The 56,356-nt window shown below is 62.9% G+C and carries 51 protein-coding genes and 2 pseudogenes (2 of these 53 cut by a window edge); 19 read left to right on the top strand and 34 right to left on the bottom strand.

Going from position 1 to position 56,356, the window contains the following annotated elements; all coding sequences use genetic code 11:
* From OEG82_RS18460 to OEG82_RS18480, 5 genes and pseudogenes are all read left to right on the top strand, one after another.
* A protein-coding gene (locus OEG82_RS18460; RefSeq protein ID WP_267613841.1) for a hypothetical protein crosses the window boundary here: on the top strand, positions 1–118 show its 3' portion. The gene continues 59 nt to the left of window position 1, outside the view; the window shows 118 of its 177 coding nt (coding positions 60–177); its start codon lies off the left edge, out of view; its stop codon occupies positions 116–118.
* A gap of 77 nt (positions 119–195) precedes the next feature.
* On the top strand, positions 196–789 hold the full coding sequence (locus tag OEG82_RS18465; RefSeq protein ID WP_267613842.1) for an SCO family protein: 594 nt from the start codon (positions 196–198) through the stop codon (positions 787–789).
* Positions 790–927: 138 nt separating this feature from the next.
* Positions 928–1,641: pseudogene (locus tag OEG82_RS18470) on the top strand (cation:proton antiporter domain-containing protein); the annotation flags it as partial.
* A 79-nt stretch (positions 1,642–1,720) separates the two neighbouring features.
* Positions 1,721–2,803, top strand: a complete 1,083-nt coding sequence (locus OEG82_RS18475) for a cation:proton antiporter domain-containing protein (RefSeq protein WP_267613843.1) — start codon at positions 1,721–1,723, stop codon at positions 2,801–2,803.
* Positions 2,800–3,690 (top strand): 50S ribosomal protein L11 methyltransferase, encoded by an 891-nt coding sequence (locus OEG82_RS18480; RefSeq protein ID WP_267613844.1) that lies wholly within the window; start codon positions 2,800–2,802, stop codon positions 3,688–3,690. Before OEG82_RS18475 ends, OEG82_RS18480 begins: the two co-directional genes overlap by 4 nt.
* Positions 3,691–3,792: 102 nt before the next feature.
* Here OEG82_RS18480 and OEG82_RS18485 read toward each other — a convergent pair whose 3' ends face one another.
* Entirely contained in the window at positions 3,793–3,966 is a 174-nt protein-coding gene (locus tag OEG82_RS18485) for a hypothetical protein (RefSeq protein WP_267613845.1), read from the bottom strand.
* A 284-nt stretch (positions 3,967–4,250) separates the two neighbouring features.
* Here OEG82_RS18485 and OEG82_RS18490 point away from each other — a divergent pair, with 284 nt between their 5' ends.
* Positions 4,251–6,080, top strand: coding sequence for an aminopeptidase P family protein (locus OEG82_RS18490; RefSeq protein WP_267613846.1), 1,830 nt, complete (start codon positions 4,251–4,253; stop codon positions 6,078–6,080).
* 10 nt (positions 6,081–6,090) lie between these two features.
* Here the strand turns inward: OEG82_RS18490 and OEG82_RS18495 are convergent, their stop codons facing one another.
* From OEG82_RS18495 to OEG82_RS18505, 3 genes are all read right to left on the bottom strand, one after another.
* Positions 6,091–7,137 (bottom strand): alcohol dehydrogenase family protein, encoded by a 1,047-nt coding sequence (locus tag OEG82_RS18495; protein ID WP_267613847.1) that lies wholly within the window; start codon positions 7,135–7,137, stop codon positions 6,091–6,093.
* 119 nt (positions 7,138–7,256) lie between these two features.
* Positions 7,257–7,574: an AzlD family protein gene (locus OEG82_RS18500; RefSeq protein ID WP_267613848.1), complete on the bottom strand. Its 318-nt coding sequence runs from the start codon at positions 7,572–7,574 to the stop codon at positions 7,257–7,259.
* Positions 7,571–8,290: an AzlC family ABC transporter permease gene (locus OEG82_RS18505; protein ID WP_267613849.1), complete on the bottom strand. Its 720-nt coding sequence runs from the start codon at positions 8,288–8,290 to the stop codon at positions 7,571–7,573. The genes OEG82_RS18500 and OEG82_RS18505 overlap by 4 nt, the downstream gene beginning before the upstream one ends.
* Positions 8,291–8,672: 382 nt before the next feature.
* Here OEG82_RS18505 and OEG82_RS18510 point away from each other — a divergent pair, with 382 nt between their 5' ends.
* The 3 genes from OEG82_RS18510 to OEG82_RS18520 all read left to right on the top strand — a co-directional run bounded on the left by OEG82_RS18510 (position 8,673) and on the right by OEG82_RS18520 (position 11,305).
* Entirely contained in the window at positions 8,673–9,107 is a 435-nt protein-coding gene (locus tag OEG82_RS18510) for a MarR family winged helix-turn-helix transcriptional regulator (RefSeq protein WP_267613850.1), read from the top strand.
* Between the two features lie 58 nt (positions 9,108–9,165).
* On the top strand, positions 9,166–10,080 hold the full coding sequence (locus OEG82_RS18515; RefSeq protein WP_267613851.1) for an SDR family NAD(P)-dependent oxidoreductase: 915 nt from the start codon (positions 9,166–9,168) through the stop codon (positions 10,078–10,080).
* Between the two features lie 157 nt (positions 10,081–10,237).
* Positions 10,238–11,305 carry an IS110 family RNA-guided transposase gene (locus OEG82_RS18520; RefSeq protein ID WP_267613852.1) on the top strand — a complete coding sequence of 356 codons (1,068 nt, stop codon included), beginning with the start codon at positions 10,238–10,240 and terminating at the stop codon, positions 11,303–11,305.
* A 280-nt stretch (positions 11,306–11,585) separates the two neighbouring features.
* On the opposite strand, the gene OEG82_RS18525 is transcribed toward OEG82_RS18520, so the two are convergent.
* On the bottom strand, positions 11,586–12,299 hold the full coding sequence (locus tag OEG82_RS18525) for a polyamine aminopropyltransferase (RefSeq protein WP_267613853.1): 714 nt from the start codon (positions 12,297–12,299) through the stop codon (positions 11,586–11,588).
* A gap of 306 nt (positions 12,300–12,605) precedes the next feature.
* On the opposite strand from OEG82_RS18525, the gene OEG82_RS18530 reads away from it, so the two are divergent.
* The gene (locus tag OEG82_RS18530) at positions 12,606–14,102 is read left to right on the top strand and encodes an inorganic phosphate transporter (protein WP_267613854.1); all 1,497 of its coding nucleotides are present in this window, start codon (positions 12,606–12,608) and stop codon (positions 14,100–14,102) included.
* Between the two features lie 188 nt (positions 14,103–14,290).
* On the opposite strand, the gene OEG82_RS18535 is transcribed toward OEG82_RS18530, so the two are convergent.
* Together OEG82_RS18535 and ligA are read right to left on the bottom strand one after the other, a co-directional pair.
* Positions 14,291–15,604, bottom strand: coding sequence for a GGDEF domain-containing protein (locus OEG82_RS18535; protein WP_267615002.1), 1,314 nt, complete (start codon positions 15,602–15,604; stop codon positions 14,291–14,293).
* A 100-nt stretch (positions 15,605–15,704) separates the two neighbouring features.
* Positions 15,705–17,810 carry an NAD-dependent DNA ligase LigA gene (ligA, locus tag OEG82_RS18540; protein ID WP_267613855.1) on the bottom strand — a complete coding sequence of 702 codons (2,106 nt, stop codon included), beginning with the start codon at positions 17,808–17,810 and terminating at the stop codon, positions 15,705–15,707.
* A 158-nt stretch (positions 17,811–17,968) separates the two neighbouring features.
* On the opposite strand from ligA, the gene OEG82_RS18545 reads away from it, so the two are divergent.
* Positions 17,969–18,616 carry a hypothetical protein gene (locus tag OEG82_RS18545; RefSeq protein WP_267613856.1) on the top strand — a complete coding sequence of 216 codons (648 nt, stop codon included), beginning with the start codon at positions 17,969–17,971 and terminating at the stop codon, positions 18,614–18,616.
* Positions 18,617–18,626: 10 nt separating this feature from the next.
* Here OEG82_RS18545 and recN read toward each other — a convergent pair whose 3' ends face one another.
* From recN to OEG82_RS18585, 8 genes are all read right to left on the bottom strand, one after another.
* A complete protein-coding gene (gene recN / locus OEG82_RS18550; protein WP_267613857.1) occupies positions 18,627–20,300 on the bottom strand; it encodes a DNA repair protein RecN in 1,674 nt (557 codons plus the stop codon).
* Positions 20,301–20,311: 11 nt separating this feature from the next.
* Positions 20,312–21,178 carry an outer membrane protein assembly factor BamD gene (locus tag OEG82_RS18555; protein ID WP_267613858.1) on the bottom strand — a complete coding sequence of 289 codons (867 nt, stop codon included), beginning with the start codon at positions 21,176–21,178 and terminating at the stop codon, positions 20,312–20,314.
* A gap of 171 nt (positions 21,179–21,349) precedes the next feature.
* Positions 21,350–22,303: a UDP-3-O-acyl-N-acetylglucosamine deacetylase gene (gene lpxC, locus OEG82_RS18560; protein ID WP_267613859.1), complete on the bottom strand. Its 954-nt coding sequence runs from the start codon at positions 22,301–22,303 to the stop codon at positions 21,350–21,352.
* A 290-nt stretch (positions 22,304–22,593) separates the two neighbouring features.
* Positions 22,594–24,294 carry a cell division protein FtsZ gene (gene ftsZ, locus OEG82_RS18565; protein WP_267613860.1) on the bottom strand — a complete coding sequence of 567 codons (1,701 nt, stop codon included), beginning with the start codon at positions 24,292–24,294 and terminating at the stop codon, positions 22,594–22,596.
* A gap of 58 nt (positions 24,295–24,352) precedes the next feature.
* On the bottom strand, positions 24,353–25,681 hold the full coding sequence (gene ftsA / locus OEG82_RS18570) for a cell division protein FtsA (RefSeq protein WP_267613861.1): 1,329 nt from the start codon (positions 25,679–25,681) through the stop codon (positions 24,353–24,355).
* Positions 25,678–26,598, bottom strand: a complete 921-nt coding sequence (locus OEG82_RS18575) for a cell division protein FtsQ/DivIB (protein WP_267615003.1) — start codon at positions 26,596–26,598, stop codon at positions 25,678–25,680. The genes ftsA and OEG82_RS18575 overlap by 4 nt, the downstream gene beginning before the upstream one ends.
* A complete protein-coding gene (locus OEG82_RS18580) occupies positions 26,595–27,533 on the bottom strand; it encodes a D-alanine--D-alanine ligase (RefSeq protein WP_267613862.1) in 939 nt (312 codons plus the stop codon). Before OEG82_RS18580 ends, OEG82_RS18575 begins: the two co-directional genes overlap by 4 nt.
* A 389-nt stretch (positions 27,534–27,922) precedes the next feature.
* Positions 27,923–28,915 (bottom strand): GGDEF domain-containing protein, encoded by a 993-nt coding sequence (locus OEG82_RS18585; RefSeq protein ID WP_267613863.1) that lies wholly within the window; start codon positions 28,913–28,915, stop codon positions 27,923–27,925.
* 665 nt (positions 28,916–29,580) lie between these two features.
* On the opposite strand from OEG82_RS18585, the gene OEG82_RS18590 reads away from it, so the two are divergent.
* Positions 29,581–31,485 (top strand): putative bifunctional diguanylate cyclase/phosphodiesterase, encoded by a 1,905-nt coding sequence (locus OEG82_RS18590; protein ID WP_267613864.1) that lies wholly within the window; start codon positions 29,581–29,583, stop codon positions 31,483–31,485.
* Positions 31,486–31,689: 204 nt separating this feature from the next.
* Complete coding sequence (locus OEG82_RS18595; protein ID WP_267613865.1) at positions 31,690–32,796, top strand: DmpA family aminopeptidase; 1,107 nt, start codon at positions 31,690–31,692, stop codon at positions 32,794–32,796.
* A gap of 203 nt (positions 32,797–32,999) precedes the next feature.
* Here the strand turns inward: OEG82_RS18595 and OEG82_RS18600 are convergent, their stop codons facing one another.
* The 13 genes and pseudogenes from OEG82_RS18600 to mraZ form a co-directional block, all read right to left on the bottom strand.
* The gene (locus tag OEG82_RS18600) at positions 33,000–33,839 is read right to left on the bottom strand and encodes a GGDEF domain-containing protein (RefSeq protein WP_267613866.1); all 840 of its coding nucleotides are present in this window, start codon (positions 33,837–33,839) and stop codon (positions 33,000–33,002) included.
* A gap of 130 nt (positions 33,840–33,969) precedes the next feature.
* Positions 33,970–34,947 (bottom strand): UDP-N-acetylmuramate dehydrogenase, encoded by a 978-nt coding sequence (gene murB, locus OEG82_RS18605; RefSeq protein ID WP_425497599.1) that lies wholly within the window; start codon positions 34,945–34,947, stop codon positions 33,970–33,972.
* Positions 34,944–36,374 carry a UDP-N-acetylmuramate--L-alanine ligase gene (gene murC, locus OEG82_RS18610; RefSeq protein ID WP_267613867.1) on the bottom strand — a complete coding sequence of 477 codons (1,431 nt, stop codon included), beginning with the start codon at positions 36,372–36,374 and terminating at the stop codon, positions 34,944–34,946. Before murC ends, murB begins: the two co-directional genes overlap by 4 nt.
* Complete coding sequence (gene murG / locus OEG82_RS18615; protein ID WP_425497600.1) at positions 36,371–37,501, bottom strand: undecaprenyldiphospho-muramoylpentapeptide beta-N-acetylglucosaminyltransferase; 1,131 nt, start codon at positions 37,499–37,501, stop codon at positions 36,371–36,373. Before murG ends, murC begins: the two co-directional genes overlap by 4 nt.
* Position 37,502: 1 nt before the next feature.
* The gene (gene ftsW / locus OEG82_RS18620; RefSeq protein ID WP_267613869.1) at positions 37,503–38,657 is read right to left on the bottom strand and encodes a putative lipid II flippase FtsW; all 1,155 of its coding nucleotides are present in this window, start codon (positions 38,655–38,657) and stop codon (positions 37,503–37,505) included.
* The gene (gene murD / locus OEG82_RS18625; protein ID WP_267613870.1) at positions 38,650–40,071 is read right to left on the bottom strand and encodes a UDP-N-acetylmuramoyl-L-alanine--D-glutamate ligase; all 1,422 of its coding nucleotides are present in this window, start codon (positions 40,069–40,071) and stop codon (positions 38,650–38,652) included. Before murD ends, ftsW begins: the two co-directional genes overlap by 8 nt.
* 4 nt (positions 40,072–40,075) lie before the next feature.
* Positions 40,076–41,179 carry a phospho-N-acetylmuramoyl-pentapeptide-transferase gene (gene mraY, locus OEG82_RS18630; protein ID WP_267613871.1) on the bottom strand — a complete coding sequence of 368 codons (1,104 nt, stop codon included), beginning with the start codon at positions 41,177–41,179 and terminating at the stop codon, positions 40,076–40,078.
* A 21-nt stretch (positions 41,180–41,200) separates the two neighbouring features.
* Positions 41,201–42,634 (bottom strand): UDP-N-acetylmuramoylalanyl-D-glutamyl-2,6-diaminopimelate--D-alanyl-D-alanine ligase, encoded by a 1,434-nt coding sequence (locus OEG82_RS18635; protein WP_267613872.1) that lies wholly within the window; start codon positions 42,632–42,634, stop codon positions 41,201–41,203.
* Positions 42,631–44,101: pseudogene (locus tag OEG82_RS18640) on the bottom strand (UDP-N-acetylmuramoyl-L-alanyl-D-glutamate--2,6-diaminopimelate ligase). The gene OEG82_RS18635 and the pseudogene OEG82_RS18640 overlap by 4 nt, the downstream one beginning before the upstream one ends.
* Positions 44,102–44,180: 79 nt before the next feature.
* Positions 44,181–45,884: a peptidoglycan D,D-transpeptidase FtsI family protein gene (locus OEG82_RS18645; protein ID WP_267615005.1), complete on the bottom strand. Its 1,704-nt coding sequence runs from the start codon at positions 45,882–45,884 to the stop codon at positions 44,181–44,183.
* A gap of 29 nt (positions 45,885–45,913) precedes the next feature.
* Positions 45,914–46,270, bottom strand: coding sequence for a cell division protein FtsL (ftsL, locus tag OEG82_RS18650; RefSeq protein ID WP_267613873.1), 357 nt, complete (start codon positions 46,268–46,270; stop codon positions 45,914–45,916).
* A gap of 3 nt (positions 46,271–46,273) precedes the next feature.
* Positions 46,274–47,299: a 16S rRNA (cytosine(1402)-N(4))-methyltransferase RsmH gene (gene rsmH, locus OEG82_RS18655; protein WP_267613874.1), complete on the bottom strand. Its 1,026-nt coding sequence runs from the start codon at positions 47,297–47,299 to the stop codon at positions 46,274–46,276.
* Positions 47,300–47,325: 26 nt separating this feature from the next.
* Complete coding sequence (gene mraZ / locus OEG82_RS18660; RefSeq protein ID WP_267613875.1) at positions 47,326–47,754, bottom strand: division/cell wall cluster transcriptional repressor MraZ; 429 nt, start codon at positions 47,752–47,754, stop codon at positions 47,326–47,328.
* Between the two features lie 392 nt (positions 47,755–48,146).
* Between mraZ and OEG82_RS18665 the strand changes: the two genes are divergently transcribed.
* From OEG82_RS18665 to OEG82_RS18675, 3 genes are all read left to right on the top strand, one after another.
* The gene (locus tag OEG82_RS18665) at positions 48,147–48,392 is read left to right on the top strand and encodes a type II toxin-antitoxin system ParD family antitoxin (RefSeq protein WP_267613876.1); all 246 of its coding nucleotides are present in this window, start codon (positions 48,147–48,149) and stop codon (positions 48,390–48,392) included.
* On the top strand, positions 48,389–48,709 hold the full coding sequence (locus OEG82_RS18670) for a type II toxin-antitoxin system RelE/ParE family toxin (protein ID WP_267613877.1): 321 nt from the start codon (positions 48,389–48,391) through the stop codon (positions 48,707–48,709). The genes OEG82_RS18665 and OEG82_RS18670 overlap by 4 nt, the downstream gene beginning before the upstream one ends.
* A gap of 313 nt (positions 48,710–49,022) precedes the next feature.
* Complete coding sequence (locus tag OEG82_RS18675; RefSeq protein ID WP_267613878.1) at positions 49,023–49,562, top strand: DUF2087 domain-containing protein; 540 nt, start codon at positions 49,023–49,025, stop codon at positions 49,560–49,562.
* Here the strand turns inward: OEG82_RS18675 and OEG82_RS18680 are convergent.
* The 3 genes from OEG82_RS18680 to OEG82_RS18690 form a co-directional block, all read right to left on the bottom strand.
* On the bottom strand, positions 49,466–51,223 hold the full coding sequence (locus OEG82_RS18680) for a TRAP transporter permease (protein ID WP_267615006.1): 1,758 nt from the start codon (positions 51,221–51,223) through the stop codon (positions 49,466–49,468). The two genes, OEG82_RS18675 and OEG82_RS18680, sit on opposite strands and share 97 nt — an antisense overlap.
* A gap of 93 nt (positions 51,224–51,316) precedes the next feature.
* A complete protein-coding gene (locus OEG82_RS18685) occupies positions 51,317–52,273 on the bottom strand; it encodes a TAXI family TRAP transporter solute-binding subunit (RefSeq protein ID WP_267613879.1) in 957 nt (318 codons plus the stop codon).
* 149 nt (positions 52,274–52,422) lie between these two features.
* Positions 52,423–52,989 (bottom strand): TetR/AcrR family transcriptional regulator, encoded by a 567-nt coding sequence (locus OEG82_RS18690; protein ID WP_267613880.1) that lies wholly within the window; start codon positions 52,987–52,989, stop codon positions 52,423–52,425.
* Between the two features lie 254 nt (positions 52,990–53,243).
* On the opposite strand from OEG82_RS18690, the gene OEG82_RS18695 reads away from it, so the two are divergent.
* The gene (locus OEG82_RS18695) at positions 53,244–53,873 is read left to right on the top strand and encodes a pyridoxamine 5'-phosphate oxidase family protein (protein WP_267613881.1); all 630 of its coding nucleotides are present in this window, start codon (positions 53,244–53,246) and stop codon (positions 53,871–53,873) included.
* 43 nt (positions 53,874–53,916) lie between these two features.
* Here OEG82_RS18695 and OEG82_RS18700 read toward each other — a convergent pair whose 3' ends face one another.
* On the bottom strand, positions 53,917–54,276 hold the full coding sequence (locus OEG82_RS18700) for an SH3 domain-containing protein (protein WP_267613882.1): 360 nt from the start codon (positions 54,274–54,276) through the stop codon (positions 53,917–53,919).
* A gap of 291 nt (positions 54,277–54,567) precedes the next feature.
* On the opposite strand from OEG82_RS18700, the gene OEG82_RS18705 reads away from it, so the two are divergent.
* On the top strand, positions 54,568–55,236 hold the full coding sequence (locus tag OEG82_RS18705; RefSeq protein WP_267613883.1) for a DUF1194 domain-containing protein: 669 nt from the start codon (positions 54,568–54,570) through the stop codon (positions 55,234–55,236).
* A 33-nt stretch (positions 55,237–55,269) separates the two neighbouring features.
* On the opposite strand, the gene OEG82_RS18710 is transcribed toward OEG82_RS18705, so the two are convergent.
* Entirely contained in the window at positions 55,270–55,893 is a 624-nt protein-coding gene (locus OEG82_RS18710; protein WP_267615007.1) for a 5-formyltetrahydrofolate cyclo-ligase, read from the bottom strand.
* Here OEG82_RS18710 and OEG82_RS18715 point away from each other — a divergent pair.
* Positions 55,876–56,001 (top strand): hypothetical protein, encoded by a 126-nt coding sequence (locus OEG82_RS18715; protein WP_267615058.1) that lies wholly within the window; start codon positions 55,876–55,878, stop codon positions 55,999–56,001. The two genes, OEG82_RS18710 and OEG82_RS18715, sit on opposite strands and share 18 nt — an antisense overlap.
* Before the next feature lie 37 nt (positions 56,002–56,038).
* On the opposite strand, the gene OEG82_RS18720 is transcribed toward OEG82_RS18715, so the two are convergent.
* Positions 56,039–56,356 carry the 3' portion of a winged helix-turn-helix transcriptional regulator gene (locus tag OEG82_RS18720; protein ID WP_324288963.1) on the bottom strand. The gene runs 36 nt beyond the window's last position, so 318 of the gene's 354 nt are visible here — the last part of the coding sequence; its start codon lies beyond the right edge, outside the window; its stop codon occupies positions 56,039–56,041.

A 56,356-nucleotide genomic window follows, 5' to 3' on the forward strand; every position in this document is an offset into this window, starting at 1 on the left:
CGCCCTGGGCCTTGTCTTTGCAGCGGTGGTGACCGGAGTGCTGTTTGCCGCCTGGCAGGCCAACGGACCTTCGCTGCTCAACGCGCTTGTGGCCAATGGTCTGGCGTGGTGCCTCTGATTTGACCTGACCACGGCAGGTCCCGCATGCCCCGCGCCTTGGCCCGGTGCTGCAGGGCCGCCAATCTGGAGATTTCGATGAAAGCCATTCGCATTGCCCTTTGGGCCCTGATCGCCGCGTTTGCGGTGGTGCTGGGCTGGCTCACCTATGAATGGCAGATGACCGAGAACGAGATCGCCGCCAAGCCCTATGGCGTGCCCTTCGAGCTGGTCGACCAGTCGGGCGCACCGATCACCGAAGCCGCCTTCCAGGGCCGGCCCTCGGCGCTGTTTTTCGGCTTCACCCATTGTCCGGAGGTCTGCCCGACGACGCTTTACGAGCTCGATGGCTGGCTCAAGCAGGTCGATCCCGACGGCGACAGGATCAACGCCTATTTCATCACCGTCGACCCGGAACGCGACACGCCCGAACTGCTGGGCAATTACGTGGCCGGCGTCACCGACCGGGTCACCGGCATTTCCGGGCCGCCGGAAAAGATCGCCGAGGTGGTCAAGGGCTTCAACATCTACGCCAAGAAGGTGCCGATTGACGCCGCCGACCCGGAGGGCGACTACACCATGGACCACACCGCATCGGTGTTCCTGCTCGATGCGCAAGGCCGGTTCAAGAGCACGATTGCCTGGGGCGAAAACCCGGAAACCGCTGTCAGCAAGCTCGAAAACCTGCTCTAGGCCCGGCCCCGTTGCGACCATAAGGGTGGAACTTTTACCCGCGCGCCCCATTTCAACGCTTTACAGCGTTTCGCGGACGTTCAATAGAACGATACGCGAAGCTTGAGCTGCCGGGGCGCGGCGCGACGGGGGACTGACATGGATGACATCGTTCTCAAACTGGCCGTGATCGGCGCAGCCGGCATCGCCGCGCAATGGTTTGCCTGGCGGCTGCAGCTGCCGGCCATCGTGTTGCTGCTCGCCGCCGGCTTCATCGCCGGGCCGGCAACCGGCTTTCTCGATCCGGCGGCCGATTTCGGCGCGGTCTATCGGCCGATGGTTTCGATCGCCGTTGCCATCATCCTGTTCGAAGGCGGGCTGACACTCAATTTCAAGGAAATCCGCGAGACTTCCACCGCGGTGCGGCGCATCATCATGTATGCCGGGCCGCTGACCTGGGTGATGGCGGCCTTTGCCGCCCATCACATCGGCGGGCTGAGCTGGCCGACGGCAATCGTGCTCGGCGCCATTCTGGTGGTCACCGGCCCGACGGTGATCATGCCGCTCTTGCGCCAGTCGCAGCTCGACGCGCGGCCGGCCTCGCTGCTGCGCTGGGAAGCCATCGTCAACGATCCGATCGGCGCCCTGTTCGCGGTCGTCGCCTTCGAGGGCATCCTGGTTTACATCGGGGTGCACGAGGCCGACAATCTGGTCATGCTGGTCGTGGTCGGCTTCGCCTCCGCCATCATCGGCGGCTATGTCGCGGCAAAGCTGATCGTCTGGTCCTTCGTCCACGGCCATGTGCCCGAATTTCTCAAGGCGCCGGTGCTGCTCGCCGCCGTGGTGGCGAGCTACGCCGCCACCAACATGCTGCTCGAGGAATCCGGCCTGCTCACCGTCACCGTCATGGGCATGGTGCTGGCCAACAGCCGAGATCGCCTCGCTGACCGACATGCGCCGCTTCAAGGAGACCGTCACAACGCTGCTGGTCTCGGGTGTCTTCATCATCCTCACCGCTTCGCTCAGCCTTGCCGACATCCGCTCGCTCGACATGGGTGCGGCCCTGTTTGTCGCTGCGCTGCTGTTCGTGATCCGGCCGATTGCCATCATGACGGCCACCATCCGCTCCGGCGCCACCGTCCAGGAACGGCTGCTGAGCGCCTGGATCGCGCCGCGCGGTGTGGTTGCCGTTGCCGTTTCCGGCCTGTTCGGCGCGCTGCTGGCCGACAATGGCGTCGAGGATGCCGGCCGCATGGTCGCCTTCACCTTCGCCGTGGTGGTCACCACCATCGTGCTGCACGGCTTCAGCCTGGCGCCGCTGGCGCGTTTTCTAGGCCTGAAGAAGGCCTCCAAGCCCGGCATCCTGATCGTCGGCGGCTCGCGCTGGTCGACCGCGCTTGCGGCCAAGCTCAAGGAAGCCGAGGTTCCGGTGATGCTGGCCGACCAGAACTGGAACCACCTGGCCGAAGCCCGGCTGGCCAATATCCCGGTCTATTTCGGCGAGGTGTTGTCGGAATCGGCCCATCACAGCATCGACCCGAAGCGATTCTCCAACCTGATCGCCACCGGGGACAATGACGCCTACAATGCGCTGGTCTGCACCGATTTCGGGCCGGAACTCGGCCGCAGCCATGTCTACCAGATCGGCCGCGCCGACGAGAAGGCGCGCCAGGCGCTGAGCTTCACCCTGGGTGGACGCTCGCTGACCAAGGAGCCTGTCGGCTTCCTCGATCTGCGCGAGAAGCTGCTTGATGGCTGGACCTTCCAGCTCACCCGCCTGACCGATGAATTCGGCTGGGACGCCTATGAGGCCTCGCGCCCGGCAGGCGCGCTGATCCTGTTGTGGGTCAAGCCCTCGGGCATGATCGTGTTTGCCGCCGGATCCTCCAACACCCCTGGCCCCAATGACCGGATCCTGAGCTTTGGCCTGCCCAAGGACGATGCCCGCGCCGAGGCCGCCAGCAAGACCGCCCGCAAGGCCGAAGAGACGCTGGCCAGCCAGGCGACACATGACGAAGGACACAAGCCATCGTGAGCCAACACCGATACTACATCGTCACCGACGAGGCCGGCGCCGGCCGGGCGCTGGATCTGCTCAACGACATTTTCGAGGATGAAGGCCTGCCGATCGCCACCATGGAGGTCGACGAGGCCAGGGGGCTGTGGGAGGCATCTGTCTATGCCGACGGCGCGGCCGAGCCAGAGCTCAAGGCCCGCATCGCCGACACCCTTGCCGGCCCCTTCCCCGGCGTCCCGGTGCAGCTTGAGGTCTTTGATGACGACACCGACTGGATCGCCAAGTCGCTTGAAGGACTCAAACCAGTGCGCGCCGGCCGCTTCCTCGTGCATGGCGCCCATGACCGCGCCGCAGTCAGGCCGAATGACCTGGCCATCGAGCTGGAAGCCGGACAGGCATTCGGCACCGGCCATCACGGTACCACCGCGGGCTGCCTGGAAATGATCGAAAAAGTGATGCGCGCCCATCCCCGCGGATTGCGCGGGGTTGACCCGGTGCTGGATCTGGGCACCGGCTCAGGCGTTCTGGCCATTGCCGCGGCCAAGCTCGGGCCTGTCTGGTGCCTGGCCACCGACATCGACCCGATCGCCACCCGCGTGGCCACGGCCAATGTCCGGCACAACCGCTGCGCGGCACAGGTCAACTGCGTCACCGCCACCGGCTTTCATTCCACCGCGTTTTCCCGCTCGGGGCCGTTCGGGCTGATCATCGCCAATATCCTGGCCCGGCCATTGATGAGGATGGCGCCCGATATCAGGCGCAATCTCGCCCCCGGCGGCTCGGTGATTCTCTCAGGCATCCTCGCCAGCCAGCGCTGGCAGGTGCTTGCGGCGTTCAACACGCAGGGCATGCGCCATGTCGAAACCCTGTGGCGCAACGGCTGGGTGACGATCCACCTGAAATAGGCAACCTTGCCACTGCGGCGCAGACAACAATAAACGGCACCCGAAGGCGCCGTTTGAAGTCGATCTGGATCGCGGATACGATCCGCCTGCAGACGCCTGTTCCTAGAACAGGTAGGTCTGCGAGCCTTCGCGCTTGATGTCTTCGCGGTCGCGGCCGAGGGCCTTGAGCTGGCTGTCGTCCATGCCGAGAAGGACACCATTCACATAGCGGCGAACCTGGCGTTCGCGGGCGGAGACGATGCGGTCGAGAGCGTTTTTGAAGAATTTGCCGGACATTTGATATTTCCCTTTGGTTGAGTGATCGTTCACTCCTCCTGTACCCACAAGATAGGTGTTTATCCTCGCCGCGCCAGCATTAATGCTGCAGTGCAGCTATGCAGAAAACGCATACGAAAGCCGTAAGCGATGCAATTTGTTAACTTTTTAGGCACGACCCCTGAAAGCACGAATATGGGCACTGCCCGTCGGTGAAACAGGGGTGCAAACTGTGATCCGCACCTCCCCATCCGGCCGCGGCTTGCTATAAGGTCTGCTGAGTTGACGACGTCAGGACCCCCGCGATGTTCCAGAATTTCGAAGTGCTTTCCTCCCCCGATCAGGCCGCCGGCCGGCTGGCACGGCTGCGCGCGCGCTTTGACGCCTCAGGTGTCGACGCCGTCGCGGTTCCGCGCTCGGATGAATATCTGGGCGAATATGTACCCGCCTGCGCCGAGCGGCTGGCCTGGCTTACCGGCTTTACCGGCTCGGCGGGACTGGTGCTGGTGCTCACCGATCAGGCGCATCTGTTTGTTGACGGCCGCTACGCCGCGCAGGCCCGCACCCAGACCGACAACCAGGTCTTTGCCTATGAGGACCTGATCACCACACCGCTGGCGGGCTTTCTCGAAGCATCAGGCCGCAGCGGGCTGAGACTTGGCATCGATCCATGGACCTGGCCATCAAGCGAAGTGACGCGGCTCGAGGCAGCGCTGGACAAGCTCGGCGGCAGCCTGGTGTTTCTCGAGCGCAATCCGGTCGACGCCATCTGGGATGAGCGGCCGCAGCCGCCGCTGGGCACCGTGACGCTGCAGCCGATCGAATATGCCGGCACGCTGGCGCAGGACAAGCTGGCGATGATTGCCGGCACCGCGCGCAAGGCCGGCGCGGATGCGGTGATTCTCGCCGACCCGTCCTCGGTGGCCTGGAGCTTCAACATCCGCGGCCAGGACCTGCCCTCGACCCCGCACCCGCTGTCGCGCGCAATCATTCCGGCAGACGGCAGGCCGCAGCTGTTCATCGACAAGCGCAAGACCGGCATCGAGGCGGAAGCCTATCTCACCCAGCTGGCCGATCTCGAACCGCCCTCGGGCTTTGACGAGGCGCTTTCTGCACTCGGCCGCACCGGCGGCACCATCATGGTCGACCCGGCGGTGGCCCCGCATGCGGTCTCGATGCTGATCGAGCACTCAGGCGGCACGGTGCTGAGTGCGCCCGACCCGGCGCGAATTCCCCGCGCGGTGAAAAACAGCGCCGAAATTGCCGGCAGCGCCAGCGTGCACCGCCAGGACGGCGCGGCGATGGTGCGGTTTCTGGCCTGGCTTGACGACCAGCCCGCCGGTTTGGTGGACGAAATCGGCGCAGCCAGCCGGCTTGAGGACTTTCGCCGCAGCACCGGCGAGAGCATGCAGATGCCGCTCAAGGCGCTGTCCTTCGACACCATTTCCGGCGCCGGCCCCAATGCGGCGATCATGCATTACCGGGTCAACACCGCGACCAATCGGCGGATCGAGTCTGGCGAAATGCTGCTGATCGATTCCGGCGGCCAATATGTCGCCGGCACCACCGACATCACCCGCACGATTGCCGTGGGTGACGTGCCGGAAGAGCAGAAGCGTTTCTTCACTTTGGTGCTCAAGGGCATGATCGCGATCAGCCTGCTGCGCTTCCCCGAAGCCACCCGCGGCATGGACATCGACTCCTTTGCCCGTATCTCGCTGTGGAAGGCCGGGGCCGATTTCGCCCATGGCACCGGCCATGGCGTCGGCAGCTATCTCTCGGTGCATGAAGGCCCGCAATCGATCTCGCGCCGCGGCGCGCAGGCGCTGCTGCCGGGCATGATCCTGTCCAACGAGCCGGGCTATTATCGTGACGGCGCCTTCGGCATCCGCATAGAAAACCTCGTCACCGTGCACGAGCCGCGCGACATCGACGGCGGCGACAAGCCGATGCTCGGTTTCGAAACCCTGACGCTGTGCCCGATCGACAAGCGGCTGGTCCTCACCGACCTGCTCGATCAGGTCGAGCGCGACTGGCTCGACGCCTACCACGCAAGGGTGCGCGACGAGCTCTCGCCCTTGCTGACCGACGATCCGGCGCTTGCCTGGCTGCAGGCTGCGACCGGGGCGCTGTGAGGCGGAGGGTTCAGTCCACCACGAGCACGATCTTGCCGATATAGCCCTTTTCGCCAAAGGCCTGCTGGGCCGTGGCGATGTCGCGCAGGGCATGGGTTTCGGCCACCAGCGGGGCAATCTCCTGACGCTCGATGCGGCTGACGAGATTGCCGAAGACTTCAGGCTCGAGCACGGTGCAGCCGAAGAAACTGAGATCCTTGAGATAGAGCGTGCGGATGTCGAGCTGGACAATGGCGCCGCCGATGGCGCCGGCAACCGCATAACGCCCGCCGGGACGCAGCAGCTCAAGCAAGGTGGGAAATTTCGGACCTGCGACCAGGTCGATGACGACATCGACGCTGTTTGCGCCGATCCTGGCCTTAAAATCATCGTTGCGATCAAGCGTTTGTGTGGCGCCAAGCTGCATCAGGTCCTTTGCCTTGGCCGCACTGGTGACCGCGATGACCTCGGCACCGCGGGCGCGGGCCAGCTGGATGGTTGCTGATCCGACGCCGCCGGATGCGCCGGTGACCAGCACCGTGTCGCCCTCGCGCACAAAGGCGCGGGTCAGCATGTTTTCCGCCGTCGAATAGGAGCAGGGAAACGAGGCCAGTTCGACGTCACTCAAGCCGCTGTCAATCGCGTGGGCATGGCGCGCCGCCACGCGGGTATATTGCGCAAAGCCGCCGTCGCATTCCGAACCGAAATACCATGGTGTCGGCAGGCTCTCACCATCGGCCTCGCGTAGACAGGGCTCGATCAGCACGCGCTCGCCGATGCGGGCCGCATCAATGCCTGCGCCAACAGCAACGATCCGGCCGCAGACATCGGCGCCCTGGATGCGCGGGAAGGTCAGCGGCGTGCCCGACCAGGAGGCATCGTCGGCCTTGGCGCCTGCTTTCGAATACCAGGCGGTGCGGGTGTTGATATCGGTGTTGTTGACGCCCGCAGCACCCACCCGGATGATCACATCCCCCTTGCCCGCCACCGGAACCGGCAGATTGTCCCGCCACTCAAGCATTTCGGGACCACCATGGCCGGTAAGGACGACGCCGCTCATTGTGGCTGGCAGGGTCATGCTGAACTCCGTGTTGTAGTGGCAGGGCAGCAGCTATCGTGCCCCTTGCTTCTGTCAGTCCAGACTGCGCACCGGCACACAACCACCGCGCAAAACCATCCCCCCAAATGTGACCAATGCTAAATGCCCGTCGCCCTGAGCGCCACGATCACCACCCAGCCGATGGCGAACATGCCCATCATCGGCAGCCTGAGCCCGATCAGCAGGCAGATCAGCAGCGTCAGCGCTTCGGCCGGGCCGTTGGAGACCACCGAGGGGGCCACGAGCGTGGTCAGCACCGCGGCCGGCACGGCGTTGAGCGCCGCATCGACACGCGGCGGAATCCGCTTGAACCGCGACAGCACCAGATAGCCGCCGGCCCGCGTCGCGTAGGTCACAAGGGCAGCAGCCAGAATCGTCCAGACATTGACCGGCACGCCCCAGAAGTCGCCGTTCATGGCGTCACCTCGACGGCTTCGATCTGTGCTGCGGGCGGCGGCGGCAGGATCAGCGCCACAATCACCCCCGCGAGCGCCCCGAGGCTGACATGCCAGGGCGAACCGACGGTGTAAAAGCCCAGCACCGAGGCGATGCCCGAGACAATCACCACCGGCAGCCAGCCCGGCCGCGCGCGGAACCCCAGCACCAGGCCAAGAAAATAGATCGGCAGCAGGAAATCAATTCCGAGCGCACCGGGATCGGTGATCAGCCGGCCAAACATTGCCCCGATCCAGCCCTCGATGATCCACAGCACATAGACCGGCAGGCCCATGCCGAGATACCAGGGCAGCGTCAGCGGCAGCTTGCGGTCGGTGCGGGCTTCCGACGCTGCAAATTGCGGATCGGTGAGCAGGAAGAAGGCGATGGCCTTTTGCCACCACGCCATGCCGCCCAGCCGGCGGCCGAGCGCTGCGGAATAGAGCACATGGCGGAAATTGACCGCCAGCACCGAGAGCACGATGATCCACGGCGCGACATGGGTGTCGAACAGCTCAAGCCCGACCATCTGGCTGGCGCCGGCAAACACCGTAGCACTCATCAGCACCGCCTCGCCGACGCTCAAGCCATTGTCCACCGCCAGCGTGCCAAACAGCAGCCCGAACGGCGCCGCAGCGGCAACAATCGGCAACGAGTCGCGAAGACCCTGGTAAAAATCGGACCGGGTTGGGGACATGGAACCTCTCCTGTGCCCCGATGGATAGGTCAGTGATACTGACCAGTCAATTGAATAGGCTTGATGGTTAGATGAAGCGGGACGATGGGGTGGGGGATTGGGCCAAAAGCAGGGAGGAAAGCCGGCAGTCTGGGGTTTGAAACCTCCCGCTGATTGCTGCACTGCGCTCCACGGCAAATCTGGGCGGGGAGCGGAAGTCGGCTGCAGATTGCACTAAGCTCTGCTGAGCGGACCAAGCCGCCGTTGGCGATCTGAGCCGCGACGGCCGCTTTTCGTTTCGCTAAAGCGCTTCTCTTTACCCTTCAGAAGCAAAGCCCGGAACTTCTACTGCTTGCCGTCCCGATCTCTGGGAAATCATGGGAAGTTCGTATAAGTCTTCCCCATGAGCACACCGACCCACAGCCAGGCGGCCGCCCTTCGCACCGCAATTGACACCCTGATGCGGCGTTTCAAGATCGCAGAATCAGAGGTCTCGGGCGGCAAGCACCTGAACCAGATCGACATGCAGGTCATGCTCTATGTGTCAGCACACGAAGCGTGCGGGCCAACGGATATAGCGCGGCACCTCGGGGTTGCGCCGACGACGATCACCTCGGCAACCGACAGGCTTGCCAGACATGACTATCTGCGCCGCGAGCGTCCTGAAGAGGATCGCAGGGCTATCGCGCTTCGCCTTACGCCGGACGGAGAGAGCTATGTCTCCAATCTCATCGATGTTCAGACGGACCATTGCCGGATGATGCTCGAGGCGCTTTCGGGCGGAGATCAGGACACCTTGATCCGGCTCATTTCCACGATTGCAAAAAACGAATATTGAATAATACGAAATTCGTATTATATTTCCATCCTATTCTGCAAACGCATGAAGAGGATGAATGATGGCCGCGATACATGTCATGACGGGCGCAACCTCGGGGCTGGGGCTGGAAGTCGCCCGACGTCTGGCGGAGAAGACGAGGGACGAAATCGTCGCCGGCGCAAGGAACCCGGCCAATGCCGTTGACCTGAAACAGGTCGTCCCAGCCGGCCAGCTTGTCCCGCTGCGGCTCGACACGGCCTCGCCCGATCTGGTCAAGGCCTTCGCGTCCGAGGTTAGACAGCGGCTGGGCGGACGGAAAATCGCGTCCCTGTCCTGCATCGCGGGGCTTCAGATTCTGGGGCCGCAGAAGCTGACTGCCGACGGTCTCGACGAGACCTTCGCGACCAATGTGGCGGGCCACCTGCTGCTTGCCGATGAATTGAGCGAGCATTTGGAACCGGGCGCGGTCGTCATCACCATCGGAAGTGGAACGCATGATCCGGCCAACAAACTCGCCCGCCATGCGGGGTTCGCCGGCGCGGATTTCACCTCCGCCGCGGCCGCCATGAGGGGCGAAAGCACAAGACCGGAGCGTGACGAGAGGGCGCGCGCGCTGGACCGCTATGCCACGTCAAAGCTCTGCGCGATCTACCATGCCACTGCTGCTGCCACCGAACCGGCATTCGCAGATGTGCGTTTCTATTGCTTCGATCCCGGCCTCATGCCCGGCACCGGCCTTGCCCGCCAGCAGAACGCAGCTGTACGATTTGTCTGGAAACGAATCATGCCGCTTCTGGCGGGATTTGCCGAAGGGGTCAGCACGCCGGACCGATCGGCGCGGTTCCTGGTCGATCATCTGATCCTCGGCCCGCGCGAATACCCATCAGGCGGGCATATCGAGTTCACGGGCAAGCCCGCACCTGCCAGCAACGAGGCGAATGACCTGAGCATAGCGAAACGCTTCCTTAAAGAAGCGAGAGCCATGCCGTAGGAAGATACTCCCCGAGATGCCGTGAATTCCGAAAGGGGCTCACTGCCGACATTCGGTGCGGATTGCATCAATTTCAGCTAATGGGATGTGCCGGCTGCTCCCCTCACCGTTGGGTTATTCTTAACCGGAATCAACCGCGCAACAAGGAGAAGCAGCCATGTGTGCAAAGAAGACAGGAAGCATCGAAGACCTCGCCGTCGTCGGAATCGACATCGGGAAGGATACGTTTCACCTGGTCGGGTTCGACCGGTCCGGCCAGCTGGTCATGCGCAAGCAGATCAAGCGCTTGGCCCTGAATACCACTTTTGAGCAACTCCCGCGCTGCATCGTGGGAATGGAGGCTTGCCTCAGCGCCCATTTTGTCAGCCGAACGCTGCGGGGCATGGGATTCGAGCCGCGGATCATCCCGGCGATTTACGTGAAGCCGTTCAACAAGGGACAGAAGAACGATTACAACGACGCTGAGGCGATCGCAGAGGCAGCGTTGCGGCCCAACCTTCGGACCGTTTCTGAGAAGGACCAGGATCAGCTCGACCTTCAGGCCTTGCACCGGGTCCGGGCACGGCTGGTCTCGCGGCGCACGGCCACCATCAACCAAATCCGGGCCTTTCTGATTGAACAGGGCATCACCGTCAGGACGGGGCTGCGGGCACTGAAGAATTCTTTCGAGACGATCCTCGAACAGCGGCGGGATGAGATATCGCCTCGGATGCGCGGCATCCTGATTGGTCTTTATGGCGATTGGCTCTGGTTGGACAAACGGATCGAGGATGTTTCTGGCGAGATCGAAGAGATCAGCCGCACCGAAGAGAACTGCGCCAACATCATGACAATACCCGGCATCGGTCCAATGATTTCGACAGCGATGGTCGCGGCCGTCGGCAAAGGCGAGGCATTCGACCGGGGGCGTGATTTCGCGGCATGGGTCGGCTTGGTGCCCCGACAATTCAGCACCGGTGGCCGCACCATTCTCGGCCGGATTACCAAACGCGGCAGCCGCTATCTGAGGATGTTGTTCGTGCAGGCGGCGAAAGTGATTATGATGCGCCCACACCGATGGTCCGACTTCAGTTTCGGCTCGTGGCTGACGGAGGCGACAGCCCGTATGCCGCGCAACAAAGCGGCCATCGCGCTTGCCAACAAACTCGCTCGAACCGCCTGGAGCATTCTGCGCAATGGCACCCGGTTCGATGCCCCACAAGACGCGGCCATGGAAGCGATCTGACGCCTTCCACGGTCACCAAGGAGTTCGCGATAGAGAGGACAGCATGGAACGGAGAAGATACGCCCCCAGAGTCTGACGGCCCTTTAGGTCTTCAGAGACCTATCCGCTAATGAGACCAAGGTGCGTGCGTAACCCCATCAAGGCCACGGCCCGCGAGCCGATCAACAGGCCGGATACATATGAGCGATTTCCGAAAATCGTGCCAATTTCTCGATTGCGAACAGCAGCCGGCACATACATAGGGCCGAACCGCCAGCTCTGAGAATTGCACCAACAGCCCCTACCCCTTCCTTCCCAGATACACCGTCTGGGTGAACGGCTTGTCCTGCAGCGGGTTGTGGAAGGTGACGGGTTCGGCCCAGGCTTCAGAAAACACGCTGGCCAGCCGGGCGGTAAAACTGTCGTCGGTCAGCGCGTCGGACCAGAGCCCGAAAATGCCGCCGGGCTTGAGGTGGGCTGCGAGTTTTTCGAGCCCCTCGGGCTGGTAAAAGCTTTCGCTGCGGGCATCGAGCAGCGCATCGGGGGAATGGTCGATGTCGAGCAGGATGGCGTCGAACAGGCGGCCCGGTACCTCCGGGTCAAAGCCGTCACCGCGGGCCATGGCGAAGAAATCGCCCTCCACCAGCCTGCAGCGCGGGTCACCGGTCAGGTCCGGGCCGAGCGGCAGCAGCCCGGTGCGGTGCCAGTCGATCACCGCTTCGAGATACTCGACAACGATCAGTGACCCGGTGCGCGGCTGATCAAGTGCTGCCTTGGCGGTAAAACCGAGGCCGAGGCCGCCGACCACCACATCCAGCCCCTCGCCTTTGCAAGCCGAAAGGCCGAGATCGGCCAGGGCAATTTCCGAGGCGGTGAACAGGTCAGACATAAGGTGTTCTTCGCCAAGCTTGATCTCGAGAATGTCGATGCCGAGCCGCGCCTCGCGCCGCCGTCTGAGCACCAGCGCGCCAATCGGCGTCGGGCGGTAATCGAGTTCTTCGAACAATCTGCTCATCGCTGCCTCCAATACAGGCCGGATGGCCCCGCGCCACCGCAATTGCGGCATCGCACCCCCGCCTTATCGAGCTTTTGTGCGCGGCTGACAACTGCCGCCACACCCATAAAATCGCCCGAAAACGCTGAAATCTTGGGGTCACGGTGTCCATTTCGGTGGATTGCGCATAAAACCCGTTGATACCGGCGGGCCCGGCTTGACGGATTTGCAGCGGACGTTCATCCACAAGGGGCAATCACAGCCAAGATCCGTCAGAACGCCGGCCTTCGTCGCGTCATGCCGTCCACCGGGGAGACCGTGCGTAAAATGACCGAGACCTACCGCAAGCCCACACTCGACAAGGATCTCGACAAGTTCGCGACCATGGAAGAGGCCACCGGCCTGATCAATCGCGGCTTTGTCACCCCCGGTCTGGCGCTGGTGTTCATCTTTTTGTGCGCCGTCATTGCCGCCGTCTTCGTTACCGGCCAGCCGGGCTCGGTGACGATCATCGCCGCCGCCACCATCGGCGCCTATATGGCGCTCAACATCGGCGCCAATGATGTCGCCAACAATGTCGGCCCGGCAGTCGGCTCGCAGGCGATGACGCTGGGCGTGGCGCTGGCGATTGCGGCGGTCTTTGAAAGCGCCGGCGCGCTGATTGCCGGCGGCGACGTGGTCTCGACCATTTCCAAGGGCATCATCGATCCGGTCGCCGTCTCCGATCCGGCGATCTTCATCTCGGTGATGATGGCGGCACTGGTCTCGGCTGCGATGTGGATCCATCTCGCCACCTGGTTCGGCGCGCCGGTCTCGACCACCCATTCGATCGTCGGTGGCGTCATGGGCGCGGGCATTGCCGCAGCCGGCGTCGACGCGGTCAACTGGCCGACCATGGGCTCGATTGCCGCAAGCTGGGTGATCTCGCCGTTCCTCGGCGGGCTGATCGCAGCGGCGTTCCTGGCCTTCATCAAGACCTTCATCATCTACCAGGAAGACAAGATCGCGGCCGCCCGGCGCTGGGTGCCGGTGCTGATCGCCATCATGTCGGGCGCCTTTGCCGCCTATCTGTCGCTCAAGGGCGTCAAGGCCCTGATCCAGATCTCCTTCGGCATGGCGCTGCTGATCGGTCTTGGAGTTGCCGTGCTGAGCTGGCTGGTGTCGCGGCCGCTGATCCTCCGGCAGTCGCGCGGACTGGAAAACCGCAACCAGTCGCTGCGCAAGCTCTTTGGCCTGCCGCTGATCTTTTCCGCGGCGCTTCTGTCCTTCGCCCATGGCGCCAATGACGTGGCCAATGCCGTCGGCCCGCTGGCGGCGATCGTCCACACCGCCGAATTCGGCGACGTCGCCGCCAAGGTGGTGATCCCGCTCTGGGTGATGGCTGTCGGCGCCGCCGGCATCTCGCTGGGGCTGCTGCTGTTTGGCCCGAAACTGATCCGCATGGTCGGCAACCAGATCACAAAACTCAACCCGATGCGGGCCTATTGCGTGGCGCTGTCAGCCGCCATCACGGTGATCATCGCATCGGGCCTGGGCCTGCCGGTCAGCTCAACCCATATTGCCGTCGGTGCTGTGTTCGGCGTCGGTTTTTTCCGCGAATGGTACACCGAGCGCTCCACCCGCCGGGCCGACTATGTCGCGCGCCACCGCATCAACCCGGCAGAGCCCGGCGCGGTCAAGGGCCGGATCGAGGAACAGCGTCGCCGCAAATTGGTGCGCCGCTCGCATTTCCTGCAGATCATCGCAGCCTGGGTGATCACCGTGCCGGCGGCGGCCGTGCTGGCCGGTTTCCTGTTCGTCATCATGCGCGCCACGCTGAGCTGACCAGCCGCATTGGCCTTGCCGTCAGGCCCAGAGGCAGCATGAGCCGGGATTAGATTCAGGATGAAGCGCCGGAATCAGTCTTGAATCAGAATCCGCCAAGCCTTTGTGCCAGCGTGTTTTTCCGCCTCCCCTGACAGAAGGCGGGCGGGCTAGGCGGCGAGCACGACCCTGCCCCATCCAGACAGCAGCTATGCAACATCACGCGGCTCTGGTGTCTGGGCCAATCCGGAACCTTCGCTCTCTCGGTCGCGCGGCGGAGAAATCACGGTCTGGTTCTTGCCCCTGTGCTTGGCGAGATAGAGCGCTTTGTCGGCCCGGTCTATCAGTTTCTGGGGAGACAGGTCCCCGTCCAGCGAGGCAAGTCCAATGCTCACCGTCATCCGGCGTCCGGTGTCACTTCCGTCTGTCGTCAACCGGATCGTCTCGACCGATTGACGAATGCGCTCGGCAATGGCGAGGGCGGCACTTGCGGTGGTGCGCGGCAGCACAACGAGAAATTCCTCGCCGCCATAGCGCGAAACGATGTCGCCATCCTGAACGGCTTTGCTGATCGTGTTCGCGACACCGGTGATACAATCGTCGCCCACCGCATGGCCAAAGGTGTCGTTGAGAATCTTGAAGTCGTCAATGTCGATCATCAGGACGGCAAGACCCGGCACGGCGCCGGTGGCATCGTTCCAGATCCGGTCGATCCGGTTCTGCGCCGAGCGCCGGTTCTGCACCCCGGTCAACGGGTCAAGATCGGCCACCAGCTGCAATTCGGCATTGAGCTGTGTCAGTCTTTCCTGGTCGCGCAGCTCGCGGATTTTTGACTTGAAACTCTTCCACTGGCTCCTCAGTGTCGCGTTGCGCGTGCCGGCGAAAGATACGATCGCAGTGCAGTAAAAACCGCTCACCATCATCGCAAGGACCGGATCAGCGACAGGTCCGATGGCGAGCATGACGCCGTGCAGAGTGATTGCCACCACCACTGCAGCAATGGTCCAGCGAAACTCGATCGGAAAGAACAGCACCGCCGTCGCCACTGTAAACAACCCTGCCGTCAGATAGCGTTCAAACACCGGAACCCCGCCCAATGCGCCCAGTGCACCGGCCTCAAGCATGATGGTGACGGACACTGCGAGCAGTGTCGCGCCCTGAACCCAACGCGGGCGCTGTCGCCCCCACAGGATGTAGAGACCGAGCAGGATGGCCGAGACGATGACGCCGCGGATCACCAGCGTCGCCACCAGAAGCGATGGATTGACCAGATAATCGAACGGCATCAGGATCAGGTTGAAGACCGCAGCGGCCTGAATCCATGAGCGGGCCTTGTTCGAATGGGCTGCCCAGTAATAGCTGTCAAAGACAGCGCCGAATGCCGGGGGAGCGTCCGACAGCACGCTGTCCTGTGTCAGCAGCTGATCGGGCAGCAGGACACGATCCGTCGTCGCCGTCTCAAGCGCGTCATTATAGACGCGTTGGCTGTGTGTCAGATGGTCGGTTTGCGCGGCTCTGCTCATGTGCACGAAGCGTATCAGCCGAGCGTTAACAGTCGGCGTTTCAGATCGTAAGAATTTGTCATATCGGTAACGTGGAGCCCCCGGACCATTCTCCAAACCCCTACCCCACCAGTTCGAACCAGCCGTCCTCGTCCATTGTCCTGACCCCCAGTTCCTGCGCCTTGGCGAGCTTCGAGCCGGCGCCGGGGCCGGCGACCAGGATATCGGTCTTCTTCGACACCGAGCCTGCCACCTTGGCGCCCAGCCGCTCGGCCATGGCCTTGGCTTCGTCACGGGTCATCTTCTCGAGCGAACCGGTGAAGACCACGGTGAGACCGGCGACGGGGGAATCCTGCGCCGGCTTTTCGGCCTCCAGGATTGTGAGCTGTTCGGTGAGCCGGTCCACCATCTCGATATTGTGCGGCTCGCCGAAGAAGCGGCCGATGGATTCAACCACCGCCGGGCCGATGTCGTCGAGCGCGTCCATCTCCTCGATCGCCGCCTTGTCGCCAGCCGCAATGGCCACCGCCGCCTGGTGCACCGAGGCCCAGTCGCCATAGGCGCGGGCCAGCGTCTTGGCGGTCTGCTCGCCGACATGGCGGATGCCGAGGCCGAAGATCAGCCGGTCAAGCGCGATGGTGCGGCGGTCTTCGATGGCGTCAAACAGTTTTTGCGCGCTGGTTTCGCCATAGCCGTCGCGGTTTTTCAGCCGCTGCAGCCCATTGGCCTCGTCGCGCGCCTTCAGCGTGTAGATATCGGCCGGCTGGCGGATCGGCAGGGTCTTGTCGTCGTAGAAGAACTCGATCTGCTTCTCGCCCAGCCCGTCAATGTCGAAGGCCTTGCGCGAAACGAAATGCTTGAGATGTTCCTTGCGCTGGAACGGGCAGGCAAATTCGCCCGAGCAGCGGCGCACCACGCCCTCGACGCCACCGGCGGTTTCCTCACGGATGATCGGGGTTTTGAGCTCGCAGGGGCAGGTTTTGGGGAACTCGAACTCGACCGCGTCATCGGGCGATTCCACCACCTTGAGGATCTGCGGGATGACATCGCCGGCACGCTGGATTTCGACCAGATCGTTGATCTTGACGCCGAGCCGGGCAATCTCCTCCGCATTGTGCAGCGTTGCATTGGTGACCACGACGCCGCCGACGGTGACCGGCACCAGCCGTGCCACCGGGGTCAGCGCGCCTGTGCGGCCGACCTGGATGTCGATGGCCGTGAGCTTGGTGGTGGCCTTTTCGGCCGGGAACTTGTGGGCGATGGCCCAGCGCGGGCTGCGCGAGCGGAAGCCAAGGCGGGCCTGCAGGTCGAGCCGGTCGACCTTGTAGACCACGCCGTCAATGTCATAGGGCAGCTCGGCCCGGGCCAGCCCGATCTCGTTGTAATGCGCAATCAGCTCCTCGATGCTGGCAAGCCGCTTGGTCAGCGGATTGACCGGAAAGCCCCAGGCCGAAAACACCTCGATCATGCCGTGCTGGGTGTCGGACGGCATCTCCGACATCTCGCCCCAGGCATAGGCGAAGAATTTGAGCTTGCGGCTGGCGGTCACCTTGGCGTCAAGCTGGCGCAGCGATCCGGCGGCGGTGTTGCGCGGATTGACATAGGTCGGCTTGCCCTCGGCCTCCATGCGCGCGTTCAGCGCCAGAAAGTCGTCCTTGGCCATATAGACCTCACCGCGAACCTCGACGACCGACGGGGCGCCTGAGGGCAACTGGTTGGGGATCTCCGAAATGGTTTTGACATTGGCGGTGACATTCTCGCCGGTGGTGCCGTCACCGCGGGTGGCAGCGCTTACCAGCTTGCCGTCCTCATAGCGGATCGACATCGACAGCCCGTCGATCTTCGGCTCGGCGGTGATCGCGATCGACTGGTCCGGCAATTGCCCGAGGAAGCGGTAGACCGAATGGACAAAGTCGCGCACATCCTCGTCGGCAAAGGCATTGTCGAGCGACAGCATCGGCACCTTGTGGGTGATCTTGCCAAAGCCTTCGGCCACCGCGGCGCCGACCTTGTCAGACGGAGATTCCGCCAGCTTGAGAGCCGGAAACCGCTCTTCGATCGCGAGGTTGCGCCGCTTGAGCGCATCGTAATCGGCGTCCGCGATCAGTGGCGCGTCCTTGCGGTGATAGGCCTCGTCATGACGGGCGATTTCGGCCGCAAGCCGCTCCAGCTCGGCCTTCGCCTCGGCTTCGCTCAGATCGGCAACCGGTTTTGGCTGTTGGGTCATGGGACTGGCTCCGGTAATCAGCATCGTTTTAGAGAGATTCGGCCAAATGAAAAGGCCAATGCCGCCGGCACACAGATCAATCAATCAATGGTTAGGATTTGAGGCCTAGACTGGCAGCGAAGGGCTGACTTTGGCTGCAAGGAAGGATTTCCACTCAGATGATCGTCGGCGCCAACAGCGTTCCCCTCCAGCAGACCGGCATCGAACGGCCCGCGCCCGCCCGCGCACAGGCAGAGACGTCTGTGCCAGACGAGGCAGGCGACGCGCTGGCAAGACTCGACAATTTCGTGGAATCGGCGGCTCTCAGCCGCAAGGCCTTTGCCGAGGACCGGCTCGCCCATCTCAAGGAGCAGATGAACACGCTGTCGCTGTTCAATCTCGCACCGGGTTTCCTTGTCGGCCACACCGCCCGGATGGCACGGGAACTCGAATCCGCCGCCACCGACTTTGCCGCCTCGTTCAAGACCCTTGCCGGGCTAGAACAGCAGGCCGACACCCAGGTCCCTGCCACCTCCGCTGATGCCGCAGAGCCGCCGGAGCGTGTGGTGCCAAAAGCCTATCTCGACGTGCTTGCCGAGGACACGCCGGTGATTGCCAGGATGAGCAGTGAAGATGCCGAGACAGCGGCAAGTTTCATGAACACCGCCTATCTGCTCAGGGGCGTGGTCGAGATGATGACGGATGATTCAAAGGACAGCGCCAGTGTGCGCTGGAGCGCTGACAGCGCCAGGGATTCGACTGCCCGCGTCACCAACATCATGGCCCGCCTCGAAGGGCCGTCGGCCTTCAGCAAGGTCTATTGGTAGCCGGATCGTCTCAGTCTGCCACATCCAGAAGCCGCGCCGCAGCTGCGCGCGCCTCGTCGGTGACATGCTCGCCGGCCAGCATCCGGGCAATCTCCTCACGCCGCGCATCCGCACCCATGGTCGAGACCCGGGTCGACACCGTCACCGAGCCGGCTTCGGTCGGTCCCTTGGCGATCAGCAGATGCGTGGAGGCCCTGGCCGCGACCTGCGGCGCGTGCGTCACCGACAGCACCTGAACGCCGCCAGCGAGCCGTTTGAGCCGCTTGCCGATGGCATCGGCGACAGCGCCGCCCACACCGGTGTCGATCTCGTCAAACACCAGCGTCGGCGCCGAGCCGCGATCGGCCAACGCAACCTTCAGCGCCAGCAGGAACCGCGACAGCTCGCCGCCCGAGGCGACCTTCATGATCGGCCCTGCCCGCGAGCCCGGATTGGTGCGCACATGAAAGGCGACGGCATCGATCCCGGTCGGGCCGGCATTGGCTGCGTCACTCGAAATTTCAACGATGAATTCGGCGCGCTCCAGCTTCAGCGCCGGCAGCTCGGCCATCACAGCACTGGTCAGGGCCGAAGCGGTCTTGTGGCGGCGCTCGGACAATTGCCCGGCCGCGTGCAGGAACGCCGCGCGGGTCTCGCCGACCCGGGCTTCCATGCTCGCCAGCCGTTCCTCACCGGCATCGAGATCTGTGAGATCGGCGATCATCTGCGCTGCCAGTTCCGGCAGGGCATCGACGGTGACATTGTATTTGCGCGCAGCGCCGCGAAGCGCAAACAGCCGCTCCTCGGTCTCTTCCAGCTCGCGCGGATTGAAATCGGCGGCCCTGAGCGCCGCCTCGACGGCGGTCTGCGCATCGGCCAGCGCATTGAGCGCGGCATCAAGGGCTGCAACAGTGTCGTTGAGCAGTTCCGGCGCTTCCACCGCCTTGCGCTCCAGCCGCCGCATCAGCCCGCTGATCACCGGCATCGGCGAGCCCTGGCCGTTGAGCACCTCGTCGGCCTCGTTGATGTCGCTGGCCATCTTCTCGGATTTCATCATCATCGAGCGGCTTTCGGCGAGCTGTTCCTCCTCGCCCTCGACCGGGTGAAGCTTTTCCAGCTCCTCGACCGAAGAGCGCAGCCAGTCGGCCTCGCGTCGCGCCTCTTCCACCTTTGCCCGATGCGCCTTCAGCGCCCGTTCGGCTTCGCGCCAGCTTTCATGCAGCCGCCCGACATCCAAGGCCCGTTCCGTCAGCCCGCCAAAGGCGTCAAGCAGCGCCCGGTGCGCATCGATGTCGATCAGCGCCCGGTCGTCATGCTGGCCATGGATCTCGACCAGCAGCAGCCCGGCCTCGCGCATCAGCGCCACGCTGGCCGGCTGGTCATTGATGAACACGCGGGTGCGGCCATCGCCCGACTGCACCCGGCGGAACACCAGATCACCCTCGTCATTGATGTCATTGGCGCGCAAGAGCTGCCGCGCCGGATGATCGGCGCCAACGTCGAACACGGCAGTCACCTGGCCCTTGCCCGCGCCATGGCGCACAAGGCTGCCATCGCCACGGCCGCCAAGCGCCAGCGAGAGAGAATCAAGAAGGATGGATTTGCCCGCGCCGGTTTCGCCGGTTAGGACCGACAGACCGGCGTCAAATTCGAGATCAAGCTTCTCGATCAGGACGATATCGCGGATCGACAGCTGGACAAGCATCGCCGCCCGCTTCAGGTGCCGACGAGGACGGCCCCGGCGCGCGAAATCCAGGAGCCCTTGTTTTCACGCGGCTCGAGGCCACGGGTCTTCAGGAGCTTGTAGGAATCCGCGTACCACTGGCTGTCAGGGAAATTGTGACCCAGCACGGCGGCTGCCGTCTGTGCTTCGCTTTCCAGGCCCATCGCGTAATATGTCTCGACCAGACGCGCCAGCGCCTCCTCGACCTGGCGTGTGTTGGGATATTGCTCGACCACCAGGCGATAGCGGTTGGCCGCAGCGACAAATTCCTTGCGCTCCTGGTAATAGCGCCCGACCTGCATTTCCTTGCCGGCCAGCTGGTCGCGCGCGTAGCGCAGCTTGGCCTGGCTGTCCTCGACATATTCCGAATCAGGATAGCGTTCGATCACCTCGGTGAATGCCGCGATCGCCCGTGCCGAGGTGCGCTGGTCGCGCGTCACTTCGGGGATCTGCCGGTAATAGGCCAGACCGACGATATATTGAGCGTAAGCCGCGTCTTCATCATTGGGGTAAAGGCTCAGGAACCGTGACGCGGTGTTGATCGCCTCCGAGTAGTTGCCCTGCCGGTAATCGGTGAACGCCCCCATCACCATGCCCTTGCGGGCGAATTCGGAATAGGGGTGCTGCTTGTCGATGGCGGCGAACTTGCGCCCGGCTTCGGTCAGTTGCCCGGCCTGCAGATTGGCAAGGCCCTGATTGTACATCACGTCAGCAGGCTCGATGGATTGCGCATAGGCAGTGATGTCGATGTCCGGATCGGACTGACAACCGCTGACAATCAACGAAACGCCAGCCAATCCGGCGACAATGAGCGCAACCCGACCAGCGCGCCCGCGCCCACCCTTGACCGAAGTATTCATGCTGCAAAACCTCTCAACAGCCGCAGGCGCATTTGCACCGCGGAACCAGACCCGCGTTTCTATCCGCAAATCACCGAACTTCGCAACGTCATGAAGACGCTTTGCCGCAATTTTGTGGCAATGGCCTATGCATTAACACGAGTTTTGGTCAGCGAGAGCCGTGTGCAGCAATCAAAGCGCCCAGGGTGCGAAGGCGGCGGCATTGACCGCGACCAGTTCACCATGGCGAACCGTGTCCCGGCGCGCCGGTGCTTCGACCACCTCATAGGCCGACGGATCGGCCAGCAGGGCGCGCAGCGCCAGCGCATTGAGCTTGTGGCCGCCGCGATAGCTGCGGTAGCAGCCGATGAACTGCGCACCGGCAAGCGCCAGATCGCCCACGGCATCGAGCGCCTTGTGGCGTGCGAACTCGTCGCGGAAGCGCAGGCCTTCGACATTGATGACCTTGTCGTCATCGCCGATCACCACGGAATTTTCCAGCGAAGAGCCCAGCGCATGGCCCGAAGCCCAGAGCCGCTCGACATCGCGCATGAAGCCGAAGGTACGGGCGCGGGCAAGTTCGCGGCGGAAGGTGTCGGCGGTGACTTCGCCCTTCCAGGACTGGCGTCCGATCAGCGGCGTGTCAAAATCGATGTCGATCTCGAACCGGGTGCCGTTGTGGCGGGAGAATTCAGCCCAGGAACCACCCATTTCGATCCGCACCGGCTTGATGACGCGAATGTAGCGGCGCTTGACGGCATGATTGGTCAGACCGGCATTGTCGAGTGCCTCGATGAACACGGCGGCGCTGCCGTCCATGATCGGCACTTCACTGCCATCCAGGTCAATGCTGATATTGTCGACGCCGAGCGCATAGAGCGCGGCCATCAGATGCTCGACCGTCGCAACGGAGCGATCGGGAGCCTTGCCCAGCAGGGTGCAGAGATCGGTGGAGCCCACCTGCGACGACACCGCGCGGACGCTGATGACATCACCGGACGGAAGCGTGCGGTTGAAAACGATACCGGTATCGGGATCAGCGGGGTGAAACGAGATCGAGACATTCTCGCCCGAATGCACGGCTATGCCAGAGAGGGAGATCGACCTCGAAATCGTGGTCTGAAGGCCTAAAACATCAATACTCATAAGGTCCGCCGTTTCCCGCAAAATTTGGCACGACCAGTCACGGCCATGTTGTCCCCGATTACCAAGGGCAATTCCACGCCTCCCCAGCGCGGTGGACTGCCCCATACCCTTCTTGTTCTGTGCAAGATAAGGCTGCGGCACCGAGTTTCCAAATCACGCTTTTTTTCGTTCTGTTACGTTCGAGTAACACATCGAAACATCGAATAACCCAAAGTCTCCATACACTTAGCAAGACGGCACGGCGACCGATTGGCCGCCATGCCGCAGATTCTTCATTCAGTTACATTCGCTCACTTCGCCTGGCGGCGGAGAAAGGCGGGAATCTCGAGCTGTTCGTCGTCGTGACTCGCCCGCGTCTGCGGTGTAACCCGGCCCTGGTCGTCGAGCTGTCCGCGGCGCGGCGCATAGACGCTTGCCTCCGGAGACAGCGGACGCCGTGCCTGCTGTGCCTGGCTCGCGTGAGCCGGCTCGTCTTCCTCGCGACGGCCCAGGGAATTGGACAGGCGCTTGAGCAGACCCATCGGGCCGCGTTCATCGGCCTGGCCCTGCGGCGCGGAGCGATGCTCGATCTCGGCCTGAACCACCGGCGGGAAGTCTTCCACCCGCGGCATGCGGGTCGGCTCGGCTTCCGTGCGCAAGGCAGGAGCGGGTGTTGGCGGGGCCGGCTGCGGAGCAGGAGCGGCCGGGCGCGGTGCTGTCATCGCCGGCTGCGGCGCAGCAACCGGAGCAGGCGTTTCACCGGAGTTGACGAAAAGACGGCTCTGAGGCTGAAACCCGGGCTGGGCGGCAGCGGGTGCTGCTGCAGCGGCCGGCTTGGTGCCCATTTCCATCTGGGTTGCGATATCGAGTTCGCGCTCCAGCTCGGCTTCGGCCGAAAGGATGGTATCGGCCAGCGGATCCTTGGCTGCCGCAGGCTGTGCTGCGGCCGGACGTGCTGCCGGCTGCGATGCATTGGCGGCGGCCGGGCGTGGTGCAGCCGGACGCGGTGCGGTGACCAGAGGACGCTGCAGTTCGGCAGCGCCTTCCACCCGGTCGATGCCGGTGGCGACAACGGAGACGCGGATCAGGCCTTCAAGCGCTTCATCGAAGGTGGCGCCGAGAATGATGTTTGCGTCGGCGTCGACTTCCTCGCGGATGCGGGTCGCTGCCTCGTCGACTTCAAACAGGGTCATGTCGCGGCCGCCGGTGATCGAGATCAGCAGGCCCTGTGCGCCCTTCATCGTGGTCTCATCAAGCAGCGGATTGGCGATCGCGGCTTCGGCAGCAGCCATTGCGCGGCCTTCGCCCGATGCTTCGCCGGTGCCCATCATGGCGCGACCCATCTCGCGCATCACCGAACGCACGTCGGCGAAGTCGAGGTTGATCAGGCCTTCCTTGACCATCAGGTCGGTGATGCAGGCAACACCCGAGTAGAGCACCTGGTCGGCCATCGCAAAAGCGTCGGCGAAGGTGGTCTTGTCATTGGCAATGCGGAACAGGTTCTGGTTCGGAATGACGATCAGCGTATCGACGCATTTCTGCAGTTCCTCGATACCCGATTCAGCCAGGCGCATGCGCCGCTGGCCTTCGAAGTGGAACGGCTTGGTGACCACGCCGACGGTCAGAATGCCTTTGTTGCGGGCGGCCTGTGCGACGACGGGTGCGGCGCCGGTGCCGGTGCCGCCACCCATGCCTGCGGTGACGAAGCACATGTGGGTGCCGCTGAGATGGTCAAGGATCTCGTCGATGCATTCTTCCGCGGCCGCACGGCCGACTTCCGGCTGCGATCCGGCGCCGAGGCCTTCGGTCACGGCAGCGCCAAGCTGGATGATCCGTTCGGCCTTGGACATGGTCAGCGCCTGGGCATCCGTGTTGGCGACGACGAAGTCGACCCCCTGAAGACCTGCATTGATCATGTTGTTGACAGCGTTTCCGCCGCCGCCGCCGACCCCGAACACCGTGATGCGGGGCTTCAGCTCGGTGATGTCCGGCTTCTGCAAATTGATGGTCATGGCACCCGTTCCTTCCTTGTCGCATGGCCGCACCGCCGCGGGGGCCAATTCGGTGAAATCAAAAACTCTCTTTAAGCCACTGCCCCACACGGGACAGTCGACCTCCGGCACCGGCCATGACGGCAAAGCCGCCCTCGCCTGCACCGTGGGATTCAAGATGCGCGACCTGAGGATAGATCATCAGGCCCACAGCAGTGGAGAATGTCGGCCCCTTGGCCGATGCCGGCAGACCGGACACGCCGAGCGGCCGGCCGATGCGCACATTGCGCGCCAGGATCCGGCGGGCCGATTCGGACAGGCCGGTCATCTGGCTGGCGCCGCCGGTGAGCACGATGCGCTTGCCGACAAGTGTCGAATAGCCCGACTGCTGGATCCGGTCGCGCAGCATTTCCAGGGTTTCCTCGACCCGCGCCCGCACGATGCGCGAGACCAGCCCGCGCGGCACATGGGTTGGCTGGTCGTGTTCGTCCTCGCCGATCGGCGGAACCGAAACCACGTCGCGATCCTCGCCCGCCTGCGGCAGCGCCGAACCGTGCACGACCTTGATGCGCTCGGCGTCGTCCAGTCTGGTCGACAGGCCGCGCGCCAGGTCCATGGTGACATGCTGGCCGCCCAGCGCGATGGCGTCGGCATGCACCAGCTTGCCGTCGCAAAACACTGAAATCGTGGTGGTGCCGCCGCCCATGTCGATGCAGGCGCAGCCCATTTCGGCTTCGTCGGAGACAAGGGCTGCAAGTCCGGAAGCGTAAGGTGTCGCCACCATTGCCTCGACGGTGAGATGGGCGCGGTTGATCGACAGCTCGAGATTTCGCAGCGGCGCCCTGTCGGCGGTCAGCACATGCATTTCGACGCCCAGAACATCGCCGAACATGCCGGCCGGGTCGCGGATGCCGCGCTCGCCATCAAGAGTGTAGCTCGACGGCAGCGAATGCAGGATGGCGCGTTCATTGCTCTGGCTCTGCCGCGTTGCCGCATTGACCACCTTGGCCAGATCGCCAGAGGCGATCTCGTGGCCGCCGAGATTGACCGAAGAAGCATGGGTTTCACTGTTGAGCCGTCCGGCGCTGACATTGACGATCAGGCTCTCCACGGTCATTCCGGCCATCCGCTCGGCGGCATCGACGGCGAGCCGCACCGAGCTTTCGACCGCATCCATGTCGGAGATCACGCCGGCCTTGAGGCCGCGGGACTTCTGATGGCCGATGCCCAGGATCTCGACGCTGTGGCTGCGGCCCGACAACACTTCGGCGCCCTCGACCGGGGTCAGCCGGCCGATCATGCAGACAACCTTGGAGGAACCGATATCGAGCACGGTGACAATGCTGACGCGCTTGGACGACAGCGGCTTGAGCCGTGGCAACATCGAGGAGGGGCGGAACAGACTCACGACTTTTTCTCCGCCTTGATCAGCTTGGCCCGGGCTTCCAGTGCACTCTTGCGGCGCTCGTAGGACGCTTCGGTCAGCCGGATCGTCACGCGGTCCTCGAGCCTGAGGTCGACCGCGGCAATATCGCGCGAGAGCACGTCACGGCCGGCATCGAATTCGGCAAAGCGCTTCAGCGCCGCACCGATATCGTCCTCGGGCAGGCTCAGCGTCACGCCATTGTCGAGCCGCAGGTCCCAGCGGCGGTCGGCCATGCGCACGGCCGCCTTGACCCGGGCCCGGAGTTCGGGATGAAACAGCAGCCGGGCTTCGAGCTCATCGGCATGAACATCTGCGCCCAGGCCGACATAGAGCGGCAGGTCGGCATGGCGTGCACCGGTCAGCGGAGCGATGACGTCGCCGCGGGCATCGATCAGGTTGAGCATGTCGCCATGCTGCCAGATGCCGACAGGCTTGCGCTCGACCAGCCGGACCGACAGGCCGCGCGGATAGATCTTCTGGACCTGCGCATCCGTGACCCAGGGCAGCTCGATCAGCTTGGCCCGCGCCGCATGGGCGTCGATGGCGACGACGGAGGTGGTGCCGTCCAGTCCGAGCTGCTGCAGGATATCGATATCGGAGGTCTCGGCATTGCCGCTGACATGCACATCTTCCAATGCAAAGCCGGCGCTGGTGGTGACCGCCTGCGTGACCGCCTGGGTGTGACCGCCCAGCGCCATGCCGTAAAAGCCGGTGGCGGCGAGGAAGGCAAAGGCTGCAACCGAGCCGGCATGCGGGCGGATGTCGACCCGGCCGGTGGCGAGCGCGATGACGTAACGGGCCGGACGGCGCAGGAAACGCGGCAGCACGACAGCGCCCGGGAACGCTTCGCGTCCCGACGTTGCGGCCGTATGGACGGCCCTGCCCTTGTTTCCAGTCATCGACGACACGATGCGTCCTCCACTATCCAACTTACAAATTCTTCGAACGAATGCCCTGCCTGCAGGGCCATTTCCGGCGCCAGCGATGTCGGCGTCATGCCGGGCTGGGTGTTGACTTCGAGCCAGATGACCTCCCCGTTTTCGGAGAAGCGGTCGTCATAACGGAAATCTGACCGGGTCACGCCACGGCAGCCGATCGCTTGATGCGCCTTCAAACTCAACTTACGAATTTTTTGGTAAACAATTGGTGAAATTTCTGCGGGACAAACGTGTTTCGAGCCTCCGGCGACATATTTAGAGTCATAATCATAGAAGCTGTGTCCCTGTGGCACGATCTCGGTGACCGCCAGCGCCACATTGCCCATGATCGTGCAGGTCAGTTCGCGGCCGGGCACATAGCGCTCGACCATGACTTCATCGCCATATTTCCAGTCTTTCGAGGTGATCACCTGCGGCGGATGCGACTGTCCCTCGCTGACAATGACAACGCCGAAGCTCGAGCCTTCCGTCACCGGCTTGACCACATAGGGCGGCGCCATCGGATGCGCCGAAGTGAAATCATGCCGGTTCATCACCCTGGATTCCGCCACCGGGATGCCGACGGCCTTGGCAACGATCTTCGACAGACGCTTGTCCATGGCCAGCGCCGACGCGGTGACGCCGGAATGGGTATAGGGAATGGACAGATATTCGAGCACGCCCTGAATGGTGCCGTCCTCGCCATAGGGGCCATGCAGCGCATTGAAGCAGACATCAGGCTTCAGATCCGCCAGGACCGAGGCGATATCGGGCCCGACATCAACGCGGGTGACCCGGTAGCCGGCCCGCTCCAGCGCATCCGCGCAGGCCGTGCCTGACGACAGGCTGACCGGGCGTTCGGAGGAAAATCCGCCCAGGAGAACGGCCACATGCTTGCTGGATCTGTCGTCAGTCATCTTCACCCTCGTCGCGCGCCCCATGTCCCGGCCTCCGCCTGCCCTGAAACACGCCCCGCGGGGCTCGCATCGGGCCGGAATCTGAAAGCCGTGGTCTTTCCGGATATCAGCCGAAGATTGCGCCAAACCGTTGCCGACCCGCTTGTGCCTGCAGAAATTCTTGACGCGCCAGGGCATGACAGCCGCCGCAGACGCCGTTGAGTGCTGAAGAATCAGAGGTTTGGAGAGAGTGCAAGAGCAGAGCCGGAAATTTTGCGGACACCCTTCATGACGGTCAGCAAGACATCGGCCGTATCAGCAGGACAGGTCTGCCTCTTGCTGTTCCGGGAGGCCCGCGCATGCCCCGCGCCTGCGCAATGCAGATGCGGGGCATGCTGGCCAAGGTGCCATCAATGGGGACCGGCGGGCACCAGGCGTTCAACAGCGGGCCGAGCAGGCCGGGTTTCGGCCACATCGGCCGCGCGCCTCGTCACGTCGCCCATGTTAACGACGCAATTGCGGCCGCGGCGCTTGGCAAGATGCATCGCTGCATCGGCGCGGCGCAGCATCTCCTCCAGTCGCGGCGCGGCATGGGAAAACAGCGAGACACCGCAGCTTACGGTGACGCGGAGCGGACCGTTCTCGGTCTCAATCATGGCGCCCTCGATCGCCGCGCGCAGGCGCTCGACGGTGTCGAACGCCTTCTCATAGGAGGCATAGGGCAGCATGATGGCGAATTCCTTGCCCGCCATCCGGCCGATATAATCGGATTCACGAAGCTGGGCCTTGCAGACGGCGACGATGTTGCACAACACCCGGTCGGCCGCAGCATGGCCATACTGGTCGTTGATCTGCATGAAATGGTCGACATTGATGATGGCGCAGCACAGGCTGTTGCTGTGGCGGCTGGAGCGCGCAACGTCACGCGTCGCCGCCTCGGTGAAGGCAACCTGCGACAGTGCCCCGGTGAGGCTGTCAAGCGTTGCCGTCGCGCGCAGCGCCACCTCTTCGACCACCAGACCGGCGAGATCTTCAAGCAGCGAGACCTGGTCTCTGGCAAGCTGGCGCGCCGCGGTGTCCATGACGCAGAGGGCCCCGATCGTATGCCCCTCGCGGGTGATCAGCGGAACCCCGACGCAGGAGCGGATCGCGGAATTGCCGGTGACCAGCGGATGGTCTGCAAAGCGGCCGTCAAGCAGCGCATCCTCGACAATCACCGGAGCGTTCTGCCGGATTGTATGGGTGCAAAAGGAGTTGTTCGCCGAGCCTTGCGATGTGCCGAGGCACTGGCTTGACTTGAACCACTGCCGGGACTCGTCGGCGAATGCCACCACCACGATCGGCGCGCCGGTGATGGTCCTTGCCAGCCGGGTGATCCGCTCAAACGCGTCGTCCGGCAACATATCCAGGGTGTTGCAGCATTTGATTGCAGAGAACCTGCCGATGTCACCGTTCAGATCGCCAGCCAACGAACAACACTTTCATTTCAATATATCACAACACAAAAAGGGTTGTGCGCGAAATTCTCAAACAACTAAACTATCCAAAAAATTTAAATTATATTGAATCCGGCTCATAGTTCGATTTGTTACCATTCATTTCTTGGAAAATTGACATGATCTATTTTGCGAATCTGCATGCCGGAAAGCTCGTCATGCGCCCATGCCGAACTGACGCGGCCCGAACGCGGTGTCACTACCCCACTTGGACCGCGGGGCGGGCTTTCCCGCCAAAGCTGCGGTTACGGCACGGCCAGGATCGTCAAACAGGTGCGCTATGAAAAGTGACGCAAAGCTCATCCACGTAACATAGAGACAGCAAGCTCTCCAAATTATACATGGTTAGAATTTGCACAACCAATAATCGCCATCAAGTTATTGCGTTAATTGTTTTCGCTTATAGAATTGGCAATAATCTATTTGCGGAATTTTCAATTGAGCATTTCAGAGACAAAACTCCGGACTCTCAGACTTCAAGCCTCTAGTTTCATTCGTCTGAAGCCTTCCCTCTGCTTCCCGCATGCTTCGTGCCTGCACTTGATAAATGCTGATCTGAAAGTCGCATTCTCATGAAATTGCCCAGCCAGTTCGCCTTCTACAAGTCCTGGCTTGATCCGGTCCGGCAGCAGGCCCTGGCTGAAGCCTACAGGCCGATCGTCCGCGGCTTTCTGCTTCCGGCCTGCGCCTATTATGTCTTCATCACATGGAGCCACTGGCGTGACGAAACAGGCCTGACGCTGGCAATCCTGGGATCCATGAGCGCCATAACGGCGGTGATCTACTATCTGGTCCGGCAGCATGTGACCGTCGGCGACCGGCTGACCCTGAACAAACTCGAACTCTGCGGACTGCTGGTCAACATGTTGATGTACATCAACGTCGTCACCTACCTGCTGATCCATTTCGAGCAGTCCAAGCTGGTCTATTTCTCGCTGATGGCTGTGGTGTTCTCGACCACCGGCGTGACGATGCGGACAACGCTGTTCAGTGTCGCCATCTCGCTGGCGACGCTCTACTGGTTCGCTTCCGGCCTCCCGGCTGAACTTCTGACCCAATATGTGTCCATCGGCGTCGCCACGGCCTTTGCCTCGCTCGGCATGGCGACACTGCTGCGCAAGGCTATCCGCCGGCAGATCGATGCCCGTCTGCTTGCCGATGAACTGGCCGCCAAGGCGCAACGGCTTGCCGACACCGACATGCTCACCGGCATTCCCAACCGGCGCGCGGTGTTCGAGAAGATCGACTATTTCATCTCGCAGAAGCGGCCATTCTGGATCGGCATTTTTGATCTCGACGGCTTCAAGGCAATCAATGATGTCTACGGCCATGTGATCGGCGATGACCTGTTGTGCCGCGTCGTCAAACGGTCCGCCAAACTCAACCTTCCCGGCTGCACTTTCGGACGCATCGGCGGCGACGAATTCATTTGCATCGTATCGGGATCACAGGCTGAACGGGATATCGAACAGTTCGGCGCCAAGGTCATTCAGGCGGTAAGTTGCCCCTACCCCGTCGGTCCGATGGAACTCACCGTCGGCGTGTCGGCAGGGTTCACCCATTACCCCAGCATGGGGCAATCCAGCGGCCAGCTCTACGAGCAAGCCGATTTTGCGCTCTACAAGGCTAAGGCACATCGACGCGGCCAGTGCGTGCTTTTCGAAACGGCCGAAAACGAGGAAATGCAGCAGGCAATCGCCATTGAGCGGCAGCTTCGTGAAGCCGACCTCGACAGCGAGCTGTTTCTTCTGTTCCAGCCGCAATACTCGCCCAGCCGGCAACGGGTGACCGGTTTTGAAGCGCTGGCGCGCTGGCAGAACCCGACACTTGGCCTTGTGGCACCCGACCAGTTCATCCGGGCGGCGGAACGCTCGGGCCACATCCGCAAGGTCACGGCGATCCTGTTCGAGAAAGCGCTTGAAAACCTGGCGGACTGGCCCGAAGATATCGGCCTGTCGTTCAATCTGTCCGCCCACGACATTTCCGATCACACCTTCGTCCTGCGGCTTCTCGGCAGGATCATGCAGTCGGGCATTGCCGCTCGCCGGATCGAGTTTGAGATCACCGAAACCGCGGTCATGACCGATCTTGCGTCCTCAAGAGCCCTGCTGGAAAAGCTGCGCGCCAGCGGCTGCAAGATCGCGCTGGACGATTTCGGATCCGGATATTCGAGCTTCGAATATCTGGATCAGCTTCCGCTCGACAAGGTCAAGATCGACAGAAGCTTCGTCCGCAAGGTTGCCCACAGCACCACATCGCGGGAGATCGTCGCCGCGGTGATCGGATTGTGCCGCAAGCTCGACCTGCGCTGCGTTCTCGAAGGCGTCGAAGCCGAAAACGAGATGATCATCCTGGCCGACCTGCAGCCGGACCTGATCCAGGGATATCTCTATGGGAGGCCGATGTCGGCCAAGGCCGCCATGAACATGATCAGGGCCCAAAGTGAACGGCGCGCCGCAGCAGCACAAACCGCCTGACCCAGGAGCCCCGGAGGGCTTGCCCGGTCGCGCATCGGCCTGCGGCTGACCCACCGGCGGCTTTCCAATTTCAAGCCGTTGTGAGATGACATCACCACGCCGGAGATGCGTCGTGCCCGCCCGAGCATTCTGCGTGTTGCCTGGACCCCGACAGGGCTGTACGGGCGCCATCCTCAAAAACCCGGCGGCTGTGAGGCGTGTGCCATGAACCCGGAATGGAAAGTCACCCCGTCGGGCAAGCTGCGCGCCAGAGCACTCGGCCTGCCGTTCGAAGGTATCAGCGGACCATGGAATGCGATCACCGATGTGGCCAGTGTCAGCGTCGGTTACACGACGCTGATTTCGGGCGACGGCGCGCTGCAGCAGGGCACAGGTCCGGTGCGCACCGGTGTGACCGCGATCCTGCCGCGTCCGCGCGCCGAGATCGACACGCCGCTGTTTGCCGGCTTCTTCAGCCTCAATGGCAATGGTGAGCTCAGCGGCAGCCATTACATCGAGGAAACCGGAAAGATGGCGCTGCCGGTCACCATCACCAACACCCATTCCTGCGGGATTGCCCGCGACGCGACGATCCGCTGGGCGGTCGACTGTCTGGCCGAGCGTTACCATGATGATTTCGCGCTGCCGGTCGCGGCCGAAACCTATGACGGCTTCCTCAACGACATCAACGGGTTTCATGTCACGGCGGATCACGTGCTGGCGGCAATCGACGCGGCCAGGGGCGGTGCCATCGAGGAAGGCAGTGTCGGCGGCGGCACCGGCATGAAATGTTTCGGCTTCAAGGCCGGTTCCGGCACCGCCTCGCGGCTGGTCAGCTATGGCGGGGAAACGTTCACCGTCGGACTGTTCGTCCAGGCCAATTTCGGCAGCCGCCGGCATTTCACCGTGCTGGGCCGCACCATCGGCACCGATCCGGAATTGCCGCAGATGCGCCAGGCCACACGCGACACCGAGTTGAGCTCGATCATCGCCATTGTCGCCACCGATGCGCCGTTTCTGCCGCATCAATTGAAGCGGCTGGCCCGGCGCGTCAGCTTCGGCATCGGCAGGACCGGCGGAATGGCCACCCATGGCTCGGGCGATATCTTCCTGGCATTCTCGACCGCGCATTCGGATTTCAGCCCCGGTGCGGTCCGCTCCGCCCGCTTTGTGCCCGACGAAGACATCGACCCGTTCTTCGAGGCCGTGGTGCAGGCGACCGAGAAGGCCATCCTCAATGCGATGATCGCCAATGAGACGATGGTCGGGCGCGATGGAAATCTGGTGCCGGCTCTGCCGCATGCCGCGGTCAGACAGGCCTTCGGGCTTTAGAGCCGTTCATCTTTAAATGGAAGAAGGTTGATGGAATGGACTTTTCGCGCCAGCTAGGAAAATACCGCAGTCACGATGCAGCGCATCGTGCGAGGATTTTGACGACGCTGGTGCGGAAAAAACATCCAAGCAAGGCAGTTGCGGTGCTTCCGGGAATGCAATGCAAGTCCTCCTTGCAATTTCAAGATGAACGGCTCTAGGCATCAGGCCGCATTGCTTGTCGGAGCGTAACTTTCGTCTTCATCCGCGTCATAGCCCTGGTCCGTTTCGTAGCACAGCGCGATCCGGTTGCGGCCTCGGGTCTTGGCGGCGTACAGCGCCTTGTCGGCACGGGAAAAGGTCTCGCCGAATTTCTGCGCCGGCAGGGCCCGGGCCACACCGCCCGAGACGGTGACCCCAAGCGCCGTGTTGCCCACGCGGATTCGTTTCGCGGCAATCTGCCTGCGAGTGATCTCTCCCAGCGCGGCAAATTCCGCAAAATTCAGGCTGCCGTTGAAGACCGCGAATTCCTCGCCGCCGATGCGCGCGCACACGCTCTCGCCGTCGAAGACGCTGGTGATCATCGACGCGACCTCGATGATCACCTCATCGCCGACCAGATGGCCGCAACTGTCATTGACCCGCTTGAAATGATCGATGTCGATGACCATCAACGATTTTTCCCGGTGGCATTCGTCGAAAGCCTCGAGAAAGGCCCGGCGGTTCAAGAGCCCCGACAGCATGTCGGTGCGGCTTAGCCGTTCGAGCTTCGCCCGCGAGACCCCGAGATCGTGAATGGCCAGGCCGACTGCCACATAGGCAATTCCCGACAGGATGAAGGTGATCGGCGGCGTCAGCACCGTGGCAATGACCAGTGCGGAAGACAGCGAATAGGGCAGCAGCCCGGACCAGTCGAGCAGCAGATGTGCGCAAACATTGAGCGCATAGGCCAGCAGCGACAGCTTGAACCCGACCCAGACCGCTTTGCGGACCACGTCCCGGTAGGAGTCAAATTCCGCGAACAACAGCTGTTTGATCACCCAATCGCGGGTCACGCGGATCATGAATGCACTCCCGGTTTACAAGCGCACCTTAAGATTCACCGGTTAAAATTATGCTTCCGCGATTGCTTCGACGGGAAAGGCCGATGCGCCGTATCAGGACGCTTCTGCCCCGTTCCGGCACCCTGTGACGCTAAACCAGCTGGCCGAGAAATTCCTGCACCACCTGCCCCGGTTCGAACAGGCCCAGCCGCTTGATTTCCCACTCGAGTCGGATGCCCGACGTCTCCAGCACCCGGGCGCGCACGGTTTCGCCCAGATGTTCGAGCTCATAGCCCGAAGCCTGGCCGGTGTTGATCATGAAATTGCAGTGCATGGGCGACATCTGCGCGCCGCCGACAGCCAGGCCGCGGCAGCCGGCTTCGTCGATCACCTTCCAGGCCGAATGCCCTTCCGGGTTCTTGAAGGTCGAGCCGCCGGTCTTTTCGCGAATCGGCTGCACCGTCTCGCGGTGATGCTGAACTGCGTCCATCGCGGCGCGGATTTCATCCTTGCCTGCCGGCGTGCCCTCGAAGATGGCACGGGTGAAGATCAGGTCTTTCGGCGCCGAGGAATGCCGGTAGGCGTAGCCCATTTCGGCATTGGACAGCACATGCCGCTCGCCCTTGCGGTCGATGGCGTGCACCTCGACGACCCGCTCGCGGGTTTCCGAGCCATTGGCGCCGGCATTCATCCTGAGCGCCCCGCCGATGGCGCCCGGAATGCCGTGATAGAAATGAAACCCGCCAAGCCCGCTTTCCAGCGCCAGGGCAGCCAGATGCTTGTCGGGGCAGACCGCACCGGCAGCAAGCCGCGTATCGGAAACCTGCTCAGCCCGGCCAAAGCCCTTGGCCGAGAGCCGGATGACGACGCCGGGAATTCCGCCGTCGCGCACCAGGAGGTTGGAGCCGATGCCGACCGGCAGCGCCGGAATGTCTTCCGGCAGGGCCGCAAGGAATGTCGCCAGATCGTCTTCGTCGAGCGGCTGGAACAGCACCTCCGCCGGCCCGCCGGTGCGGAACCAGGTGATCTTCGACATGTCGGCATTGGCAGTCAGCCGGCCGCGCACCGCGCCGAGCCTGTCACCCAGCGACGTCAGAAGCTTATCGCCATCGACCTGCAGCGGCTTCATGCACCACCCCCGCCAACGGCTGCGGGCTTCAAGGCGGAAAGCTCCGCCGGCAATTGATTGGCCCACTGGGTGATCGTGCCCGCGCCAAGGCAGACGACATAGTCACCGGGCCGGGCAATCTCGGCGATCAGCGGCGCCAGTGCGGCCGGCCCGTCGATCAACCGCGCGTCGCGATGGCCGCCGGCCTTCAGGCTCGAAACCAGCGTGGCCGAATTGATGCCCTCGATCGGGTCTTCGCCGGCGGCATAGACCGGCGCCATGATCACCGTGTCGGCATCGTTGAAACAGGCCGAGAAATCATCGAACAGGCTTTCAAGCCGGGTGTAGCGGTGCGGCTGGGCCACCGCGATGACGCGCGACGGGCACGCATCGCGGGCCGCCGACAGCACTGCCTTGATTTCCACCGGGTGGTGGCCGTAGTCGTCAAAGATCTCGACACCGTTCCAGTTGCCGGTATTGGTGAAGCGGCGCTTGACCCCGCCGAACTGTCCCAGGCCGCTGGCAATCTGCTCCGGCGTCAGCCCCAGCTCATAGGCGACCGCAATGGCGGCGACCGCATTGGAGATATTGTGCTTGCCCGGCATCGGCAGCCGCAGATCCCTGAGCTCGACGCTCTCGCCGGTCTTGCGGCTGTGGATCACCACGTCGAACACCGACACCGGTCCGTCCATGCGGTGGTTGGAAAAACGCACATCCGATTGCGGGTTTTCACCATAGGTGATGACCCGGCGGTCCTCGATGCGGCTGACCAGCGCCTGCACTTCCGGATGGTCGAGACACATCACGCCAAATCCGTAGAACGGCACATTCTCGACGAAAGACCGGAACGCCGCACGCACGGCATCAAAGGTGCCGTAATGATCAAGATGCTCGGGATCGATATTGGTGATCACCGCGATGTCGGCCGGCAGCTTGAGGAAGGTGCCGTCGCTCTCATCGGCCTCGACCACCATCCACTCGCCCTCGCCCATGCGCGCATTGGTGCCATAGGCATTGATGATGCCGCCATTGATCACGGTCGGATCCAGCCCGCCGGCTTCCAGCAGTGTCGCCACCATCGAGGTGGTTGTGGTCTTGCCATGGGTGCCGCCGATGGCGATCGCATTGCGGAAGCGCATCAGCTCGGCCAGCATTTCGGCGCGCCGCACCACCGGGATCAGCCGCTCGCGCGCGGCCACCAGTTCCGGATTGTTCTTCTTGATCGCGGTCGAGACCACCACCACTTCGGCCTCGCCAAGATTGTCCGCCGCATGGCCGATATGGACCTCGATGCCCTTGTCGCGCAGCCGCTGCACATTGGCGCTTTCCGATTGATCAGAGCCCTGCACCTTGTAGCCGAGATTGTTGAGAACCTCTGCAATGCCGCTCATGCCGATGCCGCCAATGCCGACAAAATGAACAAGACCTATGGTTTGCGGCATTTTCATGCGTGCGTGCTCCTGAATTGATCGGGGGTGATACCCCCCGCAATAGCTTCTGCCAGATCGGCAAGCAAGCGCGCCGCATCAGGTTTCCCTGTCGCCCTGGCGGCGGCTGCGGTGGCGGCAAGGCCGGTGGGATCGTTCATCCGGTCGGCAATCATGCCCGAAAGCACTTTCGGGGTCAGCTCGCCCTGCTTGATGACGCTGGCGCCGCCCATGGCCATAAGTGCTGCGGCATTGGCAGCCTGGTCATGGTCGAGCGCAAAGGGATAGGGCACCAGGATCGCGGAGCGGCCGATCACCGCGATTTCCGAAACCGTCGAGGCGCCCGAGCGCGAAATCACCAGATGCGCCGCCGCGATGCGCGAGGCCATGTCGTTAAAGAACGGCGAGACTTCGGCCTTGACGCCGAGCTCTTCAAGCCATGTCCTGAGATGGGCTTCATCTTCGGGGCGAGCCTGCTGGACCAGGTCCAGCCGCGCCCGCAGCTCCTGCGGCAGAAAGCCGATGGCCGCGGGAATGGCTTCCGAGAAGAACTGTGCACCCTGGCTGCCGCCGAACACCACCAGCCGGAACGTCTCGCCTGCCTCGGACGGGACATAGGGGATGTCCGCTGCCGCAATCACTTCCGGACGCACCGGGTTGCCGGTGATCACGATCTTGCTTGCATGCGCGCCCCTGCCTTCGGGCAGGAAGCCGCCGGCAATGGCCTTGACCCGGGAGGCCAGCGCCTTGTTGGCCCGGCCCATCACCGCGTTCTGCTCGTGCACCATTGTCGGCAGGCCGGCATTCGATGCCGCCAGCAAGGGCGGGATCGTCGGGTAGCCGCCAAAGCCGATCACCGCATCGGGCCGGATGGAGCGCATGAGCTTGCCGGCTTCGCGCACACCCTTGAACAGGGTCCACAGCGACTTGATCACCTTGACCGGGTTCTTCGACCCGATCGTCGCCGACCGCACCACATGGATTTCGGACGCCGGAAATGTGCCGGCGAACCGTGCCGCACGGCTGTCGGTGACCAGATGCACCCGGTGGCCCCGCGCGATGAGTTCATGTGCCAGCGCCTCGGCCGGAAACAGATGTCCGCCGGTGCCGCCCGCCGACAGCAGGAACAGTTTGCTCTCAGCCATCATTCTATTCCGCCGCCACGGGAGCGGCCGGCCGGTAGACCGCGCGCGGCTGCGCCCGGCTTTCCGGTCTGCGCCGGGTCAGCGCCAGCATGAAGCCGGCAGTGATCGACACCGCGATCATCGAGGAGCCGCCATAGGAGATCAGCGGCAGGGTCATGCCCTTGGCCGGCAGCAATTCGAGATTGACACCGATATTGATGAAGGACTGGAAACCGATCAGCAACGCCAGCCCGGCCACCGCCAGGCGGGTGAAATCATCCTGTTCCCGGCCGGCGCGCATCAGGCCGCGAATGACCAGGAATCCGAACAGCGCCACCAGGATCATGCAGAACACGATGCCGAATTCCTCTGCCGCTACGGAGAAGACGAAATCGGTGTGGCTGTCGGGCAGGATCCGCTTGATGGTGCCCTCGCCCGGCCCCTGGCCCAGCCAGTCCCCGCGAATGATCGCCTCGCGTGCCGTGTCAACCTGGAAACTGTCACCCTCACCGAACAGAAACCCGTTGATGCGTTCGGCCACATGCGGGAACATGAAATAGGCCGAGACGAAGCCGGCCATGGCCAGACCGCCCAGCAGCACGATCCAGAACCAGGACATGCCGGCCATGAAGAACATGCCGCCCCAGACCGCGGCGGTCAGCATGGTCTGGCCAAGGTCAGGCTGGGCCACCAAGAGGGCCGCGACAATGCCGAAAAGAATGATGGCAAACAGATTGCCGGGAATGTCGGGATGGCGCGAACGTTCCGAAAACAGCCAGGCGCACATCACCACGAAGGCCGGCTTCATGAATTCCGACGGCTGCACCGATACGCCGAGCACCGACATCCAGCGCCGCGAGCCCTTGATCTCGACGCCGAAAAACAGGGCCAGAACCATCATCGCGATCGACCCGATCAACAGGCCCAGGGCGGCGCGGCGCACCTGGCGCGGGCTGAGAAACGACACACCGACCATCACCAGCAGAGCCGGGATAAGGAAAATTCCGTGGCGTGTGACAAAGTGAAAACTGTCGAGCCCCAGCCGCTCCGCCACGGCCGGGCTGGCCGCAAAGGACAACATCAGCCCGATGCCCATCAGCCCGACGAAGACCGCGAGGAACAGGCGGTCAATGGTCCAGAACCAGTCGGCGACCAGTCCGCGTTCGACTCGGCTAACCATGGTTTTCTCCATTGCTTTCGACATCAATCAGCATCTCGATATCATCCAGAGCCGACACCAGGCTTACGAAGGCGTCGCCCCGGACCTCGAAATTGCGGTATTGATCAAAACTGGCGCAGGCCGGCGACAGCAGCACTACCGGCATGGCTGCCGGATCCGCAGCCGCGTCCGACGCCGCAGCCGCGACCGCCTTGTCGAGCGTGCCCGAAATCTCGAACGGCGCATGCGCGCCGATGCTCGCAGCAAAGCCGGCTGCCGCCTCGCCGATCAGATAGGCCTTGGCAATGCGCGGGAAATAGGGCTCCAGAGCGGCAATGCCGCCCTCCTTGGGCAGGCCGCCGGCAATCCAGTAAATCCGCTCGAAACTCTGAAGCGCCGGTGCGGCAGCTTCCGCATTGGTGGCCTTGGAATCATTGACGAACACCACCGCGCCCAGCCGCGCCACCGGCTGCATCCGGTGCTTGAGGCCTGGAAAGGCCGCCAGACCGGCGCGGATCTCGTCATCGCTCAGCCCCACGCTGCGGCAGGCAGCAATCGCGGCGGCTGCATTTTGTGCATTATGTGCACCGCGCAGGGTGGTGATGCCATCAAGATCGGCCACTTCGCGCGAGCTGCCATTGCCGGCCTGGAGGATCTTCGATCCCTGCGCATGAAAACCGTCTGCCAGCTTCTGGTCCTTGGAAATCCGTTCGACCCGGCGGCCCTTGCTTTCCAGCAGCTCGGCAATGCCGCTGCACCAATCATCGTCTACGCCGATGATGGCAAGGTCGCTTTGCGCCACCAGCCGGGTCTTGACCTCGGCATAATGCTGCATCGAGCCGTGCCGGTCGAGATGATCCGGGGTGAGATTGAGCAGAAGGCCTGCGCTCGGATCGAGCGAGGGCGCCAGATCGATCTGGTAGGAAGAACACTCGACGACATGCACCCGGCCCGGAGCCGGTGGCGCCAGTGTGAGAACTGCGGTGCCGATATTGCCGCCCAGTTGCGCGTCGCGGCCGCTATGCGCAATCAGGTGTGCAATCAGCGCCGTGGTGGTGGATTTGCCGTTGGTGCCGGTGATGGCGATGAAAGGACTGCCCGGCGCATGCGCGCGGCGTTCGCGGGCAAAGATCTCGACATCGCCGATGATTTCGACCCCATGGCGGTTGGCCAGCTCCGCGGTCCAGTGCGGCTTCGGATCGGTCAGCGGCACGCCCGGCGCCAGCACCAGCGTGTTCAGCGAGGCCCAGTCGATGTCATGCAGATCGGCCACCGGAATGCCGGCCGCCTGCGCGGCTGCGACCTGGGCCGGATTGTCATCCCACGCCATCACGTGCGCGCCACCGGCGGTCAGCGATTTCGCCGTGGCGAGCCCCGAGCCGCCGAGCCCGAAGAGTGCCACGCGCCGATCGCGAAATGTTGAGGCGGGAATCATCGATTCACCTCAGCTTCAGGGTCGCAAGCCCGATCATCGCGAGCCCGACCGAGATGATCCAGAACCGGACCACGATCTGGCTTTCGGTCCAGCCGAGTTTTTCGAAATGATGGTGGATCGGCGCCATCAGGAAGACGCGCTTGCCGGTCATCTTGAACCAGCCAACCTGAATGATCACCGACAGCGCCTCAATGACGAACAGGCCGCCGATGATCGCCATGACGATCTCGTGCTTGGTGGCAACCGCCACGGTGCCGATCAGGCCGCCCAGCGCCAGCGAGCCGGTGTCGCCCATGAAGATCGCCGCCGGCGGCGCGTTGAACCACAAGAACCCGAGCCCGGCGCCGATCACTGCCCCGAGAATGACCGCCAGCTCACCGGTGCCGGGCACGAAATGGATCTGCAGGTAATTGGCGAACACGGCGTTACCGGCGAGATAGGCGATGGCGCCAAAGGAGGCGGCGGCAATCATCACCGGCACGATGGCGAGTCCGTCGAGCCCGTCGGTCAGGTTGACCGCATTGCCGGCAGACACGATGACAAAGGCGCCGAAGACGATGAAGAAGAAGCCCAGATCGAACAGCAGGTCCTTGAAAAACGGAAATGCAACCGAGGTCCCGAACGTCGTGCCGTGGACGGTGGGCGCGGCCAGCGAGGCCTGCATGATGAAAAACACCGCGAGCCCGGCGATGATGAATTCCAGCCCGAGCCGCGCCTTGCCGGAAAACCCCTTGTCGGTCTGCTTGGTGACCTTGAGATAGTCATCGTAAAAACCGATGGCGCCGAAGCCGAGGGTGACCAGCAGCGTCGTCACCACATAGACGCTCGACAGATCGGCCCACAACAGCGAGGAGCCGACGATGCCCGCCAGGATCATCAATCCGCCCATGGTCGGCGTGCCGGCCTTGAGGAAATGGGTCTGCGGTCCGTCGGCCCGGATCGGCTGGCCACGGCCCTGCCGCACCTTCAAAGAGGCGATGATTCGAGGTCCGAACAGAAACACAATCAGCGCCGCGGTGAACATTGCCGCCCCGGTCCTGAAGGTTATATATCTGAAAAGATTGAAAAACTGGGCCTTGTCCGCCAGATCCACCAACCAGATGAGCATATGCTTCGGCCCCCGCGCCGTTTAATCTTGAGTGCTGCTGTCAGGCAGTGCCGTATACTTGTCAAGCAACGCCTTGACGATGCGTCCGAAGCCGATACCGAGCGAGGACTTGACCATCACCACATCGCCGTCGCGCAGCACGCTCTTGAGATGCTCGGCCAGCCCGCCGGCGTCTTCGCGGTAGACCGTTTCGACATCGGCCCCCAATTCGTCGCGAAGCACCCGGATCTCGGCGCCTGCAAGGCACACCATGTCGACATTGGCATTGCGCAGGGGGGCAGCCAGATCGCGGTGCACCCGTTCCGAAAAACGCCCCATCTCCAGCATGTCGCCCAGAACCGCAATGCGCCGCCCGCGCAGCCGGACCGGCGTGTCGCGCAGCAGCTCGAGCGCCGCGCGCATCGAAGCCGGATTGGCATTGTAGCTCTCGTCGATCAGCACGAAGCGTCCACCGTCGATCTGGAGCGTGTGGCGGGCGCCGCGGCCCTTTTCGGCCGCAATACCGGCAAGCGCATGGATCGCCTTGGCCAGATCCGCTTCGACAAGCTGGACTGCACCCAGCACCGCAAGCGCGTTCTGCACCAGGTGACGCCCCGGCGCGCCGATCTTGACCACGATATCCTCGCCGCCAATGCGGGCAGTGATGGTCGAACAATCGGCAAGCAGCTTGCAATTGAGCAGCCGGTAGTCCGATTTGGGATTTTCGCCGAAGGAATGAACATTGCCGACGCCGAGTTCACCGGCGCGCTTCCGCAGCCAGCCATATTTGTCATTGTCGCGGTTGAGCAGCAGATGGCCCTGCTTGCCCAGCCCTTCCATGATTTCCGATTTCGCGGCAGCGATCTCGGTCAGGTTCTTGAAATTGCCCATATGCGCCGCCGCGATCGTGGTGATGATCGCCACATGCGGGCGCACCATCTTGACCAGCGGACGGATTTCGCCGGGATGGTTCATGCCGATTTCGAACACGCCGAACCTTGCGCTTGCCGGCATCCGCGCCAGCGTGAGCGGCACGCCCCAATGATTGTTGAAGGACGCCGCGGACGCATGCACCTCGCCGCTGGGTTCAAGCGCATGGCGCAGCATTTCCTTGCTCGAGGTCTTGCCGACCGAGCCGGTGACGGCGATGATCTTCGCCTCCGAGCGGGCGCGCGAGGCGCGGCCCAGATCTTCAAGCGCTTCGAGCACATCATTGACGACGATCATCGGCGCCGTCACCCGGCCGAGCGCCGGCAATTTGGATTCCGACACCACCAGCAGGCTTGCGCCATTGGCCACGGCCACACTGGCGAAATCATGCCCGTCGAAGCGGTCGCCCTTGATGGCGAAGAAGGCATCGCCCTCGCCCGCCGTCCGGCTGTCGATCGAAATGCCGACGACGCCGTCGGGAAAATTCCCGACCGGGCGGCCGTTCATGGCTTCGACCATGTCCTGTGTGGTCCACAACAAGCTCATGCCTTGAGATCCTCCAGCGCCTTGCGAGATCTCTGCATGATCCGAGAAAGGCAGGACCTTGTCACCCACGGTCTGTCCCTGCTCATGCCCCTTGCCCGCAACGATCAGGGTATCGCCGGCGTTCAGAAGCGCGACGGCCTGTCTGATCGCCTCGGCGCGGTCGCCGATCTCGGTGGCGCCACCGGCCGCTGCCATGATCTCGGCGCGCACCGCCGCCGGATCCTCGGAGCGCGGATTGTCGTCGGTGACGATCACCACATCGGCCAGCCGGCTGGCGATTTCGCCCATGATCGGCCGCTTGCCGCGATCCCGGTCTCCGCCGCAGCCAAACACCACGACGATGCGCCCGGTGGTGAACGGCCGCACCGCCTCGAGCACATTTTCCAGCGCCTCGGGCTTGTGCGCGTAATCCACATAGGCCGGCGCGCCCTCAGCCGTCGAGCCGATCAGTTCGAGCCGGCCCGAGGCGCCAGTCAGATGCTCGAGCGCCGCCATCACCTGGTCTGCGGAAGTGCCGGTGGCGATTGCCATGCCGGCGGCGACCAGCGCGTTTGAAATCTGGAAATCACCCGCCAGCGGCAGATGCACCTCGAATATGCGTCCGTCATAATGAATTTCTGCAATCTGCTTGTGGCGCAGATGCTCCACCCGCTTGAGGCTCAGGAACCCGCCCTTGCGGCCAACGGTGAGCACGCGCGCGCCGGCGCGTTCGGCAGCTTCGACAGCGCGCCCCGACCAGACGTCATCGGCAAAGATCACCGCCGGCGCACCCTTGGGCAGAAGCGTGTCGAACAGCCGCATCTTAGCGGCCATATAGGAGTCCATGTCCGGATGGTAGTCGAGATGATCGCGGCCGAGATTGGTAAACCCGGCAACGCAAAGCGCGACGCCGTCAAGCCGGCGCTGGTCGAGGCCGTGACTGGAGGCTTCCATCGCCGCATGGGTGACTCCTTCGCTGGCGAGATCGGCGAGAAGCCGGTGCAATGCCACCGGATCGGGCGTGGTCAGCGTGCCGTAATCGACCCGGCCGGGCGCGACCACCCCGGTGGTGCCGATCATTGCGGCCTGTTCGCCGGCATGGGCCCAGATCTGGCGCAGGAATGAGGCGACCGAGGTCTTGCCGGCAGTGCCGGTGACGGCTGCGATGATGCGCGGCTGGGGGCCGAAAAATGCCGCCGCCATGCGCGCCAGCGCCAGCCGTGGATCGGCGGCCCGAAGCACCGGCACCGCGACGTCGGAGAGATCCGCATCGGGGCCCGCGACAATGGCCACGGCGCCGCTGGTAATGGCCTGGAGTGCAAACCGTGCGCCGTCGGTCTTCACGCCGGACAGCGCAAAGAACACGAAACCCGGCTCGACCGCGCGGCTGTCGGCAGTCAGTCCGGTCACGGGCAGGTCATGCTCGGGCAACGGCCCGTTGGCAAAGCTTTCTGGCGGCAGAGCGGAAATCAGGGCGGACAGTTTCATGAAATGCACTGGTCTTTCGTGGTCGCTGTGGATGGCGGTTCGGGTTCGGCTGGTGCTGACCTGCCCGCCAGTTGTGTTATCAGTATGACAGGGACAATTCCTGCGCGCCGCTTCCGAATTGCGGTTTGACGCCGAGAAAGCCCGCCGAGCGGCGAATGACGGCACTAACCATCGGCGCCGCATTCAGGCCTGCTGTGGCCGAGTGCATGCCTTCCTCGGGCTTGGGCTCGTCCACCACCACCAGCACGACATATTGCGGATCGTCGATCGGAAATGCCGACAGGAAGGCGTTGAACCGCACCGCCGAGGAATAGCGGCCATTGACCACCTTTTCCGCCGTACCGGTCTTGCCGCCGACATGAAAGCCTTCGACTTCCGCGCGCCGGCCCGAGCCCTTGGCGACATTCAGCTCCATCAGGTAGCGCATGCTGTCGCTGGTGGCGGGCGAGATCACATTGACGGCGACCTTGTTGGCTTCCTCGACCGTGCGCGGCAGGAATGTCGGCTCGATCAGCTTGCCGCCATTCATCAGCGCGGCGGCGGCAACGGCGGTCTGCAACGGTGTCGTCGACACGCCATGGCCGAAGGAAATGGTGATCGAATTGATTTTCTTCCAGACATCGGGCTGGTGCGGCGTCGCCACTTCCGGCAGTTCGGTCTGCATCCGCGACAGCAGTCCCAGGCGGGTGAGAAACTCCTGGTGCCCGTCAATGCCGACCAGATCGGCCATGCGGGCGGTGCCGATATTGGAGGAATAGATGAAGATTTCCGGCACTGAGAGCACCCGGTTCTTGCCGTGGAAATCGCGGATGGTGAAGCCGCCGATGCGGATCGATCCGCGCGCATCGAAGGAATCGGAAATTTTCACCTTGCCCGAATCGAGCGCCATGGCGGTGGTAAACGCCTTGAAGGTGGAGCCCATCTCATAGGTGCCTGCCGACATCCGGTTGAGCCGGTCCTTTTGCAGCGCTTCCACCGGATTGTTCGGATCGTAATCTGGCAGCGACGACATGCCGACCACTTCGCCGGTGTGAACATTGAGCACGACGCCGGCGGCGGCGATCGCCTTGTAGCGGTCCATGGCCGCGGCGAGCTCGTCGCGCAGCACATGCTGGACCCGAAGATCCAGCGACAGCTTGACCGGCTTCATGTCCTCATTGACCGTCATGCCGGCGGCGGCGAGATCGCCAAGCCCCTGCCCGTCGACATATTTTTCCATGCCGGCAATGCCGCGATTGTCGATATTGACGTGGCCGACGACATGCGAGGCTGTCGGTCCACCGGGGTAAAACCGCCGCGTTTCCGGCCGGAAGCCGATGCCGGGAATGCCCAGCGACAGGATCTGGCTCTGCTGCTTCGGGGTGAGTTGCCGTCGCAGCCACTGGAATCTCGAATTCGATGACAGCTTGCGATGAATGCCGCGCATGTCGAGATCGGGCAGCACTGTGGCAAGCAGCTCGACGGCCTCGTCGGCATCAACGATCTTGTTGGGTTCGGCAAACAGCGACACGGTACGAATGTCGGTGGCCAGCACCTCGCCATTGCGGTCGACGAGATCGGGGCGCGAGATCAGCAACTGGTCGGCGCGCTGGATCGATGACACGGTTTCGGGCGAACGCATGCCATACTGGACAAGCCGCGCGCCGATGACGGAATAGATCACACCGAAACAGGCGATGGCGATGATGATGCGGTTTCGCGCCTGGGCGCCCTGCGCCTTGCGCACGCCCTCGAATTCGCGCTGGGAGCGGCTGTGGCCCTCCGCGGGGTGGCTGTCTGACATGCTGCCGGAGATAAAGTTGCCCAGGGTTCTCATGGTTTCACCGATCCCGTTGTCAATTCTGCATCCGTTCCGCTTTCGGCCAGCTGCGGTTCAAAATCGCTTGCCCTGCCCGGCAATTCGTCCGGCTGGGCCATCTGCTCGGGCTCTATCGGCCTCAGGCCGAGTTCCGTTTCGAACGCCGTGGACAGCCGCTGCAGCCGCGAGGGCTGATTGAGCAGGCTCCAGTCAGCCTCCAGAAGGTCGATTGTCTCTTCCTGCAGCCGAATTTCGGCCTGAAGCTCGCGGACATCCTCGAGCTTCTCTTCGGCGGCGTGCTTGATCTGGTAGGTGACTGTGGCCGCGGCGATCATCGCGCCAACCAGCACCAGGTCGAGAGTTCGCAACATGACTCAGCCTCCATGCGCCGCAAGCGCGGCAAGGTTGGGAACGGGAAGGATGTCGGCGCTGGCCTTTCCGGCAGGTGCCGCGGTGCGCAGGCCGGCCCGCAGCTTGCCCGAGCGGGAGCGCGGATTGATCTCGCATTCGGCCTCGGTCGCCGTCACCGGCTGCTTGCCGGTCAGCGTGAAGGTGGAAACCTTCTCGGCCACCATCGGCAGGTGCCGCGAGCCCGACGCCTTGCCGGCGCGATCCTGGAAAAAGCGTTTGACGATACGATCTTCGAGCGAATGGAACGACACCACCACCAGCCGGCCACCGGGCTTGAGCGCGCGCTCGGCGGCAAACAGCGTCTGCGCCAGTTCGCCGAGCTCGTCATTGACATAGGTGCGCAGCGCCTGAAACACGCGGGTTGCCGGATGGATCTTGTCCTGCGGCCGCCGCGGCGACACCTTTTCGATCAGGCCCGCCAGTTGCCGGGTGGTTTCGAACCGGGCCTTCTGCCGCTCGGTCTCGATCGCCCCGGCAATGCGCCCGGCATGGCGCTCTTCGCCTAGAATTCCGAAGATCCGGGTCATGTCGGAGACCTTGGCGCGGTTGACCACATCGGCGGCGCTGACGCCGGATTGGCCCATGCGCATGTCGAGCGGGCCGTCGCGCATGAAGGAAAAGCCGCGATCGGCTTCGTCGATCTGCATGGAGGACACGCCGATATCGAGCACCACGCCATCGAGGCTCGCCTCCTCGACATGTTCGAGCAGCTCGGAAAACCGGTCATGAATGAGAGTGAGCTTGCCGCCGGAGGCCTCGACCATGGCTGCACCGGCTGCAATCGCATCCGGGTCTCGGTCAAAGGCAATCACCTGCGCACCGGCCTCGAGGATCGCTGCGGTGTAGCCGCCGGCCCCAAAGGTGCCGTCGACGATGGTTTCGCCGGGAGCGGGTGCAAGGCTCGCCAGAACCTCACGGAGAAGAACCGGAATATGGCGGACTGGTCCGCCATGGGCGTCAGTGTCACCGTCGCCCTTGTCCACCGTCATTCCGCTTCTCCATCCGTTGCAAACGGTCAGGTTCTGGCCGTTCGTTCTTTCCGGGCGCGCGACTGCATTTCCTCGAATGCCGCCGGTTCCCAGAGCTGAAAATGATCCCCCCGTCCCGCAAACGTCACCTTGTCGGTGATGCCCGTGAAATCGCGGATGAAATCCGTCACCAGAAGCCGACCCTCGCCGTCGAGCTTCATGAACACCCCGCCGCCATGAATGAGCAGCGACATCTCGTTGGCTTCGGCCGAAAACGGATCCTGCGCGCCCATCATCCGTTCGAAGCGGTCCAGCACTTCCGGTCCGGCCATCGAGACCGCCGGAAACACGAAATCCTGCCAGGCATAGAGCTCCTCGACCGCCGCCCGCGCCAACACGGCACGAAACATCGACGGCACGGAAACCCGCCCCTTCGCGTCGATCCTGTTTGTCGCATTCGACAGGAACCGGTTCATGACTCTGTACCGCCGCTTCCGCCTTCTGGCCCCACCTCATTGATCCTCCGCTTTGTCCCCGTCCATCCGCACACGCAGAACTTTTGGCGGCGAAAACCACCTGCGCGGTTCCTGGCTGGAACCACAGTCCGTTGGGGGAGGAAACGGCGGATGTCCGCCTGCTGATCTTTGCAGTTTGGGATAACATGGGCCACCATGGGCGTCAATGGGAACCACTCCCATCTGAACCACGACTTTGCCCCATTAATAACCTGTCAAGATTAACGATGTGTTAGGCATGTTGGAGGGGACCCGAGGGGGCAAAATGAAGTCGGCTGGTCCGGCCGTAATGTAAATAATTGCCATCTATTTATACAAACTCTATATCTGGATCTGAAGCAGGAGGATTGGTTATGAATTTTTCCCTTGGCAGAACGTGGGAGCAATATGTGGCCGAACAGGTCAAATCCGGCGTCTTCAACAATGCAAGCGAGGTCGTCCGCGACGCGCTTCGCCGGCAGCAGGAGCAACTTCTCCAGCTCGAAGCACTCCGGCGCGACCTCGCCCAAGGTGTCGCCTCGATCAAGACAGGCGACATCAGCCGGACAAGCCCCGAAGACATCATCCGGCAGGCAAAGGCGCGAAAGCAGAGCCAGTGAGCAGCTATGTTCTTTCCCGGGAAGCCACCCAGGATTTGCAAGACATCTTTGTCTATGGCCAGGAAACCTGGGGTGAAACGCTCGCTTCAGCCTACATCCACGAGCTGTTCGCGGTATTTGGCCATATTGGACAGCACCCTCACATCGGGCGGCTTCGGCCCGAATTAGGCGAGGGTTTGAAAAGCTTTCCCCATGGCAGCCATGTTGTTTTCTTCATGAACTGGCAGGGTGAATTGGCCGTAGTGCGCGTGTTGCATGGGTCGAGGGATCATGAGGCTCTGTTTGCGGATAACGATCCGTTTTCCTCGTTTGATTGAATGCCGGTGGATACAAAAAGCGCTGGCAAAAATCCGGAAAGCCGTGATAATCTGTCTTTACGGTCGGCAGCCACCGAGGCGTCGCTGTCCCTTGAAGGGAAGCTAAACCTGCCATCTAGATCCGTAGCGCAAGGCAACTCCGTCCAGTGCTCGCATTGTCAAGTCAGCGAACAGCGATCTTTCTGCGGGCACGCATGGATGTGACATGTCAAAACAATCAATTCCGCTTGTGGTGGAGGATATCTCCGCTTTCACCCGCGCTATGGCGCGGCAAATCAGCGACGGCGAGCAACCAGCTTAGCATCTTGCTCTGATGAACATGGCGTCGCGCGCCGCCGGATTTCGCAATTTCCAGCACCTGCGCGCCTCCCATGTGGCTGGACAACGGTTGGCCACGCCTCAAGCCCATCAAATCATTGATCATCAACTGGTCGAACGAACGCTTAACCAGTTCGATTCCACCGGCCGGTGGCGGAAATGGCCGTCACGCCGCAAGACCCAGGACCTGTGCCTCTGGGCGCTATGGGCACAATTGCCGGCGCGCACCCTGATGACCGAGCGCGAGATCAACGCACGCCTGCGCCGGGCTCATCTCTTCGAGGATCCGGCGATCCTGCGCCGCACCCTGTTCAGTCTCGGCATGGTGACGCGCAAACCGGATGGATCGGATTATTGCCGCAAGGAACAAACCCCTCCACCAGAAGCAAGAGCGTTGATCTCGTTGCTTGAAACCCGGCGCCAAACCGGCGCCAGCGCTCAGCCAGCCAGCATCACCGGTGCGAACAGCACCAGAAATCCCGCCAGTCCCAGCCCGAGACGGGGCAAGAGCCTGAACGCGCCGATCAACGCATAGGAGATCAGCGCCAGACCCAGCCCGATCTGGCCCAGCGTTACAATGGCGGCCAGCGGCTCCGTTGCAACCGCGATGATCGACGGATTGGCAATCATGGTCAGCGGGATGATGTAGAGCCCGACGCCGAGGCTCATGGCGGTGACGGCCACCTTGAGCCAGTTCTCTCCGACCATGCCGGCCGCGATGAACACGGCCCCGCAGACAGGCGGCGTGATCGTCGACAACAGCGCAAACCAGAACACGAACAGATGCGCCTGCAGCGGCTCCAGGCCGAGTTTCGACAAGGCCGGCCCCGCCACCGAGACGCAGATAACATAGGCCGCCGTGGTCGGCACCTCCATGCCCAGCACCAGGCAGGCAAGTGCCGTCAGCAGCAGTGACGGCCACAACATGCCGCCCGAGGCTGACAGGATCAGCGAGGTGATCTTCACCCCCAGCCCGGTGATCGACAACACGCCGATGATGATCGAGGCGCACAGGATGATGGCCGCGATCATCGACACCTGGCGCGAGGCGTTGATCAGCGCATTTTCCAGCCGGTCGAGGCTGCGGCCGAGACTGAATGTCCCGTCGGCATGGAAAAACAGCATCACGAAGCCGACGAGGATCGCCATGCTGGCGGCATATTGCGGTGTCATGCCGGTGACGAACATGCCCCACATCAGCACCGCGAAGGGAACAGCAAAGAATGCCGAGGTGATGATCACCGCGCGCAGGCCCGGGCGGTCGTCCTCGGCAAGACCTGCCAGGTCATAGCGTCCCGCATAGGCATTGATGCCGACCCAGACCGCGAAGAAATAGAGCAGCGCCGGCAGCACGGCGGCGGCCATGATGGCGGTATAGGGAACGCCGGTGAGTTCGACCATGACGAAGGCGCCCGCGCCCATCAGCGGCGGCATGATCTGCCCGCCCGACGATGCCACCGCCTCGACCGCCGCTGCCAGCCTTTTGGGATAGCCGAGCTTCGTCATCGCCGGCAGCGTGATCGCGCCGGTGGAAGCGACATTGGCCGAGGCCGAACCCGAGATCGAGCCGAACAGCGCCGAGGAAATCACCGAGACCTTGGCAGCGCCGCCCTTGAGCCGGCCTGCGGCGGCAGACGCAATATTCATGAAGCCCTGGCCTGCCTCGCCGGCATTGAGCACGGCGCCGAAGATCACGAAGATCGCCACGACACTGACCGAGACGCCCGCCAGGCTGCCCCAGATGCCGCCTTCGGCAATGGTCAGCGTGCCGAGAAAGCTGGCAAGCGGCGTGCCGGAATGGCCGAATTCACCCGGAATATGCTGGCCGAACAACCCGTAAAGCAGCGCCAGCAGGGCCACCAGCGGCAGCGGCCAGCTGATTGCCCGGCGCGCCGCCTCCAGCACCACCACCAACAAAATGACCGCGATTCCAACCTGGAAACGGCCCTCGAGAAAGCCGTATTGATCGCCAAGTGCGGAATGCTGCCAGGCGACCCAGATGCAGGCTGCCATGCCGAGCAAGCACAGCACGATGCCCGACCAGCGTCTGGCCGTGCCGCCTTCGACGAAGAGGAAGATCCACGGCAGGGCGAGCGCCAGATGCAGCGGCCGACTGACCAGATTGGGGACCAGGCCCCAGAATATCAGGCCCAGATGAAATGCCACCAGACAGGCGGCGCTGGCAATCATGGCCATTCGCATCCGACAGGCTCCCGGTCTTTGTGATGATGGTCTTGAGGTGCTCTCGGCGCTCCCCGGCATTTGGATCCGGGGAGCGCCGTGCAGGACTTACTGCTGCGCGGCTGTCAGTTCGACGCCGGCTTCGGTGTAGTAGCGGATGGCGCCCGGGTGCAGCTTGCTGGTGATATTGGCCATCAGCGCGGTGTCGACACCCTTCCACCAGGGCGCGCCTTCGCTCATTGACGCCTTGCTTTCCCAGAAGGTCTTGGTCAGCTGATAGGCGGCGTCATCGCTCATGGCCGTGGTGGTGAAAGCTGCGACCGGCAGCGATGTGGTGGTGATGTCGGCGGTCTGGCCGCTATAGGTGCCGGCCGGGATCACCAGCTTCGCCCGCTTTGTTTCCGTAATCTGCTCGTCGCTGAGCGACAGCACCACGACATCGGTGGAGGCTGCGGCTTCAATGACGTTCGGCGCGGGCCATGATCCGGCGGTGACAAAGCCGTCGATCTGGCCGTTCTTGAGCGCAGGCACCGCATTGGAGAGCTCTACCTCGGCAAGATTGACCTTGCCTTCAAGTCCGAACAGCTTGAGATATTTCTCGCCTTCGGTGGCGCCGAAGGAGCCCTTGCCCAGAAGGATGGTCTTGTTTTCCATGCCGGCAAAATCGGTGACGCCGCTGTCGGCCGACATGACGAAATGCATGGTCAGCGACGGGATCGGGAACAGCGCCCGGATCTCGTCGAATTTCGGATCGCCCTTGCCCTCGAACATGGCCTTGCCGCCCTGCGCCAGCGTCACCAGCACCGGCGGCGTGGTGAACACGTAATCGCCACCGCGCGCCTTGGTTTCCATGACGTTCTGAACCGAGCCCTGGCTCTCTTCCACGGTGACAATGATGTCGCCATTGGTGCCGGCCTTCATCGCTTCGGCAAGCTGCACGCCCATCTGGTAGTAGGATGAACCGGTTTTGGCGGATTTGTAGGTGATGCGCGTTTCAGCCAGCGCGCTCGAGGCAAACAGGCTGACGCCCAGGCTCAAGGCCAGAAATACCGTATTCGTTTTCAATTGCTTTCTCCCAACAGCGTTTGAGACCATATCCTGATCCTGGAACGGGGTCTTCGCATGAAAAAAGCCTGATCGCAATTTGCAAATGCCGGTGCCGCTTCCCGGCGCGGTTCCGACACCTGTGCTGCGGCGGACGCCCGGCAGGACGTCTATCGGCAACCCGCCGCAGTGATCAGGCCACGCGCCGCATCCTTGGCGTCGGTCGCGGCCTGTTCATTGCCCATCATGACGGCGATGACGATCGCGCCTTCCTTGAGCAGCATCAGTTGCCGCGCCAGGGCTTCGGGGTCAGCCGCACCCGCCTGCGCGGCGATCGCCTCGACATAGTCCTGCAGCATCTGCTTGTGGGTGGCCGACTGGATGTGGATCGGGTCTTCCGGATCCTGGTATTCGGCAACCGCCTTGATGAACATGCAGCCCTTGAACTCCGCCGAGCTGATCCATTCATGCAGCGCGTCGAACACCGCCAGCAGCCGGTCGCAAGGTGCCTCGGCCAATTCCTCCACCCGGCGGCAGAACCAGTTGCGGAACCGCTCGTCGCGCAGCCGCAGCACCGCCAGGATCAGCTCCTCCTTGGTGCGGAAATGCTTGTACATCGATGTCTTGGAGATACCGGTCTCGGCCACGAGCTTGTCCATCCCGGTGGCGTGAAAGCCGTCACGGTAGAACACGTCCAGCGCATTTCGCACCAGCATATCTCTCTTGTTCGGTCGCATGCGGCCTCCACGGGTGTACTGTCTGGTCAACTATAGACCGAACAGTGAGGTATTTTCCACTGTTTTATATGCCGATTTTTCAACGTCTTGAAATGTCATGCGGTGGGCTACGTCCAGATCCGCGCCATTCTCCGATTGACAAGAGTGACCGATCGGTTCATTTATTTTCCTCTATCTGTACCGATCGGTAACCTTTATCGATCCCGGACGTCACTCCGGCATTGCCGGCCCGCAACCTTGACAAGGAGACAGTCATGCCCCGCGCCTTTGCCGAAATCGCCTTCACCCCCGGGGTCCGTGCCATTCAGCAGCGGCAGGGATCAGCCCGCGGATACGAGAAATTTCTGAGCCCCGACGCTGATGGCGGGAACCGGCTCGGACCTGCCGAGGCCGGCTTCATCCGGGCTCGCGACGGCTTTTACCAGGCAACCGTTTCGGAAACCGGATGGCCTTATGTGCAGTTCAGGGGCGGACCGGCGGGCTTTCTGCGCGTCATCGACGCCAGCACCATCGCCTATGCCGATTACCGCGGCAACCGGCAATATCTCAGCCTCGGCAACCTCACAGGCGACGACCGCATCGCGCTGATCCTGATGGATTATCCCAACCGCAGACGCCTGAAGATCTGGGGCCGGGCAAAAATTTTCGAAGGCGACGAGGCAACGGACGTTCTGCCGGTGGTGCACGATCCGGCCTCCGCCGGACGGCCCGAACGCGTCATTGTGATCACCGTCGAGGCATTTGACTGGAACTGCCCGTCGCATATCCCGCAACGGCTGACGGTTGCCGAATTCGAACCCTATCTGGCCGAATTGCGCCAGCAGATCTCGGAGCTCACGGCGGAGAATGCCCGGCTTGCCGCTCTCGCCGGCGTCACCAGCTGACGCACCGTCCTACCAAACCGCGTGCAGTTTTCCTGCGAACCGTTTAGGGGCACACGCCCTCGGCCTTGATATAGCTCCGCGACGCCCAGCCCGAAGGCGTGGGCTGGCCCCATAGCGGCTGCGTGCATTGTCCCGCCATGCAGGTGATCGCGTACCAGTTGCCGCGCCGGTCATAGACCGAAACTTCGTCGCCGCGATAAAGCTCGCCGGTCTGCTGGTAGCTCGACCCCGGCCCGGTGCGCACGGCCAGAAAACCGTTGCCCTTGGCGTGATTGTACTGGCTGACCGGCTTGACCCCGACCACGTAGCCGGTGCAATCACCCGCCATTGCCCGCCCGCTCGAAGCACTGGCAATGCCAATCACCGACAGGATGAACAAGGCGGATTTGGCCGACGAAATCATGATCTTGATCCTTGCATGAAGCTCCCGATGCCGAGCCCTCAATCTGCGCTGACGGCCCAATGCCCGCATTGATTTCGATCAACCGGCGCAGCAAGGAGCACAACCCGGCCCTTGCACCGGTTGTCACAGGCGGCATCGGCCCGCTTTCCCGCACCAATATCCGCCGGGTTTGGCTTTCCGCCGGGAATGGGTGATGATGCGGCACGCGCCTTCGTCCTCTGACGAAGGCTTCACGGCACTGATGAGGGTTCAGCCATCCGGATCGCAGTCCTGCCCGCCATCATCATCGCGGTGCTGCCGGCCTTTGGCGGGCTTGCGCCCTCGCCCGCTGCGGCGCAGCCGGTCTGCGGGCTTTCGCTGCTGCTGGCACTGGATGTCTCATCAAGTGTCGATTCCGCCGAATTCGCACTACAGACCGCCGGCCTGGCCCGCGCGCTGCGCGACCCGTCTGTGCGCCGCTCGATCATTTCAGCGGGCGGGATTCAGGCAATGGCGCTGGAATGGAGCGGCCGCGACCAGCAGGTCGACATTGCCCCCTGGTCGCTGCTGACCAGCGACGACGACATCAACGCTTTCGCCGGCCGGATCGAGACCCATCGGCGCGTCCATACCGAATTCCCCACCGCTCTGGGCTATGCGCTGGGCCATGCCGCAACCCGTCTCAACAAGGCGCCATTGCGCTGCGCCCGCGCGGTCATCGACGTCTCTGGCGACGGCGTCAACAATGAGGGGTTCGAACCGCTGCTGGCCTACCGGAATTTCGATTTTGCCAATGTCACCGTCAACGGTCTGGTCATCCAGGGCGCCGACCCCGATCCGGTGGACTATTACCGCGCCGAGGTGATTTATGGGCCCGGCGCCTTTGTCGAGATCGCCGCCGATTTTGGCGACTACGCAGCCGCCATGAAGCGCAAGCTGTTGCGCGAGATCAATGGCGCCGGGCTGGCGATGGCCGATTGAAGACCTGTTGACCCGCATCGGTCGCGCAGTTGGCTAACTGATGTCTCCGGGCCCGGCCTCGAAGCTGGTCCCGTCGCCCAGAACGACCATCTTCATCGGGATATCCCAGGGCATCGGGAAGATCGTCTTCATCCGCGCAAAGGAGTGCCCAACACCGATGGTGAGCAGTTCATCGGGCAGCCGCGCCAGCGTCCGGTCGTAATACCCGCCGCCATTGCCGAGCCGGTAGCCGTGTTCGTCAACGCCGAGCAACGGAACAATCACCACATCCGGCACAACCGGCTCGGCGTCAGCCGGCACGGGAATATTCCAGATACCCTTGACCATGGCGCTGTCGGGTGACCAGCGATGAAACTCCACCGGCTGGTTCTTCTCCACCACCACAGGCAGGCAGATCTGTGCGCCGCGTTCGCTGGCTTCGACCATCCATGGATGCAGATTGAGTTCGCCAAGGATCGGCCAGTACACAGCAATGCTTCGCCCGGCCACTTCGCCAAGAATGTCCGTCAACTGAGCCGATATGCGCGCGGCCATCTGCCTGCGATCTTCAAGTGAAACCTTCTGCCGCGCCGCATACAACCGGACGCGCTCAGCCTTGCGGAAAGTTGAGACATCTTTCCAGGTCTGCGGATCAACAACATGGCCATCGACCAGCATATGCGCAAAGCAGACAGTCGTTCCGGGCGGTTCGTCTTCATCGTCACCGGTCATGGCGCGGATTTAACACCCAAGGCCGATACGTCCACTTGCCTGATTGCGTCATGATGCGTCTCACCCTGAAGTTGCCGTCAGACTGCGACCTCTACGTCTGGCCCCCCACCCACCAGTCATGCATGGCGCGAAACATCGGGGTCAGCTCTACGGCGCGCGCCGTGGCTGAATATTCAACCCGTGGCGGCACTTCGGCATAGACCTTGCGCAACACCAGACCGTCGTGCTCGAGCGCGCGAAGCTGGCTTGTGAGCATGGTCTGCGTCACCCCGTCGATCATCCGCCGCAACTCGTTGAACCGTTTGGTGCCTTTGAAAATCAAAATTTGCAGAACGATCAGCTTCCACTTTCCACCGATCAGCTGGGCGATATCAGGCATAGGACAAAGCGCTTCAAAATCAGCATCTTG

The sequence above is a fragment of the Hoeflea ulvae genome (genome assembly GCF_026619435.1).
Taxonomy (GTDB): domain Bacteria; phylum Pseudomonadota; class Alphaproteobacteria; order Rhizobiales; family Rhizobiaceae; genus Hoeflea; species Hoeflea ulvae.

What these genes read in the sequence shown, in the direction of transcription:
- OEG82_RS18465 (WP_267613842.1), top strand. Translation starts at nt 196, where the DNA reads ATGAAAGCCATTCGCATTGCCCTTTGGGCCCTGATCGCCGCGTTTGCG.
- OEG82_RS18475 (WP_267613843.1), top strand. Translation starts at nt 1,721, where the DNA reads ATGCGCCGCTTCAAGGAGACCGTCACAACGCTGCTGGTCTCGGGTGTC.
- OEG82_RS18485 (WP_267613845.1), bottom strand. Translation starts at nt 3,966, where the DNA reads ATGTCCGGCAAATTCTTCAAAAACGCTCTCGACCGCATCGTCTCCGCC.
- OEG82_RS18490 (WP_267613846.1), top strand. Translation starts at nt 4,251, where the DNA reads ATGTTCCAGAATTTCGAAGTGCTTTCCTCCCCCGATCAGGCCGCCGGC.
- OEG82_RS18495 (WP_267613847.1), bottom strand. Translation starts at nt 7,137, where the DNA reads ATGACCCTGCCAGCCACAATGAGCGGCGTCGTCCTTACCGGCCATGGT.
- OEG82_RS18500 (WP_267613848.1), bottom strand. Translation starts at nt 7,574, where the DNA reads ATGAACGGCGACTTCTGGGGCGTGCCGGTCAATGTCTGGACGATTCTG.
- OEG82_RS18505 (WP_267613849.1), bottom strand. Translation starts at nt 8,290, where the DNA reads ATGTCCCCAACCCGGTCCGATTTTTACCAGGGTCTTCGCGACTCGTTG.
- OEG82_RS18510 (WP_267613850.1), top strand. Translation starts at nt 8,673, where the DNA reads ATGAGCACACCGACCCACAGCCAGGCGGCCGCCCTTCGCACCGCAATT.
- OEG82_RS18515 (WP_267613851.1), top strand. Translation starts at nt 9,166, where the DNA reads ATGATGGCCGCGATACATGTCATGACGGGCGCAACCTCGGGGCTGGGG.
- OEG82_RS18520 (WP_267613852.1), top strand. Translation starts at nt 10,238, where the DNA reads ATGTGTGCAAAGAAGACAGGAAGCATCGAAGACCTCGCCGTCGTCGGA.
- OEG82_RS18525 (WP_267613853.1), bottom strand. Translation starts at nt 12,299, where the DNA reads ATGAGCAGATTGTTCGAAGAACTCGATTACCGCCCGACGCCGATTGGC.
- OEG82_RS18530 (WP_267613854.1), top strand. Translation starts at nt 12,606, where the DNA reads ATGACCGAGACCTACCGCAAGCCCACACTCGACAAGGATCTCGACAAG.
- OEG82_RS18535 (WP_267615002.1), bottom strand. Translation starts at nt 15,604, where the DNA reads ATGAGCAGAGCCGCGCAAACCGACCATCTGACACACAGCCAACGCGTC.
- ligA (WP_267613855.1), bottom strand. Translation starts at nt 17,810, where the DNA reads ATGACCCAACAGCCAAAACCGGTTGCCGATCTGAGCGAAGCCGAGGCG.
- OEG82_RS18545 (WP_267613856.1), top strand. Translation starts at nt 17,969, where the DNA reads ATGATCGTCGGCGCCAACAGCGTTCCCCTCCAGCAGACCGGCATCGAA.
- recN (WP_267613857.1), bottom strand. Translation starts at nt 20,300, where the DNA reads ATGCTTGTCCAGCTGTCGATCCGCGATATCGTCCTGATCGAGAAGCTT.
- OEG82_RS18555 (WP_267613858.1), bottom strand. Translation starts at nt 21,178, where the DNA reads ATGAATACTTCGGTCAAGGGTGGGCGCGGGCGCGCTGGTCGGGTTGCG.
- lpxC (WP_267613859.1), bottom strand. Translation starts at nt 22,303, where the DNA reads ATGAGTATTGATGTTTTAGGCCTTCAGACCACGATTTCGAGGTCGATC.
- ftsZ (WP_267613860.1), bottom strand. Translation starts at nt 24,294, where the DNA reads ATGACCATCAATTTGCAGAAGCCGGACATCACCGAGCTGAAGCCCCGC.
- OEG82_RS18575 (WP_267615003.1), bottom strand. Translation starts at nt 26,598, where the DNA reads ATGACTGGAAACAAGGGCAGGGCCGTCCATACGGCCGCAACGTCGGGA.
- OEG82_RS18580 (WP_267613862.1), bottom strand. Translation starts at nt 27,533, where the DNA reads ATGACTGACGACAGATCCAGCAAGCATGTGGCCGTTCTCCTGGGCGGA.
- OEG82_RS18585 (WP_267613863.1), bottom strand. Translation starts at nt 28,915, where the DNA reads ATGTTGCCGGACGACGCGTTTGAGCGGATCACCCGGCTGGCAAGGACC.
- OEG82_RS18590 (WP_267613864.1), top strand. Translation starts at nt 29,581, where the DNA reads ATGAAATTGCCCAGCCAGTTCGCCTTCTACAAGTCCTGGCTTGATCCG.
- OEG82_RS18595 (WP_267613865.1), top strand. Translation starts at nt 31,690, where the DNA reads ATGAACCCGGAATGGAAAGTCACCCCGTCGGGCAAGCTGCGCGCCAGA.
- OEG82_RS18600 (WP_267613866.1), bottom strand. Translation starts at nt 33,839, where the DNA reads ATGATCCGCGTGACCCGCGATTGGGTGATCAAACAGCTGTTGTTCGCG.
- murB (WP_425497599.1), bottom strand. Translation starts at nt 34,947, where the DNA reads ATGAAGCCGCTGCAGGTCGATGGCGATAAGCTTCTGACGTCGCTGGGT.
- murC (WP_267613867.1), bottom strand. Translation starts at nt 36,374, where the DNA reads ATGAAAATGCCGCAAACCATAGGTCTTGTTCATTTTGTCGGCATTGGC.
- murG (WP_425497600.1), bottom strand. Translation starts at nt 37,501, where the DNA reads ATGATGGCTGAGAGCAAACTGTTCCTGCTGTCGGCGGGCGGCACCGGC.
- ftsW (WP_267613869.1), bottom strand. Translation starts at nt 38,657, where the DNA reads ATGGTTAGCCGAGTCGAACGCGGACTGGTCGCCGACTGGTTCTGGACC.
- murD (WP_267613870.1), bottom strand. Translation starts at nt 40,071, where the DNA reads ATGATTCCCGCCTCAACATTTCGCGATCGGCGCGTGGCACTCTTCGGG.
- mraY (WP_267613871.1), bottom strand. Translation starts at nt 41,179, where the DNA reads ATGCTCATCTGGTTGGTGGATCTGGCGGACAAGGCCCAGTTTTTCAAT.
- OEG82_RS18635 (WP_267613872.1), bottom strand. Translation starts at nt 42,634, where the DNA reads ATGAGCTTGTTGTGGACCACACAGGACATGGTCGAAGCCATGAACGGC.
- OEG82_RS18645 (WP_267615005.1), bottom strand. Translation starts at nt 45,884, where the DNA reads ATGTCAGACAGCCACCCCGCGGAGGGCCACAGCCGCTCCCAGCGCGAA.
- ftsL (WP_267613873.1), bottom strand. Translation starts at nt 46,270, where the DNA reads ATGTTGCGAACTCTCGACCTGGTGCTGGTTGGCGCGATGATCGCCGCG.
- rsmH (WP_267613874.1), bottom strand. Translation starts at nt 47,299, where the DNA reads ATGACGGTGGACAAGGGCGACGGTGACACTGACGCCCATGGCGGACCA.
- mraZ (WP_267613875.1), bottom strand. Translation starts at nt 47,754, where the DNA reads ATGAACCGGTTCCTGTCGAATGCGACAAACAGGATCGACGCGAAGGGG.
- OEG82_RS18665 (WP_267613876.1), top strand. Translation starts at nt 48,147, where the DNA reads ATGAATTTTTCCCTTGGCAGAACGTGGGAGCAATATGTGGCCGAACAG.
- OEG82_RS18675 (WP_267613878.1), top strand. Translation starts at nt 49,023, where the DNA reads ATGAACATGGCGTCGCGCGCCGCCGGATTTCGCAATTTCCAGCACCTG.
- OEG82_RS18680 (WP_267615006.1), bottom strand. Translation starts at nt 51,223, where the DNA reads ATGGCCATGATTGCCAGCGCCGCCTGTCTGGTGGCATTTCATCTGGGC.
- OEG82_RS18690 (WP_267613880.1), bottom strand. Translation starts at nt 52,989, where the DNA reads ATGCGACCGAACAAGAGAGATATGCTGGTGCGAAATGCGCTGGACGTG.
- OEG82_RS18695 (WP_267613881.1), top strand. Translation starts at nt 53,244, where the DNA reads ATGCCCCGCGCCTTTGCCGAAATCGCCTTCACCCCCGGGGTCCGTGCC.
- OEG82_RS18700 (WP_267613882.1), bottom strand. Translation starts at nt 54,276, where the DNA reads ATGATTTCGTCGGCCAAATCCGCCTTGTTCATCCTGTCGGTGATTGGC.
- OEG82_RS18715 (WP_267615058.1), top strand. Translation starts at nt 55,876, where the DNA reads ATGGCCATCGACCAGCATATGCGCAAAGCAGACAGTCGTTCCGGGCGG.
- OEG82_RS18710 (WP_267615007.1), bottom strand. Translation starts at nt 55,893, where the DNA reads ATGCTGGTCGATGGCCATGTTGTTGATCCGCAGACCTGGAAAGATGTC.